Origin of the sequence: Undibacterium sp. Ren11W (assembly GCF_049340485.1) — a bacterium.
Classification (GTDB): domain Bacteria; phylum Pseudomonadota; class Gammaproteobacteria; order Burkholderiales; family Burkholderiaceae_D; genus Undibacterium.
Window position 1 is genome coordinate 1,382,115 of sequence record NZ_JBMPPB010000001.1, and the last position, 57,671, is coordinate 1,439,785.

Consider the following 57,671-nt stretch of genomic DNA (forward strand, 5'->3'; position numbering starts at 1 on the left):
TCCTTAGTCTCTGTATCAGTAAAGGAAAATGAATATCTTTGAAAATCGAGCAATGCAAAGTGGCATTGGGAGTAAATTTCAACGTTTTCATTTTTCAATTCATTCCATTGCGCCCTCCATTTGCGTAAAATTTGCACCAATGGTCGCGTAATATTGGTTGAAATGTCTTTTTCTACGTCGGTGCCATTGAGCGATGCAATCAAAGCTTTTTCTCCATGCTCAATCTGAAAAAGTGCTGATCCTGCGTGATTCCATGCCTCTTGTTTTGACCACGGTAGCGCGAGCGGTTCTTTAACTGAAGTCTCTTGCGCTTTATCGCAGCCAACTAAACCTAACGCCAATACGGTATAAAAAACGACTGCCTTCATTTTGGCTCCTGAAATTTAACGAAGCCAGAAGTTTAAAACAGATTTGCCTGCCGGTCTTCCTGCGTGGTGCCAACGCCCGCTAAAATTTTCACAATCGCCCGTTCGGTCATGGCATATTCCAGCGCTAGGTTCCTCAGGGATTTACCCTTGACGTATTTATCTGCAATTTGCCGGTTACGCACTAGCCTCAAGGCACCAGTGGCGCGGGGAATGTCAAAATGATCGATGCCTCCGAACTCAGACGCTAGTTTTAAAGCCGTCTCAAAACCGATCAGGCGCGACAGAATGTGCTCAGGTGTCATCAGCATAGGCACATAAAGCCTGACACCGCCATAGTGGCGCACTAACACCAAAGTGGCCTGTAGCCCGATGAGGTCGGCCACCTGGCGCAGCTGCTGCGGCAAGTCATCAATGCTGATGCTGTCTGCGCTGAGTTCAGCTATCATTTTGTCACTCTTCCATGGCGTTTGGCGTCTGCCATCAAGGCAGCGATAATTTTGGAGAGGTCGCTCACATCACAAAACTGGATGCTGTCACGCTTGAGGTTTTTAAGGATGGGGTCAAGGTAAGACCATGGTCGTCCAGCTTCTGCCAATAGCGCTTCTATCTTACGCATGCGCGGCATGCGATCAACTGCGACTTGTGGCAAACCGCGGCCACCAGATTTACCCTTGGCCTTCCAGCCTATCTTTTTAAAATGATCTAGTAGTTCCTTGCGGCCTTGCCACGTTAAATCCTTGCTCGACGTTTTACCAGTCACCTGCAACAGCAAGGCGCGGTAGGCATCGTCCTCAAGCGCCAGCTCTTTCTTTGCGATATGGATCTGCGCCATTTCGGCCTTGCGCAGCTGGTCGGCGTTTTTTAATGGCTTCATGCTTGAAAACCAATCGATACCAATTCAAGGCTTTGATTGTTTTTTTCAAAGTGGCGACGCATGGATTTAACGCTGTTCCAATGCGGCATGAGTGTAGTGTATTTTTTGTTGAACCTTTCCAGTTCCGCTTTGGGGCAACGTTTACCGCCATAGATTTTAATCAAGTCGGCACGATCTTTAGTTGATAGCAAAAAGGACGACTTAGGGCAAAAGAATCGCTTACCTTCGTCGCTGTCTTCTCTCATCCATTTGCCACACCATTGGCCATTAACGTAGGTCGTAATTGTGTACTTGAGCGATTTAATGCGCTCAATCTGCAAACTCACTTTAAAACCATCGATCAGCATTTCGACATGCCCCCATGATCCTGATAGTTCTGTCTCGACCTGCATCCATTGTTCTTTAGTGATAGTCATCTGTATTTCCTTCTCTCGTTCGATTTTTGCTCAACGCCAGAAGAAAGCAAACTCATTACCTGTTTTTTGAATTCATCGTAGCTAGTGCCACGACCATCCAAGAATGCGCTTGCCGGAAAAGTCCCCGCATCAACAAGCTGTACCAAGCGATATGCATCCTGGATTTTTATTGAGACAACCGCGTCTTTTTGCATCATATTTTCCTTGGCTTCTGTAGGCCGGGTTAGGCGTAGCCGTAACCCGGCATGGGTGCTCATCAGTACCGGACACCCCTGTCCGGCAGACCATGGAGAGAATGTCCTCGCCATGGTTTCGCTTAGGGTTTAGCTAAATGCGATCGTATCTTTCAAGGCCTTGGCCGCGCTAAACTTCGGCACCACCTTTGCGGGGATGTCGATCTCGGCACCAGTGGCAGGGTTGCGGCCTTTGCGAGCTGCGCGCTCTTCAGCGCTGAATTTGCCTATGCCAGGCAAAGCCACTTCGTCACGCTTGACCAATGCGCCGTTAATGACATCGGCCAAGGAATCCAAGACCGCTTCAACAGAATTTTTCTGTACACCAGAGTCTTTGTAGTGGATGGAACGTGTTTGAATTGCGGCGATCAGTTCTTGTTTGTTCATGTGTTACTCCGTTAAATAGATGGGATTTTAAAAAAGTGACCCGTCTCGTGGGATCATCCGGCACACTCACTCAGGCAAATGGGAACCCGGCGTGTACTGGTGCTGTTACCGAAAGGCTGGTAATGATTTGCGCCACCTGCACCTGGGCGCTCTAATGTCGTTAAATCTTTACAGCGCGGCCATATCCAAGGCAATCGCGTCGTACTGATCCGTCTCATCACGCCTTTGATAAAAGCGTACGTATTGCTTGCTGCCGACCACTTGCACCGATTCGCCTATGGCTTGCATGGCGCGCTTCCAGCGTTCATCGGCAATGTCTAGGCGGCGCAAGCCGAGAATGCGGCCATGGTTGAGATTACCCTCGCTATCAGTCTTGAAGGCGTCTTGCACCAAGACTTGAATTTCAGGACTGGAGCCTTGGCTCCATTCAGTAATGCATTCGTCGATCAAGGATTTGGCCGCCTGCAAACGTTCGTCAAACTGGATGTTTTCAGAGACGGCAAACTGCACCTTGTATTTGCCGTCAAAGCTAAACAGCGTGACGTTGCCTTTCTTGCCACCCAGCTTGGTGTCGTATTGCTCCAGGCTGAGATCGACAAAGGCGGCGATATCGGCGAAGGTGGTTTTCTTAAAATCGACCAGCGCGGTTTTAACGGCCACCGCCTTGTTGATGAGTTCTTGCACCAGTTGGTCTCTGGCCTTGTCGATAGGCTTGACCAGCAACTCAGGCACCAGACGGCCTTGGGCGTCTTTCAGGTAACCTGCGGGGATTTCAAATTGGCTTGCTGTATTCATGTGTTGCTCCTGTGTTGATTAATTCGTTAAACATCGGTAGGGCCGATGGGAATACGTTGCTGCGGTGGCTTTCTATCTTGCGGCTCTGGCGGTGGCCAGGGCACTAACGGGTCAAAGTGATTCATTTCATCCATCTCCTATGTACTAACATTGAACAAACTATTCCCAACGGCCCACCGACAAGGTAAGCGCCTATCTCCAACCAGCCTGCGCCTGGAGCGAGCTTGTACAAGAGCATCTGGCCAGCGCCAACCACAAAGCTAGTAATGCCCGCCGCCGTGTAGCGCCCCTGGTTGACATTGAGGCTTTGAAAGCCCAGGGCGAATACCAGCACGAAGGTCGAGAGGAATAAGGTCAACGCTTGTTGCATCAGTGCACCTCTTTCGATAGCGGACGGACGATCTTGACTTTCTTGTCGATGAAGCAGGCCAGAATGTCGTGAATCGCTTGCATATCTTTACAAAGGTGCGCAGTGACCAGCGAGGACAGCCAGTTAGTCATGTCTTGTGTGGTGGTCTGGTACGTTGCGCGCTCTTGCAATGCCTGCGCCAAAGCGTTTTCCAGATCGCCGTAGGTCGGCGCTTGCCCGGTGCTGAGCATGCTTTCGATTTTTTGCAGTGGGCTGTTCATGTTATTGCCCTCCCAAGTTACGCATGGCGGCACGGATGTCAGCACGGCGAATTAATAAGGCGATACGGGCACGCTCTGCGTCAAATTGGTTAACTTGCAGCTCTTGCACGTAGTCGCCCAAGGCGCGGTACTGGCTATCAATACGCCAGATCTGCCACGCTTTGACCAAACGTTTGACGCTGGCAATGGCTTCACCAAGCAAGATGTGATTGTTGGCGGCTTCACTTATTTGAGCGATTTTCATACTGGCACCTCTTCAGTTGAGACGGCAATCTGAGGCGCGCCCACTTCTGGCAGTGGCAAGGTGACCTTGTCGATGATCCCGGCTTGCTGCACATCGCCAGTCCCCATCTTCTTAATGCGTTCTTGGGTTTTCATATCCGATACACGGCGGGCGTTAAATCCGTTTTCCCAATAATCACTGCGTGGGTCTTCTACTGGGTAAGGGTTATCTTTAATGCCGCCGATGCAGTAGTAACCTTCGTCATTCGCATCGCTGAAGCTTTTAGCCTTGCCTACGCCACCCTGCGTGGCGCTCACTGGTGCCGGTTTGAATGCGACAACTTGCGCAGCTGTTACAGATGCTGCGGCCACTATTGGGCGCGGCTTGTGGCTACACTGCTGACACGCCTGCCAATGCTGCATTTGCAGCGGATTATGGGTAGGTGCCGCACACAATGCACGTTCACGGCAATATTCCCCGCCGACCTGTTTGCCGTTATAGGGGCAATCAAGCTGCTCGTATGCACGGCGAAACTCGCGCTCAAAGTTAGCAGTCGAGGCGGTGCCTTTGCCATAGGCGGCCAGACCGTTAATGACGGCGGAGACCGTGGCGCGGTTCACATCCATCTTTAACGCCACTTGCGTCTTGTTACTCGCCGCCACTTCACGCTCCAGCGCTTTAAACCAGTCGGCATTCATGTATTCACACCAGGTCATCTTCATCTCCTTTTTCTTCAACCCACATCACACGATTCTTGTTCGGGTCATACACTTGTTTGGTGCGTTGGATCATCGGCGCACGTGGGCCGGTGTCCATGTTCGGTTTAAAGCGATAGCGCCCTGGTCGTGCACGTCGCCCCAATACTGGCGCTGTGATGCAGTCGAGATACCCGGCACTGGCCAACATAAAGACATAGGTCTTGGCGGTTTCTTCCGCGACGACTTGCGAGCTGGTGCTGGCGAATGCAGCGAGTTCGCGATAGTCGAAGTTTTGCCCCTTCAACACCCGGCGCATGGTTCCCCACATCGCCTCGTTCACGCTACCCTGTGTAACGATTTCCCCTTTCTTGGTAAGCCGTGGCGCTTCCACACCGTTGTCCTTGATCAGGGCGTAGATATTGCGCTTACACATGGTGCCGACAGCTTCACTGTCAATGACTGCGATAAAGCCCGCCTTAAGAAGGACTTTGACGTAGTCTTTGACTGCATCTTCAGACACTTTGCCGCGCTGGGCGATCTGTGCCTGGGTGAAACGGTCTTGCTGCTTGCGTATCTGCGCCCACACTTTTTGACGCGGCGACTTTCCGCCACTCATTTCTTGTTCGGCAGGTAATCTGGCCATCGTTAAATCTTCCTTTTTGGATGAGTGGCGGAAGGCAAAGCGATTTTCTGCAATGCCGCGAAATTGACGCTGTCCATGCCTTGCGTTAAACAATGTTCATGCAGTTGGTTAAAGCACTTGACCACGCTGCTGACTGAGCCTTTCGCAAACTGCACCAGGGCTTCTACCGCATTGGCCTCAAATTCGATGTTGGGGCAATAGATCGGCGCTAACTTATAAGCGTCAGCCACCGTGACGTCTTGCGCCTCAGCCCAGGCCGATACGCGGCGATACAGTTGTTTAAACTGCGGTTTTGCCATCGCATTGGGTAACTGCTCTTCACCGACCAGGAGGATCGGCGTCTGGGTAGAATCGAACAGTTCGCGGGTGATCTGCGCCAGGATCGGCTTTTCGATGGCGCGGTTAAATTCATCCAGGATCAGCACACGCTTGGAAGCGGCCAGCTGGCTGGTCACCGCATCGAACAAGTCGGGAATCGTCGAGTTGTAGCTGTAATCCACCTTCATTTCTTCCAGTATCTTTTGCAGGAAGGTTTTCTTCGTCCAGACCGCTTTCATCTGCACAAAGTAAGCGCGGGTATCGAGCGCCAGGGTATTGCTGCTGAAGGTTTTACCCCAGCCACTAGGGCCATATAGCACCCCGATACCGTCCATACCTAGCCGGCGATTGGTTAGTTGTTCCAGCGTAGCCGCCACCAGGTCAAAGGTGGCAATCGCCGCCACCCCACCTTTCGGGCGCGCCAGTGCGGATTTATTTTGCAGCTTGCTAATTGCGTTAGTCATCGTCATAATCCTTCTTGAAATTACTTCAGTTTTGGTTCATACAAAGCACGGTGGCCACCGTGCTTTGTTCATTTAAAGACTCTTCTTGCATAGCGATACGACGTTTCTCAAACATCCGAAATTCATTCGATTGCTGATAGCTGCCATACCATCTGGTGAGCGCAGGGTCATCCATCACACCCCCTTTGCTCACGTAGTCATCCAATGCCACCCACCGCTTAAATCGTTCCTGGGGTGACTCAGGCATTGCCGTTACATTACTTACCTCGACTTCTGCTGCCACTTCTAGTACAAGCTTCTCTTCTTGTTTAACGCTGTTAATCAACACTGCCTCATTCGCTTCCAATGCCCAGCGCTGCCGGATCTCATCAATATTGGTGGGGATCTGCACGCTCTGAATAATTTCCAAAGCCAGCGCGCCATCGCGCTCGGCGTGGATTTCTTCGATATTTGCTCGCGCTCGTTTTTCGCGTCCGAGTGCGCGTTTTTCTTGCGCCTTTTCGACCACCGATTTCGGCATGTAAGGAGCCTTGTTTGCATCTAACTCAGCATCACAGATCAAGCGGCCATCAATGGCGTAGACCCAGATGAATTGCGGGTTGTGGATGTCATACGCAACCGGCAGTAACTCACCGTTAAATTCTTCCAGGGCGTTGTTGTAGTAGCGCAGGCCAAACAATTCCACCTCGCATCGACGCACCGTGCGCATGAGTTGCGGCCGAAACAAAGCAATGCTTTCTTGTTTGCTGATCATGTGTGGCGCAAAGCCTTTGGTTTCCGCCATCGCCCATGCTTCATTTGGCGATTGACGGCGTTTGCGTCCTGTTACTGGATCAGTGATCGTTGCTAAGCTACTGTGTGGTTTATTGTTGTAGGCGTTAAATTTTTTATGCAAAAACTCGGTAAAGACCGGCCAGCCCATCAAGGGCATGACGGCAACTTCGCCTTTATTCTTGGATTGAAGCGCCTTGCGTGAGAGTTTGAAGACGTTATGCTTGGCTTCTCTATCCATGTCCGCGCCCATGTAACCAGGGATCTCTTTAGCGGCTTTGGTTAAGGTCTGGTGAAAACGCTCGATCACACCACGCGCTTGTGAGTTGTAGGGCAGGCTATGCAGCATGTCCGTCCCAAGTCGCGCCATAAAGCCAGTGGCTTCATCTTCCATCATCTTATTCACATAGCCAGAGCCATTGTCGACATAGAAGATGGCTGGTATGCCACCGTTTTCTACCGCATTGCGCAAGGCATCCAAGACCGCAAGCGCACTTTCATTCAAACCCACCGACCAGCCGATTAAGCGCCTCGTGGCGATATCGATGATGCTGGTGATCTCGGGACGGAAAGGCCGACCATGCAATGGGTGCTGTACTTCGGCGTCAAATTTGTGGCCATCGGCGCTGTACACATCGGCGGGCAATAGTTCATCAAAGCTGCGACGCACAAAGGGTTTCAGGTTTTTTAACTCCCTATCTCCCATGCGACCCGCCTGCAAGCTGACATTGCCAACCTTCTTCAAGAACCGGCGCACCTGGTGAATGCTGGGGTGATCTCCTGGTGTCGCTTCGACAAACATTTGGTAGGCGTGTTCTACCGTGGGTTTTTCAGGCTTTTGGTAGTAGCTCATAAAGGCTTTCGCCCAGGACGGCACCGACATATCGGCTGCCCGTTTTTTCGGCACGATTTGCCCCGTTTTTTGGTATTCAACAAAGCGCACCAGGCTACGCTCAGACGGCAAACCGTCTGGGCTGCTACGGCCACGCTCATCCCGCGCTAACTTCAGCATGGCCACCAGTTGCGGTGACGCTTGACCCAGTCCCACTAGCTCTAACAAGGTGCGGGCAGCCTTTTTTAACGGGTAGCCAGTGCGCTGCGTGATCTGCTCTAAAGCATGCAAAACACCTTTGCGTGCATCGGCTTTGAGGTTTTGTTCTCGGGTGTAATGGCTGCTGTTTTTGGCTATGACCGCTATGCTGGTGGTCGCAGGTGCTAGCGCGGCTAGCTCTTGCGCCGCTTTGTTGCGTATCGCTGCCAACACTTCGGCTGGTGGGGTGTATTCGCGGCGCAGGCCGCCCTGTCCTGAAATTTCAAGGAAAGACCATTCATCGCGATCTGCTTTTGCAATAAGACCCACTTTTGTTCCAGGTAAGCCTGGCAGGCGCATCCCTGCCAGTTCTGCTGCGCTGTAGTGGGTCTTGATTGCCACTTGACTCATTGCTGCGCTCCGAAAAGTTCCAACTCGGGCTGGCCGACCTTAAGCACATTGCTGCGCTGATAAGCTAGTTGCGACAGGGTTTTGGTTAACGCGGCCACGGTGTCGTCTACAGCGTCGCCATGTTGATAGAAGCGAGACAACAGCGTTAACGCCTCGGCAAAGTTGCCTTGCAGCTCGGCTAGATCTGTCACATCCGACTTTTTACCCGCTGGGATGGCGACCACTACCTTGTCGCCCTGTGCCATGCATAGGTACTCACTAATAAAGCTAACGCCGCAAAATGTCTCAAATTGGCGCGCCCGATTTAACGGCATCGAGGTATCTGCCATCCAGCGGTACAGAGTTTTTAACTCTACGCCCATCAAATCTGCCAATACCTTAATAGGGCGGCGTTGCTCGGAAGCGTATTCCACGCATAATTCCAGCGCCTCGGACAAGCTGCTCGCTCTTACTGACTTCCAGCGTCTTTTTCTTAACAACATAATCACCACTCCGAGAAACACAAAACTAGCGTTAAACCACAACAGCCCTTAAGATTCAGTTCAAGCAGCAACACATTGCAAAGACTGTGAAGACTGAAAGGTGTTAAGCGTTAAAACTGGCGTAAAATTCCGCTTTGCATAACGCTCTGGCCAAATAGATTCGGGAGCAAGACCAATAGCTTGGGCAATAATTTTTTCGGCTTTTAGGTAAGGGCGTTCTAGCGCACCGTTTAATGTGCGCTCGGCAAAACCGTTTTGAACTGAGAGTTGGCGCAGAGACCAACCCTTTTTATGCAGAGCTGCAACGATATCCGCACGGTGCCAATCGGCTTGGGCGGTTTTTTTTGAATTGTTTAATGCGTCCATTGTTTCCCTCTTTTGTTTGGGTTAGTGGATGCATCTTAATAAGTATTAACCGTTAAGTCAACGCTTAACGGTTAATTTATTTATTTATTTCTCATGTATTTATTAAGTCATTGTTTTTAATAATGTTTTTAGTTAACTTTCTGACGATTAAACCGTTGTGCAAAGTTAACAGTTAGGGAAATGGAACCGTTAAGTGAAAAAGCTATACTCTGCTACTGAAATTTTGGGTATGAATTTGCCTGGGCTACCAAAATCTAAGCCTGCATTTCTCGCTAAGGCGGAAAAAGAGAAATGGTTTTACGAGACCAAGGTCGGCCTGGGTGGAATACGGAAGATGTTTCAGATTCCAACGTATTACCAGCCTGGATACAAGCCATATGCAGGAGAGCCGGGGCAGACTGCGCCTGCCAAGAGTAAATCGGATTCAGTAACGTCCATTGTTGAGGGTGCAGACCAGATTGCTGCCCAGGCCGTCGACGCATTCGGCACGAAGATAGACCCACAGCGCCTGTCTAAGGCGATACAAATCGTGGAGAGGTACTTGGAAGAAAAAAAGATCTACGCTACCGCAGAGCGTAAGAGCGATGTCGTGGTGGTGGTGTATAACTTCTTGAAGAATAAACATGGTCAAGAAGAGATTGATCAGCTATTGAAACTGGTTGCTTAAAATATTGCCCTATATCAACGTCTCATTGCCTACATTGATATATTTATAAAGTAAAATCATCCCTAAAAAAATAGGGCTGTATGTACTTTGGTGAAGGTGAACATGGTGACGCAGAGCTTAACGCGCTCCTGAGAAATACCTTCAAGACAAAAGAGCCGAAAACGCTAGCCGTATATCGGTTTGTGGAAATGAGCGACACAGCAACACCGGCAGCAAACGACCCGATCTATCCAGTATCAGATCAAGAACCTGCAAACCCTGATCATTCCGGTGCCAATAAAAGCGCAAAAAGGAACTATTTCTTGCTATTTTTTACCATTTTACTAAAACGCTATTTTTGGCACGCAATTGCCATAATTGCCGCGCTGTTACTGGGTTTCGTGGCTTTTAGATTACTTGTACCCCAGTGCCAAAGCAGTCACTCCCCCACACTCAGCTAACAAATTCATCAGGAGTTTGGTTTTCTCGATAGCAGAATATAGCACGCAGATCGCCCACCTAGATTATCAACTTATTAAGCACAATAAATAACTTCCCACCAACATTGACACCAAAGATAATCGTGACCGCATGGAAACAGACATGCGAGCTACTATAGTGACACGCTGGATGTCTCCGATTTTCATCAACGATTTTAACTTTCCGATTGCACCTTTTCAAACCTCTATCCGGCCCTCGGCATTGACGTCATTGACGGCAGCGACTCAGTTTGAAATATAAATCAACAGCCTTCGTCCAAAAACTACTTAGCTACGCACTACCTACCCACCGCCCGTCGACCGCTCTACGGCATTGATCACAAGACGCTCGATCCGGCCTTCCCCTGATATAAATCCCTTCAGCCGTTCGGCTTTCCGAATGATGCTGCAGGACGATTTCCGGAAATCCGACCACCACCCGCCCCACCCAAACAAATCACATCAAATAATCAATGACTTATAGAATTTTTGATAGTGGCATGATCTGTGCAATAGAAAGCATCAACCGCGTACTCGCGTGGCTAACAAATATATAACGGAGACAAGCCTATGAGTGCAGTTACAACTTGCATGGAACACGATCGGTTCGGCGACCGGGAAGCCCCTGCTGCCGCCTATTCTGGTGTCCATACGCTGGGTGCGCTGGAACATTTCGATATCACTGCCGCAGCCCATCTCAGTGGCCGTGGCGTGGCCGAAATTGTGCTCAAACGCACACTGATGAGTCCTGAGCCGCTTGCCGAAGTGCTGCGCCCGGAAGTGCTGACCAGGCCGCAAATGCTCCTGGCCCGAGTCGCCTGAGCCTCACTTCACGTCAAAACAATAAGGAAAGCATTATGAAATTGAACCGCTTAACGACCCTAATCATGATCGCCATGGTACTCGGCATCATTGTCGGCTATGCGTGCAATACCCTCGCCATTAGCCCGGCTCAAGCCAAGGAGATCGCCTCCTACTTCGGCATTCTGACCGATATTTTTCTACGCCTGATTAAGATGATCATCGCCCCACTGGTCTTCGCCACCTTGGTTTCCGGCTTGGCCGGCATGGGTGATTCAAAGGCGGTTGGCCGCATCGGTGCCAAAGCCCTAGGCTGGTTCGTCGGGGCCTCAATTTGCTCGCTAGCGCTAGGGTTAGTCTTCGCCAACTTGCTGCAGCCAGGCGCAAACCTGGGGGTGCCGCTTCCGGAAGTGGGTAGTGTCGTTGGTTTGAAGACCAGTGCGCTCAATCTGAAGGATTTCATTACCCACGTCTTCCCGAAGAATATTTTCGAAGCGATGGCTGCTAACGAAATTCTGCAGATTTTGGTCTTTGCGGTGTTCTTCGGCCTGGCGCTTGGTCACATTCATAACCAGGCCGCACGCAGCTTGGTCAGCACCATGGAAGAAGTGGGGCATGTCATGCTCAAAGTCACCGACTATGTCATGCGTTTCGCCCCTATTGGTGTGTTCGGCGCAGTCGCCGGCATTATCACGACCCAAGGCCTTGGCATGCTACTGGTCTTCGGAAAGCTGCTGATGGGTTTCTACATTACCCTCGCTGTTCTATGGCTGGTGCTGATACTGGCTGGTTACTTCGTACTAGGTAAGGACGTCTTTCGCTTACTCAAACTGGTTCGCAGCCCTATGCTATTAGGCTTCTCCACCGCCAGCAGCGAATCAGCCTATCCCAAGCTGATGGAACAACTCGAAAAATTCGGCATCCGCGATCGCATCACTGGCTTTGTGCTACCGTTGGGCTACTCATTTAACCTCGATGGCTCGATGATCTACACCACCTTCGCGGCGCTGTTCGTCGCCCAGGCCTACGGCATCGAGCTGAGCCTGACGACGCAGATCACCATGCTGCTAGTGTTGATGATCTCCAGCAAGGGCATCGCCGGCGTACCGCGCGCCTCGCTGGTAGTCGTGGCCGCCGTGCTGCCCATGTTCAATCTGCCGGAAGCGGGCTTACTGTTGATACTCGGGATTGATCACTTCCTTGACATGGGACGCACAGCTACCAACGTACTCGGCAACGCCATTGCCACCGCCGTCGTTGCTAAGTGGGAAAACGCCATCGATGCGGTGGACGATACCCTTGCTGAAGCCGACGCAGCATTGCCGATCACGGATGACGATCTGGTGATCGCCAGAGCAGCCTAAAAATCACCTGCTCCCGGGTTCAGCGCCACCCTCGCGCTGAACCATTTTCCAGACCTGATACCAATCGTGTCAGGTCGTTTTTTTTTGGCCAAAAATAATTATTGATAGGCACATAATCGCTTCCATCACCTTCTTCGGCGACATGATCGATACCACAGCTAGCGCACTCTGGTGCTCAGTAGCGCCTGCCCCTCTCGTTTCATCTTGCTGCCTCTTACTATCATTGCGCTGATCAGCGCCCGGGTTCGGGCATCGTCACTATCCTGGTCCTCAAACAAGGGCGCGAATTCCTCTATAATAGGCTGCCAAGCCCGCCACCATGTCCAGTAATCGCCCCCTACGCCACCTGCCGATCCTGCTACTGCTCCTCATCCTGATGATGCTGAGCGGCGTCACCGCGTACCGCATTGCCCAGCAACTTGGCCTGGCCGAACTGCAGGCCACAGGTCTACACCGGCTCGACCTGTACACCGCCAGCCTGGAACGCGAAATCGGCAAATACGCCTTTCTTCCCGGCACGCTTGGCCTTGAACGCGATGTTCTGGCGCTGCTAGAAAAACGTGACCACGGCAAGCTGGCACCGCAGGTCAATGCCTATCTTGAGCAACTCAACGAGCGCGCTGGCACGCTTTCAATCTACGTCATTGATACCGCTGGCAATGTCGTCGCCTCTAGCAATTGGCGCCGAGCCGACAGCTTCATCGGCGAAGAGCTCGCGTTCCGCCCCTATTTCCGCGAGGCGATGGATAGCGGCCACGGCCGCTTCTTCGGGATCGGTACGACACGCGGCGAACCCGGCTACTACCTGGCCTCGACACTAGTCGACGATACCAAGACGATGGGCGTCGCCGTCATCAAGGTGAGCCTGGAACAACTAGAAAAATCATGGACCACGGTCGAAACCCCTGCCATGGTGAGCGACGAAAACGGCGTCATCATCCTCGGTTCGGTTGCAAACTGGAAATTCACCACGCTGCGCCCACTGGAAGAAAAGACGCGCACCGCCTTCGACCAGACCCAGCAATACAACCGGCGCGCCCTCAAACCGCTAGGTCTGAAAGAACTACGTGAACTCGATCACGGCGCCCGGCTGGTCAGTATTGCAAAAGAAAGTCCCGAGATCGCCTCAGTCTACCCGGTGGCCGGCCGCTTCCTTGCGCAATCGAGGCCATTGCCCGGCACACCATGGACGCTGACCGTGCTCTCGCAGCTGAAGCAGGTCGACGATATTGCGCAAAGCCGCGCCGCCGTTGCCGTGGTGGTCGCCGCGCTGCTCTTCATGTTCGGCCTGATGGCCAACGAACGTCGTCGTCACCTGAAGGACCGCCTGGCCGCCCGCGAAGCGCTGCAAAAAGCACATGACGAGTTGGAGCGCAAGGTGGATGAACGCACCGCCGACCTGTCCGCTGCCAACCAACAGTTACAGGACGAAATTACCGAACGTATCCGCGCTGAACACACGCTGCGTGCCGCACAGGACGAACTGGTGCAGGCTGGCAAACTGGCGGTTATCGGTCAGCTATCGACCGGCATCGCGCATGAACTCAATCAGCCACTGGCCGCGCTGCGTACACTCTCAGGTAATGGCGTGCGTTTCCTTGATCGCGGCGACCTCAACACCACCCGCTCCAATCTCGAACGGATTGCCCAACTGACCGATCGCATGGGCCTGATTACCGGCCAATTGCGCACCTTTGCCCATAAATCTAGCGGCCAGTTGAAGGCGGTTCCACTGTGTCGCGCGCTCGACAACGCGCTAGCGCTGCTAGAACAGCGCCTGATTCAGGCCAATGCTGAAGTTCGCCGCACCTGCCCGCTACCAGAACCGGTCGCCTTGTGCGACGTCAATCGACTGGAACAAGTGTTAATCAACCTGATCGGCAACGCGCTCGACGCCATGGAAGGCCAAGCAGCTCCCTGTATCGAGCTAAGCTGCGAATGTGTTGCTCAGCAGGCCCGCCTGACGGTACGCGACCACGGCCCGGGGCTGGACGACACCGCAATCAGCCACCTGTTTGAAGCCTTTTTCACCACCAAGCAAGCCGGTGTCGGCTTGGGCCTTGGTCTGAGCATTTCTGCCAGCATCATCCGCGATTTCGGCGGCACCTTGGCTGGCACCAATCACCCCGAGGGCGGCGCCCTTTTTACCTTAGAAATCCCTCTCTATAACAAGGTCGAGCACCATGAGTGAAGTTCTGAAAGTACTGATCATCGAGGACGACCCAGACGTTGCGCTCGGTTGCGAGCAGGCCCTGCAGCTTGAAGGCATCGCCGTCGAATGCGTCAGTAGTGCCGAGCAGGCACGTCGCCAGCTGGGCCGCGACTTTTGCGGTATCGTCATCAGCGATATACGCTTGCCGAAAATGGATGGAATGAGCTTTCTGCGTGAAATTCTCAACATCGACCCAGAGTTGCCCGTGGTACTGATCACCGGCCATGGTGATATTTCGATGGCCGTGCAGGCCATGAAGGACGGGGCACACGACTTCATCCAGAAACCTTTTGCCCCGGAATACCTGGTCGAAGTCGTGCGCCGGGCCCTAGAAAAACGCAGCCTAGTGTTGGAAGTACGCGCTCTGCGCCGCCAACTTGAGCAACGCGATCAGCTCGAAGGAAAAATGATAGGCCGAGCACCATCCATGCAAAAAATCCGCAACATGGTGGTCTGCCTGGCCGACAGCGCCGCCGACGTATTGATTCTCGGCGAAACTGGCACCGGCAAAGAATTGGTCGCCCGATGCTTGCACGAAGCTAGTTCTCGCCGACATGGCAACTTCGTCGCCATCAACTGCGGAGGACTACCGGAAACCCTGTTTGACAGCGAAATTTTCGGCCACGAAGCCGGTGCCTACACCGGCGCCGCAAAAAAACGCATAGGCAAGATTGAGCACGCCAGCGGCGGCACCCTGTTCCTCGACGAAATCGAGAGCATGCCACTCGCCATGCAGATCAAACTGCTGCGTGTATTGCAGGAACGTACGCTGGAACGCCTCGGGTCCAACACGCTGATCCCTATCGACTGTCGCGTCATTGCTGCGACCAAAACCGACCTGGTTGAGCTTGCTGCCAAAGGCGGTTTCCGTAGCGATCTGTATTACCGGCTCAGCGTCGCCACCCTGGATCTGCCTCCATTACGCGAACGGCGCGAAGATATTCCGCTACTGTTCGAACATTTTTTGCTTCTGGGAGCAGCCCGTCATCAACGCCCAGTGCCCGACACAACACCAGGCCGCATCCGCCAATTGGTCGGCTACGGCTGGCCGGGCAACATCCGCGAACTTCGCAATGTCGCGGACCGCTGCGTCCTTGGGATAGAGAGCGGCTCGCCACCTTTTGGCCAGTCGCAAGCCAACGGCACTACACCGCTCGCCGAGACAGTCGAAGCTTTTGAACGTGCGCTGATCGTCGATGCCCTGCACCGCCACGGCAGTCTCGCACGCACCGCTGAAGCGCTGGGCGTGGCCAAGACGACGCTACATGACAAGATCAAAAAATACGGGCTGGACGGAAGTTAAATAGACGCGGTTTTTATTCAATCCGAATCTAGCTTACGCACCTGACGGGCGCGTGCGACGCGCATTGAACTGAGATTTTCCATTCGGCGCAACAAAGCTTAGGCTCGGCCTCGCTCCGTACTGTCAATTCCGGCAACGCGGCGGCCTGCCTTCTCTTTTAAAACATACTCCCCCTAGTGTTTTTTTAGTGCGCAATAGATATGTGCGCAAACGCTAGGTTTTATTTAAAATATTGGGGAGTATATGGTTTTGACAGTCTTTTGATCGATCAACGACGAGCATGCACCGCGCCAAATTTTAGCGCCGCTCTAGTACGCATATTCCACGTGCATCTCCAGCCTACCACCCTGGTGAGGCGCATAGGATATACATCTCCGGCTAGCCTTGCCTGCAGACCGCATGGAATATGCGCACTGGCGGCATTGCCCTGTACAATGCCTGCGCTTCTGGCTTACTCAATTATTCCTGCGCTATCACCACTTATTATTTTTATGAATACACTTGCGCTACTTCGCAGCGGTCAGCTACATGGCATACAGCGGCTAGATTTGTCTTGCGACCTGACTGAGTTTCCGGTCGAAATTTACGAGCTTGCTGACACGCTGGAGGTTTTAAACCTGTCTGGCAATGCCTTGACTAGCTTGCCGCAGGATTTCTCCAGGCTGCATCAACTGCGCGTGCTGTTTTGCTCAGAGAATCGATTTACTCACGTACCGGAAGTGCTAGGCGAATGCCCGCGTTTGAGCATGATAGGTTTTAAAGCCAACCAAATTACTGAACTACCACCTGCTGCCTTGACGCCTGCGCTACGCTGGTTGATATTGACTGACAACGCCTTGAGCACCCTGCCGGCGGAGTTAGGCGACTGCAGGCAACTGCAAAAACTCATGCTATCCGGTAATCACCTAGAGCAACTGCCCGAGCAGATGGCGGCCTGCACGGCGCTAGAATTGCTACGTATCGCCTCGAATCGTTTTAGCTCCTTACCGGATTGGTTACTACAATTGCCAAGACTAGCATGGCTGGCATATGCGGATAATCCTGTCTGTGATTTGGCTGAGGCGGCCGCTTTACAGCGTCAGGCAGCGCAATTCAATCAGATTGCCTGGGATAGTCTGAGTCTGCATCAAGAACTGGGACAAGGCGCTTCAGGAGTAATCCATCAGGCAACGTGGCGTCAGCAAAATAGCCAAACAACTTCAAGCTCCGCGCTGGAGCAGCAAGTCGCCGTCAAATTATTCAAGAGCGCCGTGACCAGTGATGGCTTACCAGAGTGCGAGATGGCGGCATGCATGAGCGCTGGTAGTCATCCGAATCTGATCGGCGTCGCCGGCCAGATAGCTGGACACCCGGAGCGCAGCGCTGGCTTGGTGATGCAGCTGATAGATCCTAGCTACCAAAATCTGGCCGGGCCACCTAGCCTAGCCTCGTGTACGCGCGACGTATACGCCAGCGACACCCAATTCACAGTAGAGACTGCCTTGCGCATCGCAACGGGCATTGCTGCGGCAGTTAGCCATCTGCATGCCCACGGGATACTGCATGGGGATTTGTACGGCCATAATATTTTGCGCAATCCGCAAGGCGAATCTCTGCTGGGCGATTTTGGCGCAGCCTCGTTCTTTGCACCGGACGATGTAGTCAATGCGCAGGCATTGCAGCGACTGGAAGTGCGCGCCTTCGCCTGCTTGCTGGAAGAATTATTAGATCGCTGCGTGCATGTACCCGCACAACAATCTTACCTACTCGGCTTGCGTGCGCTGCAGGCGCGCTGCGCACTTGAAGATTGCGAGCAGCGGCCCTTGTTCGCTGAGATAGCGTTAGAGTTATCGCGCTTATGCGCTTAAGTGTGTATTTGGTTTGCACGGACTTAAGCGCATAAAAAAAGCCCGAAGCTAGCTTCGGGCTTTTTTTTAAAGTAAGAACAGACTCAAATTCGAACTCGAACTCATTCTACTTCGACCACTTCTTGTGAAGCTTCGGGCGGAACTGCATCGCCTTCGGAGAACTCAAGCTTAACTTGATCGTTTTCATCCAGATCGACCACAACCCGACCGCCACTGACTAATTTACCGAACAAGAGCTCATCCGCCAAGGCCTTGCGTATCATGTCCTGGATCAGGCGTGCCATCGGCCTAGCACCCATCAATGGATCAAAGCCTTTTTTACCGAGGAATTTACGCAGATTATCGGTAAACGTTGCTTCGACTTTTTTCTCATGCAACTGCTCTTCTAGCTGCATCAGGAACTTGTCGACGACGCGCAGAATAATCTCTTCGTCCAAGGCACGGAAGCTGATGATAGCATCGAGACGATTGCGGAATTCAGGCGTAAACATGCGCTTGATATCGACCATCTCATCGCCGGCTTCTTTATTGCTATTGAAACCGATAGAACGTTTTTGCAGACTTTCGGCACCGGCGTTGGTAGTCATAATGATGATGACATTGCGGAAGTCCGCCTTGCGACCATTATTATCGGTCAGGGTGCCGTGATCCATCACTTGCAACAAGATATTAAAGACATCGGGATGCGCTTTTTCTATCTCATCGAGTAACAGGACCGCATGCGGTTTCTTGTTAATTGCCTCAGTCAATAAACCACCCTGATCAAAGCCAACATAGCCTGGCGGCGCACCGATCAGACGGCTGACCGCATGCCGCTCCATGTATTCCGACATATCGAAGCGTATCAGCTCAATCCCTAAGGTAAAGGCTAATTGCTTGGCGACCTCAGTTTTGCCAACGCCGGTAGGACCGGAGAACAAGAAGGAACCTATTGGCTTATCGGTTTTACCCAAACCAGCACGCGCCATCTTGATCGATGAAGCCAGCGCTTCAATCGCAGGCTCTTGTCCAAATACGACGTTCTTCAAATCTCTATCGATAGTCTGCAACTTACTGCGATCATCCTGATTCACCGTTTGTGGCGGGATGCGGGCGATCTTGGCAATGATGTCTTCAATATCTGCTTTACCAATCGTTTTCTTTTGCTTGGACTTAGGCAAAATACGCTGAGCAGCACCAGCCTCATCGATCACATCAATCGCCTTATCTGGCAAATGACGGTCATTAATAAAGCGTGCCGACAATTCAGCAGCGGTGGTCAAAGCCGAGGCCGTGTATTTGACGTTGTGATGCTCTTCGAATTTAGACTTCAAGCCACGCAAAATCTGCACGGTTTGTTCGATGGTCGGCTCATTCACGTCAATTTTTTGGAAACGACGTGCCAAAGCGTGATCTTTTTCAAACACACCGCGATATTCAGTATAGGTAGTCGCCCCTATGCACTTGAGCTGCCCATTCGACAGTGCAGGCTTCAAGAGATTGGAGGCATCCAAGGTACCGCCAGAAGCCGAACCGGCACCGATGATGGTATGGATCTCATCAATAAACAAAATGCCGTTCGGCGTGTCTTTGAGCTGTTTCAAGACGCCTTTTAAGCGCAACTCAAAATCACCGCGATATTTGGTGCCAGCTAACAAGGCACCCATGTCGAGAGAATACACAACGGATTCTTGTAAGATATCAGGCACGGCATTTTGCGTAATTCTCCAGGCCAGACCTTCGGCAATGGCGGTCTTACCGACACCAGCCTCGCCGACCAGTAAAGGATTATTTTTACGCCTACGGCACAAAATCTGTATCACGCGTTCAACTTCGCTATCGCGACCGATCAAAGGATCAATGCGCCCTTCGGCCGCCGCTTTATTCAAGTTTTGGGTAAATTGATCCAGTGGGCTCTCTTTTGCCTGTGTTTCAGCTTGTGCATCGTCGACACCTTCGACTGATTTTTGCGGCTCGCTCAAATTATCTTTGCGCACGCCGTGCGAGATGAAGTTCACCACATCCAGGCGCGTCACGCCTTGCTGATGTAAGTAGTACACCGCATGCGAATCTTTTTCGCCGAAGATGGCGACCAGCACATTGGCGCCAGTCACTTCTTTTTTGCCGTTCGAGGCTGATTGCACGTGCATGATGGCGCGTTGTATTACACGCTGAAAGCCCAAGGTGGGCTGAGTATCAACCTCGCCAGTACCTTGCACAGTAGGCGTGTTATCACTGATGAAATTGCTCAGTAATTTACGCAGGTCTTCAATATTTACAGCGCAGGCGCGCATGACTTCGGCGGCAGAAGGGTTATCGAGCAGAGCCAGTAATAAATGCTCAACCGTGATAAATTCATACCGTGCCTGCCTGGCCTCAACAAAGGCCATATGCAGACTCACTTCTAATTCTTGCGCAATCATACTTCCTCCATCACACATTGCAGGGGGTGCCCTGCTTTACGGGCATGCGTTAAAACCAACTCGACTTTAGTCAAGGCAATATCTTTGGAATAGGTCCCACAGACGCCCTTGCCATCTCTATGTACCTTAAGCATGATTTGCATCGCGGTTTCTCTATCTTTATTAAAGTACTCCTGAATGATGGCAACCACAAATTCCATAGGCGTGTAGTCATCATTGAGGAGTGCCACCAGAAACATGGAAGGCGGCTTAAGCTTTTGCGCCTGCCGCTCCAGTATCGTACTGTTTTCGTGCTTGTTTCCCATACGTCTATTCTAGTACGTTGATTCAATCGAGAGGCAAATATTAAACGAATAAAAGAAGCATAATTTGATCTCTTTTCAAATGTTACGCGTTTTCTTCATTTTCCGCAGATGGAGCCTAAAACCCAGAGATCAAGTCTTATCATTAAGTAAAAATACAACAGTAATACATGTACCATCAAATACCAGCAAACTAAACTTGACTTTAGTTTTCATTCCGCCAAGAATGATATTTATTGACAAGTTTTAATAAATTATTGTCAATATGAAGTGAGCAATGAAGGGAGAGGTAGCAATTTGCTAGGTTTCTTGCTTTTACGGCTCGTGTGATTAGTTTATATTCGAAAGATGCATTATGGCAACAGGTACCGTAAAGTGGTTCAATGACTCCAAAGGCTTCGGCTTTATTACTCCGGATGACGGCGGCGAAGATTTGTTCGCACATTTTTCCGCAATCCAGATGAACGGCTTTAAGACACTCAAAGAAGGTCAAAAAGTTCAGTTCGAAGTAACGCAAGGCCCTAAAGGCAAGCAAGCTTCTAACATCCAAAATCCTTAATCTCATCGATCAGGTTTTGTTATAAAAGGCCTCGCAATTGCGAGGCCTTTTTTCATTCTATCAAGAATAGGATGTAAGCAAAACAGCTCCCGCCAAGCACACCTCAGAAAACGGCACTCCCGTAAAGCAATACTATAGCGGCAACACTCAGACAATTTCACCTAAAGCCTAATGGGGAAGTTTCGCTTTCTAGATATCCGAAGTACCCCTACAATTCGGGTAAGAATTTTTGCCTGCCGCTCAATTAATGAAATTACGCTCCAAAATAATCCTCTTTGCGATTACCCCGCTGCTGTTATCCTTCACAGCCATAGCTATCGCGGTATTTTATCAAGCGACTGTCCTAGCGCAACAGCAACGCAGCACGGTCGAGCAAGCCTATCTGGCCAGCAAAGAAGCTGAATTAAAACACTATGTATCTATGGGTAGCGCGTCTATCGCGCATTTATACAATGCGAAACAACAAGACGCTACCCAACAAGAGGAAGCAAAAAAAATTCTCGCCGCCCTCGCTTTTGGTGATGACGGGTATTTTTACATCTATGATTTGCAGGGAAAAAACCTGATGCACCCGCGCCGCCCCGATCTGGTTGAAAAGAACCTTTGGGACATGGTTGATCCGAATGGCAACTTCACCATACAAGAACTAATCGGCCGAGCGCATGCCGGCGGCGGCGCGATACGCTATTTATGGGAAAAACCATCAACAAAAAAAGTCGTTCCAAAATTAGGATACGTCATTAAGCTTGAACGTTGGGGCTGGGTACTTGGCACAGGCATCTACTTAGACGATGTGGATATGGCATTAAACCAGATAGACGTACAGGTCGCTAGCAACATACACCGCACCATGTTTTGGATTGCCGGGATCGCCATCACCAGCGCGATCCTGATTGCACTGTCGGGTCTGGCCCTGAATATCAGTGAGTCCCGCCTAGCGGAAGCCAAACTGAAAGTTCTGGCGCAAAGCGTAGTCCGCTCCCAGGAAGACGAGCGAGCCCGTTTATCGAGAGATCTACATGACGGACTCAGTCAACTTCTGGTCTCAATCAAATTACAGATCGAATCTGGCATAGCAAAGTTGGGGGAAAAAATATCAGCTTCGGATGCCGCGCACTTAGCGTTTACCCGTGCCACACTTCAAATTAATGATGCACTCAACGAAGTACGCAGAATCTCGCACGACTTGCGCCCTGCACTATTGGACGATCTCGGTTTAGTGGCCGCGTTTAAGCATCTCGCAAGTGAGTTTGAAAGTGCCAGCAAAATCTCACTGCAATTTGACTCGCTGGGCGATTTTCATATGATGAATGAAGCCGGCAGCACGGCGCTATATAGAGTCGCACAAGAAGCACTGACAAATATTCATAAGCACGCAAAAAACGCCAGCTTGGTCAGGCTGACATTAAGCTGCAATCAACACCAAGCCACGCTCACCATTGCCGACAACGGCAGCGGTTTTGATATTGCCAGCATCGTCAAACACCCCAAGCGCGGCATAGGTTTAAGCAATATGCGAGAGCGACTAGCGACAGTAAATGGTCAGTTAGATTTACAATCAGGCGCAGACGGCACCGAGCTCAAAGCATGCATCTATTTCAAAGACGCCTAATGAAACATTTAAGCAATATCAAGCTATTAATAATCGATGACCATCCACTAGTGCGCGATGGTCTCAGGGCCAGGCTAGAAAGCATAGCCCACTTCGAAATCGTGGGCGAAGCCGGCAACCAAGAGGATGCCTTACAATTGGCTTCGTCACTGGCTATCGATCTGATCTTAATGGATATTAATTTAGGTCGCTCCAGCGGGATTCAACTAACTGCCGAGTTTCTTAAACGGCATCCCCAGATATCCGTAATTATTTTATCCATGCATGACAAGGCCGAGTATGTAGCGCAGGCCATTGAAGCTGGCGCGAAGGCCTACGTCTTAAAAGATGCGCCTGCCGAAGAAATTATAAAAGCCATCAATAGCGTCGCCGCAGGCGCAAACTATTTTAGTTCAGGCATAAAACCTGTAGAAAGTGCGCTAAAGCCTAGCTCTACCCTGACAATGAGGGAGCAATGCATATTAGCGAGTATCGCCACCGGAAAATCAAACAAACACATCGCCAGAGAATTAAATCTTAGCGTTAGGACAGTAGAAACACATAGGCTCAATATCAAGCGAAAACTAAATATTGAAGGCCAGGCAGACCTGATTCGATATGCACTGGGTCAAGTACAACTTTAAAGAATCGTAAAATTTACGAACGAAAAAAAGCCGATTCCAGTCAAATGAAATCGGCTTTTGCAATTTTAAGAGAAACTGAATTCTCCTAAACTTAATTACATATTTTCTATCATGACATCGCCAAAACCTGAGCAAGAAACCTGTGTGGCACCTTCCATCAAGCGCGCGAAATCGTAAGTCACTTTTTTAACTGTGATCGCTTTTTCTGTTGAAGAGATCAGCAAATCAGCCGCTTCCAACCAGCCCATATGACGCAACATCATTTCCGCGGACAAGATCAATGAACCTGGGTTCACATAATCTTTACCCGCGTATTTAGGTGCCGTACCATGCGTTGCTTCAAACATCGCGATAGAGTCAGACAAGTTTGCGCCAGGTGCGATACCGATACCACCAACTTGCGCAGCCAAAGCATCAGAGATGTAATCACCATTCAAGTTCAAAGTAGCGATGACGCTGTATTCATTTGGACGCAACAAAATTTGCTGCAAGAATGCATCAGCAATAGAGTCTTTGACGATAATGTCTTTACCAGTCTTAGGATTCTTGAATTTGCACCATGGGCCGCCGTCGATCAATTCAGCGCCAAATTCTTTTTGTGCTAAAGCGTAGGCCCAATCACGGAAGCCACCTTCGGTGTACTTCATGATGTTACCTTTGTGAACGATAGTCACCGAAGGTTTATCATTGTCGATCGCATATTGTATCGCCTTACGTACCAGACGCTCGGTACCTTCGATAGAAACCGGTTTGATACCGATACCCGAAGTTTCTGGGAAACGAATCTTAGTAACGCCCATTTCTGTTTTCAAGAAAGCGATCAGTTTCTTAACTTGCTCCGAACCTTGCGCAAATTCGATACCGGCATAGATATCTTCTGAGTTTTCACGGAAGATCACCATGTCTGTCTTATGCGGCTCACGCACTGGCGACGGGACACCCTTAAAATAACGCACCGGACGCAAACAAACATACAGATCAAGTTCTTGACGCAAAGCGACGTTCAATGAACGGATCCCGCCGCCAACTGGCGTGGTCAATGGGCCTTTGATAGAAACAACGTAGTCTTTCAAGACACGCAAAGTTTCTTCAGGCAACCAGACATCTGGACCATAAACTTTGGTCGATTTCTCACCAGCGTAGATTTCCATCCAGCTAATTTTGCGCTTGCCCGCATAAGCTTTGGCAACTGCGGCATCTACTACCTTCATCATGACTGGGCTGATATCAACGCCAGTACCATCGCCTTCGATAAAAGGAATGATAGGATTATCTGGAACATTCAGTGAATAATCAGCATTGACGGTAATTTTTTTACCTTCAGCGGGAACTTTAATATGTTGGTACATCGTTTTCTCCGTAGATTCGGGTGATCAAGCGGGTCGCGCTTTTCTCAAAATATGTCTAGTCTGGACTTTTTAGAGTAAACTCTTTAAAAAATAAACTCTTATATAAGACAGAAGACCACCATTTCGCATTATGCACTAGTATTTTACTAGATGCCATAATTTTACGACACTAGCGTTTTATGCAAGCCTCATACAATACACCAATGAAATTGATATTACTCAATAAACCATACAATGTGATGTGTCAATTTTCGGACCATCCAAGCCGCCAGACACTCGCCAACTATATCAACATCCCCGGCGTGTATCCAGCTGGTCGGCTCGACGCAGACAGTGAAGGCCTAGTATTGCTGACCGATGATGGACAACTACAGCATAGCATCAGCCATCCAGATCACAAGCAAGCAAAAACCTATTTGGTTCAAGTAGAGGGCACACCCACTGTCGCGCAGCTCAAGCTATTGTCGCATCCCATCAACTTAGGCGACTTCACCACAAAAGCTTGCATAGTTAAACACATCAATACGCCAGAGTGGCTTTGGCTGCGCGACCCACCAATACGCCAAAGGGCCGAGATCCCCACCAGTTGGCTCTGCATAATTCTTTCTGAAGGAAAAAACCGCCAGGTAAGACGCATGACGGCAGCCGCAGGCTTACCGACATTAAGACTGATACGCAGCGCGATAGGAAATTTTTCTTTGGAAACGCATCCCTTGTTGCCCGGGGAGTGGATGGAAGTACAGATGTAGAAAAAACGGCGCCCCACATTCGCTAGCCCCCATACATACGCTACTGCGTAGTACACTAGTGTGCCTATCTTTCCTTCAACTCTAAAATGCAATCAAAAATGATCATGCAAAGTATTTTCACTCGGTTTATAGCGCTAAGCGCGATCGTCCTAAGCAGCACCTCATTTTCTTACGCCCAGGCTAAATCGGCAAACGTGCAACTATCTGCCGGTATTTATGTGATACACGCAGAAGTGGCAGCAACCGATGCCGAGCGTCAACAAGGTTTGATGATGCGCACTAAACTGGCCAGCAATGAGGGCATGGTATTTGATTTTGGAGCGCCTGCAGGCGTCTGCATGTGGATGAAGAATACGCTAATCCCCTTATCTGTGGCGTTTATCGACACCGAAGGGAAAATCGTTAACATTGAGGACATGCAACCTGAAACCACCGACTCCCATTGTGCAAAAAAAGTGGTGCGCTATGCATTGGAGATGAATCAAGGCTGGTTTAAACAGAAAAATATTAAATCCGGCAGCAAAATAGAAGGTCTGCCACTACGTCCATAATAGCAAGAATGCAGGCACTGAAAACAGTGACTGCATAGATCAACATTGCGCACGCCAGACTCGCGGAAAAACAAAAAAGCCACGATAAATCGCGGCTTTTTTTTACATCTTAAAGATTAAATTTAAGCGCTTGATACAGGCAATGCCTATTCGATACGCTTAAAAATCTATTAAGCTGCCAATGCTTTAATCGCAGCAGACAAACGGCTCTTATGGCGAGCTGCTTTGTTCTTGTGGATAATTTTTTTATCAGCGATACGATCTAAAGTAGAGATCGAATTTTGATAGATAACAGCTGCAGCAGCTTTGTCACCGGCTTCGATTGCCTTACGAACAGCTTTGATTGCTGTACGCAGAGTCGAACGCTGGCTAGAATTGTGCGCGTTTTGTTTTACTGCTTGACGAGCACGCTTGCGTGCTTGTGCGGTATTTGCCATGAGATTTCCTAAACGTGGTCAAAGCGACGGGTTCAAAGTGACCTCACAAGATTGCCACGCCGCATAATTTCTTTACAGCTTTGCAGTATAACTTCTTTTATTTACATTAGCAAGCAACTGCAAGCTTTTGTAAAAAAGCACGCTCCCGACTTAGCTAAACTGTTGTATAAGACACCGATACTATCCGCTGTTGCCCCCTATCCCGGCAACCAAGCTTGCTAACTTTATGTATTTTTTATGTGGAGCATTTTTATGACCTCTCCTTTTATATTATCAGGGGCACATGTACAACTGGAACCCCTGAGCCAGGGTCACCTGAGTGCCATTCAGGCGGCCGCCTGTGACGGCGAGTTATGGAAACTATTTTTTACCACTGTGCCCTCGCCTGAGAATACCCAGCTTTGGTTAGACACCGCACTTGACATGCAAAAACAGGAAAAGGCGATTCCCTTTGCAGTACGTAGTCTGTTCAACGGAGAGATTATAGGCAGCACACGTTACTGCAATATCGACCATAATAATAAGCGCTTGGAAATTGGTTATACATGGTACGCAAAAAGTGTACAGAGAAGCGCAGTCAATACCGAGTGCAAATTACTTTTATTAAGCCACGCCTTTGAAGTATCTGAATGTAACGCGGTAGAATTTCGCACCGATTGGTTTAATCGCGTTTCGCAGACCGCAATAGAACGACTGGGCGCCAAGCGTGACGGCGTGCTACGCAATCATACAATCTTGCCAGATGGCCGGGTGCGCGACACTGTGGTGTACAGCATACTGAAAAATGAATGGCCAGGCGTCAAGAAAAACTTGCAGTTCATGCTAAACCAATACCCTAAATAATCTATAGATGTAGGAGCTTAAGTGCTAATCGATTTCTTCTTCACTCTGAAAGACGCAAAAATTCCTGTTTCCATCAAGGAATTTCTGACGCTGCTAGAGGCCATGGAAAAAGGCCTGATCAGCATGTCTATGGATAATTTTTATTACCTATCCAGGACTATCATGGTCAAGGATGAGGCGCATTACGACAAATTTGATCGCGCATTCGGCCTATATTTCAAGGGCATAGAGACTATTTTTGAAAAAAATCCTGAAATTCCACTGGAGTGGCTCAGCCAACGCATGATGCGTGAACTCAGTGACGAGCAACGCGCCGCCTTAGAAAAATTCGGCTACGATAAATTAATGGACCGGTTGCAAGAACTACTCAAAGAGCAAAAAGAACGACATGAAGGTGGCAGCAAATGGATAGGCACCGGCGGCACCTCTCCTTTTGGCAACGGAGGAACCAATCCCGAGGGAGTGCGCATAGGCGGCAAAGGTGGCAATCGCACCGCAGTCAAAGTGTGGGAAGCGCGCGCGTATAAAGATTACGATGCAGAGCGCGAACTGGGCACACGCAATATCAAGGTGGCATTGCGGCGCTTACGCAAATTTGCGCGTCTAGGCGCACAAGAAGAACTGGCACTGGACGCCACCATCAAGGCGACCGCAAATAATGCCGGCTACCTGGATATCAAAATGCAGGCCGAGCGCAAAAACAATATCAAGGTCCTGATGCTGCTCGACGTAGGCGGCACCATGGACGATCATATAGCGCGAACCGAAGAATTGTTTTCCGCCGCCAAAACCGAATTTAAAAATATGGAGTTTTTTTACTTCCATAACTGTGTCTACGATTATTTATGGAAAAACAACCAGCGCCGCCACGCTGAAAAATCCCCGACCTGGGATGTCTTGCGTAAATACCCGCCCGATACCAAGGTGATTTTTGTTGGCGACGCCACCATGAGCCCCTATGAAATTTTGCAGCCTGGTGGCTCGGTTGAATACAATAATGAAGAAGCCGGTGCCACCTGGCTGCAACGCTTTACCTCTAGCTTCCCCAAATTCATTTGGCTCAATCCCGAGCCTGAGGGCTTATGGCAATACCGGCAATCGGTTTCGGTGATACGACAAATCATGAATAACCGCATGTTTCCGGTAACGATAGAGGGATTGGAGCGCGGCATGCGACTATTAAGCAAATGAAGCCATCCTACAAAGCTGCATACACTGTATATAAAACCAGCTAAAGGCAACTAAAGCTAACAATTACAGCTACAATAGGCAAATTTTTCCAACTGCACCAAGCTGGTCTAAAAATACAAGTAGCAAATGTTTTTCCTGCATTTGCTAGCAGTCACTAAGACCTATCATTTTAAAAAATATTTTTGCCAATTCTTTTAGACTCATCGCATGGCCACTAAAAAAACCTCTCTCCCATCCGACTATAGCGAATCATCCATCCGAGTCCTTAAAGGCCTGGAGCCGGTCAAACAAAGGCCGGGCATGTACACCCGCACCGAAAATCCACTGCACATTATTCAAGAGGTGATCGACAATGCCTCGGATGAAGCGCTGGGTGGGCATTGCAAGAATATGCACATCACCGTCAATGCCGATGGCAGTATTACTGTCGAAGATGACGGTCGAGGTATTCCGGTCGGTCTACATCCGGAGGAACAAGTTCCAACCGTAGAGATAGTCTTCACACGCTTACATGCGGGCGGAAAATTCGATAAGGGTTCAGGCGGCGCCTATGCGTTTTCGGGCGGCTTGCATGGCGTCGGCGTATCGGTCACGAATGCGCTCTCCAAGCGCTTAGAGATCACGGTATGGCGCGAAGCGGGTATCCATAAACTCACCTTCGCCGATGGCGACGTCATCGAACCTTTAACTAGCGTGCCGCAGACCCGTGGCGACAAAAAGAATGGCACCCGCGTTAGCATCTGGCCAGACCCTAAGTATTTTGACTCACCCAATATTTCACAAACAGAGCTGCAGCGTTTGTTGCGCTCCAAGGCGGTCTTGTTACCGGGCGTCAAAGTCACACTCAGCATAGAAAAAACCGGCGAGAGCCAAACCTGGCAGTACGATCAAGGCTTACGCGGCTATCTGACCGAGTCGCTGGCGCAATCCTCGCACGGTGAACCCCTGATACCTTTGTTCGAAGGCGAACAATTCTCAAATGGCGACACCGACGGCTTTGCCGAAGGCGAAGGCGCCAGTTGGGTAGTGGCATGGACAGAAGAAGGCGCGGTAGTGCGCGAATCCTTCGTCAATCTAATCCCCACCACAGCGGGCGGCACGCACGAGTCCGGTTTGCGCGAAGGCCTGTATGGCGCTGTCAAAGGCTTCGTCGAGATGCACTCACTGCTACCGAAAGGCGTTAAGCTATTGCCGGAAGATGTCTTCGCACGAGTCTCTTTTGTGCTCTCTGCCAAGGTCTTGGATCCGCAATTTCAGGGCCAAATTAAAGAACGTTTAAACTCGCGCGACGCCGTCAAACTGGTCTCTAGCTTTACCAAACCACCGTTAGAGCTGTGGCTCAATTCGCATGTCGATTATGGCAAAAAACTCGCTGAGCTAGTCATCAAGCAAGCGCAGTCGCGCTTACGTTCGCTGCAAAAAGTCGAGAAGAAAAAATCTTCGGGTGTGGCGGTATTACCGGGCAAACTGACCGATTGCGAATCTAGCGACATCACCCGCAACGAATTATTTTTGGTCGAAGGTGACTCAGCCGGCGGCTCAGCCAAAATGGGGCGCGACAAAGAGTTTCAGGCGATACTGCCGCTGCGCGGAAAAGTGTTGAACTCCTGGGAATCTGAGCGCGATCGCTTGTTCGCCAACAACGAAATCCATGACATCGCAGTAGCGATCGGCGTCGATCCGCACAGCATGAAAGACAATCCGGACATCTCCAATCTGCGCTACGGAAAAATCTGCATACTCTCAGATGCGGACGTCGATGGCTCGCATATTCAGGTGTTGTTGCTGACGCTGTTTTTCAAACATTTTCCGCAGTTGATAGCGCGCGGTCACATCTGTGTGGCGCGCCCTCCTCTGTTCCGAGTCGATGCACCAGCGCGCGGCAAGAAGCCAGCGCAAAAAATCTACGCGCTAGACCAGGGTGAACTAACCGCGATAGAAGACAAATTGCGTAAAGATGGTGTCAAAGAAGGCGCTTGGGCGATCTCGCGCTTTAAAGGTCTCGGTGAAATGAATGCGGTGCAGTTGTGGGACACCACTATGAATCCGGATACCCGTCGTCTGCTGCCAGTGGCGCTGGGCGAATTTGATCAAGAGTTTTCTGAGGCGCGCTTCAATATGCTGATGGGCAAAGGCGAAGCGGCAGCACGCCGTGCCTGGCTGGAAGAGCATGGCAATGAAGTGGAAGCCGACATCTAATTCCATGTCTAAATCATCCGTGCACTTTGTCGGCTTCGCTTGCCGTACGTTTGTACTGTCTGCGCCCTTCGCGTTCACGAATGATTTAGAAATGGAATAAAATCTGAAAAACATATACGCAATACCCATGCGCCTTGCAGGCCGAAAATGCCTGGAAACCCGCATGGATACTGCGCGATTAAAATTAGAAACTTCAATTTTCTTATTCTAAAGAACAAGCACTATGAGCGAACAAGCAAATTTATTTGAAGAAGCCGCCGGCGGCGGTGGCGAAGGCGGCGAAACCCTGACGCTGGCCAGCTTTGCCGAGCGGGCCTATCTCGACTATGCGATCTCGGTAGTCAAAGGACGTGCGCTACCGGATGTCTGCGACGGCCAAAAACCGGTGCAGAGACGCATCCTGTATTCGATGAACGAACTCGGTTTAAACTCCGCTGCCAAGCCACGTAAATCGGCCACGGTAGTCGGTGATGTTTTGGGTAAACTCCATCCACATGGCGACCAGTCTGTGTACGACGCGATGGTGCGCATGGCACAAAATTTCTCACTGCGCTATCCGCTGATTGATGGCCAGGGTAACTTTGGTTCACGCGATGGCGATGGCGCGGCCGCGATGCGATACACCGAAGCGCGTCTGACCCCGATATCTAAATTACTGCTCGATGAAATCGATCTGGGCACAGTCGATTTCCAGCCTAACTATGATGGATCGTACGAAGAGCCGACGCTGCTACCAAGCCGCCTGCCCTTCGTTTTACTCAATGGCGCGTCCGGTATCGCAGTGGGTATGGCGACCGAAATCCCATCCCATAATTTAACTGAAGTGGCGAAAGCGGCGGTTGCCTTAATTCGTAATCCAGCCATGCAACACAGCGAATTGATGAGCTTCATCCCCGGCCCTGATTTCCCGGGCGGTGGACAAATCATCACACCAAGTGCAGCGATCGCCGACATTTACGCCAATGGCCGTGGCAGCATGAAGGTCAGAGCGTGCTGGAAGATAGAAGAGTTGGCACGTGGCCAGTGGCAGGCCGTGATTACCGAACTGCCACCGGGCACTTCTTCACAAAAAATATTGGAAGAGATAGAGGAAATCACCAACCCGAAAATTCGGATGGGGAAAAAATCTCTGTCGCCGGAGCAGATCAGCCTCAAGCAAGTGGTGCTATCAGTACTCGATAGAGTGCGCGATGAATCGGGTAAAGATTTCCCAGTACGCTTGGTGTTAGAACCTAAGTCGAAGAATCAGGATCAAGGCGAGTTCATGCAGATGTTGCTGGCGCATACCTCGCTGGAAACGTCTGCCTCCATGAATCTGGTGATGATAGGCGGCGATGGCCGCCCCCGTCAAAAAGGTTTGCTAGAAATACTCAGTGAGTGGATCGCTTTCCGCTTCACCACGGTAACCCGCCGCACCATCTACAAACTGAAAAAAGTCGATGACCGCATTCATATTTTAGAAGGGCGTGAAGCGGTTTTACTTAATATCGACAAGGTGATTAAGATTATCCGTGAAGCGGATGAGCCTAAGCCCGCCTTGATGCAAGCCTTCAAACTCTCCGACCGCCAGGCCGAAGACATCCTTGAGATTCGCCTGCGCCAATTGGCAAGACTAGAGGCCATCAAGATACAGCAAGAGTTAGCTGAGTTACGCTTAGAAAAAACTGGGCTACAGGCTTTACTCGATGACCCTGGTGCCATGAAAAAATGCATCGTCAAAGAAATCGAAGCCGATGCCAAGCTATATGGCGATGCACGCCGCACCTTAATCGAAGAAGCACAACGCGCCTCGACCGAACAAAAAGTGATCGACGAGCCAGTCACGGTAGTGATCTCGGAAAAAGGCTGGGTGCGTGCCCGCACCGGGCATGAGCACGATGCCGCGCAATTCACCTTTAAAGCTGGCGATGCTTTGTATGGCACGTTTGAATGCCGCACCGTTGACACCATGCTGGTATTCGGCTCCAACGGCCGGGTCTACTCGGTAGCAGTGTCCGCTCTACCAGGGGCACGTGGCGACGGCATACCGATTACCACCTTAATCGACCTGGCAAGTGGCACGCGTATTCTGCATTACTTTGCAGGCAATACAGAAACCAGCTTATTACTGGCATCGAGCGCAGGCTATGGCTTTACCGCCAAAGTTAGCGACATGATGGGTCGCATGAAAGCGGGCAAAGCATTTATGACGCTAGATGCAGAAGACCTGCCGCTGCCGCCGGCGCTCATCGCGGCAGACGCCAGTGCGATTGCCTGCCTGTCGGAAAAAGGCCGTCTATTGGTGTTTGGCTTAAACGAAATCAAGCAACTGTCTAGCGGCGGTCGCGGTGTAATACTGATGGAGTTAGAAGCGAACGAGAAACTCTTAGGCGTCAAGGCGATTAGCCAAAAAGGCGTCAGGATTGCCGGCATAGGTCGCGCCGGAAAAGCACAAGAGCTGCAACTAAGCGCCAGCAGTTTAGCCATCCACATCGGTAAGCGCGCCCGCAAAGGCAAGGCACTAGAATCGAAGATCAAAGCAGTCGAGATTTATCGCGTATAGAAGCGCCTGAGCTCAAAAAAATGCAGGCTTCGCGCCTGCATTTTTTATGCTAATTGACCCAGCACAATACGATTTTTGCCACTTTTTTTCGCCATGTACAAGGCCGCATCCGCGTTTTCGATCAAAGCATTGACATCTGCTGCGCGGCTAAGATCAGAAATTCCGGCAGAAAAAGTCACAGCAAACTCGCCCTGATCCGAAAATTGCTGCAGTTTCGCAAATGCGATCCGAACTTCGTCAAGAACCGTCATTGCACTCGTTGCCGAAGTGGCCGGAAAAATCACGATAAATTCTTCGCCGCCATAGCGACCAACCACATCGCTTCTGCGCAAACGCTGCCTAAGCAAGCGTGACAAAGTGCGCAATACCTGATCGCCGACCGGATGTCCATAGTTATCGTTGACAAGCTTAAAATTATCCAGGTCTAGCATGGCCACGGCCAACGGGGTTTTATTCCGGACTGCCATCGATACCTCGGCGATTAACTCTTCCTTTATCGCCGTATGATTGTAGAGGCCGGTTAAACCATCGCGCATAATCAAAGTGCGCAAAGAGCGATAACGCTCAGCCCGGGTGGATATCGACGACACCAAAAACTCAGGATGAATAGGTTTAGTCAAAAAATCATCAGCACCGGCTTTCACGGCATCGAGCTGTTTAGCAAAATCGTTTTCTGTCGACAGAAAAACAATCGGGATATCCAAAAAGGAGTTATCTTGACGCACCATCTTTGCCAACTCCACACCACCGCACAGTGGCATGTACACATCCATCAAAATGAGTTCTGGCCGGAACTGCGCCATCACATTAAATAGTTGCGCTGGATTATTCAGTACCTCGACACTCATGTGCGCAGCACTTAACACCTTGGCTTGATATTCTGAACTTGCTAGGTCATCATCAACGATTAATATTCTATAGCCATTACCCGAAGTGCTTCTAACGAGAAAATCGATATTCTCTATCAATAAAGAGATATCGACCGGTTTAGTGAAATAACCATCGCCGCCTGACCTTACAGCTCTTAAGCGACTCTCAAAACGACTGGAATTGGAAGTAAATAAAACTTTACTAGTGAAATTTGCAGTTAGCCGTATTTTTTCAATTTCCAGAGCACCGGCAAATTGTTCGTCGGAAAAACCCAGATTGATCAAGATAACGTCTGGCATTCTTACTGCAACCCTCGGCGCTAAATCACGTACTGCATTTAAAATCACCAGTTCATAGCCGAAATGCCGCAATTGCACCGCAATTGCCTCACACATCTGACTATCTTCGTCCACCACATAAATCAGCCTCGGTGCCGAAACATCCGCGGCTTTGTGCGGCAACGCAACTTCCTGTGCTACTTCCGCATCCTCGTCAACATCGACCACTGGCTTAGCCGACATCGCATGTGACAGATATTCGCGCACCTCGTTTGAAAAGTCTGATAGCTGCACATCCGACCATACCGTGCCGGACAATAAGGGTTTAATCCTTACTTCAAGTTTTCTCGATTGCTGTCCCAATTCATCAAAACCAAAGGTCCCGGCCGAACCCGACATGGTATGCAACAAACGATGAAGTAAGGCTAAGGCATCCTTATCCTCTGGATGTTGTGTAAATTGACTTAAGGCATGGTCTATCTCTTGCAACTTCGACGGCAGTTTTTCAGCAAAGATCTGATTTAAAGCACGCAATGCGTCCTGCAAGCTTTCCTGTTTATCATCCATTTAGTTCGCCTTACTCCATAAAGCCCTAACTTGAGAAGATAACTCCATGGGATCAAAGGGTTTGGCGATCACACCGATCGCCCCTAAGGAGATATAAAAATCCAGCTCAGTTGACTGCACCTTGGCGGTCATAAAGATCACCGGCGTATTTGCGGTAGCTGGCAATTTTCTTAACTCTAGCAGTGTAGTCGGCCCATCCATATTGGGCATCATGACATCAAGCAAGAGCAAATCGGGAACAAAGCCCGCATTTGCGCTTGCCAGCGCCTCGGCACCAGAGCTACAGGTTTTTAGGCTAAGTCCGCCAACAACCTCCAAAGCAATTTGTGCCACCGCTTGAATATCAAGATCATCTTCTACGTACAAGATGTGGGTAAGTGTTTTTTCAGACATGACTATCCTTCTAATTGCAACAAAACCAATGTGCGGTAAACACATCAAAAATTAATTGTGTTCTTGAAATAACTCAAGGAACGACCGCAATGACGGAATACGCAAATTAAGGCAACTATAACAATAAATAATCAGAGTTGCATTCAAATTGACTTATAAACAGGACTCACCCCAAATTGTTCCAACTAAGCGTACCGCTGAATACAGTACTTTAGTACCGCAAGGCAGATACAAGGACGCTGGGGCGGTTTTGCGTATGCCCTAATAATTTACTTTAACGAGAAATCTACTCGGTTCACAGCACCTTTGTCACTGATACCTTCAGCACTTAGCTTAGGAGCGATCAAAAATAAGCGGTCTTTACTCACTTCGCCTTTCCGCACCAAGTATTCAAACACCACGTCGGAGCGCTTTTGCGCAAGTGAGCTCAAGGCTTCAGGCGTAATCACGGTGTTCTTCAAAATCGCCGCCTTTGCCTCTTCCGGTGGGAGTGTCTTGGCGACTCCTATCAAATTGCGCGGTTTTTCAAATTTTTCCGATCGATACACGTCTTCTATATACGAGTGGCGATCAGCCTCATCGACACTCACTTGCTGAAGTTCGATTTCCGGGTCTTTCTTTTGCGCATCGCGTATTTTAAGTGCCCGAATTTTATTATCCAGACTTAATAATTTTAATCCTGCGCTATCCGTTTCCGGATCGCCCCGACCAGAGATCTCGACTCTCAATTTGGATCTTTCCTTAAGCGCCTTGGCTAAGCCATCCAGCTTCGTTAGTGCAGACTGACTCAAATTAGCAGTACCAGGTGCGAACTCAATGTAAGCGAGTTCATCACCGCCGCCAAAAGCACTGCCCAGAAAAGCAAAGGGCGAGGTGATTGCTTTGGTAATCAGATTGCCAATGACTTTAAAAATAACACCGCTTACCGAAAACTGCGGGTCCGAAAGCGAACCGGATATAGGCACGTTGATCGCAATCAAACCATCGTTGTCCTTCAACAGAGACAGGGCTAAATTGACCGGCAATTTAGTCGCATCCGGGCTATCTTTCTTTTCGCCGAAAGTGAATTGATCCAAACGAATTTCATTCTCGGCTTGCAATTTATCGTTTTCTATACGGTAAGCAAGTTGCACAGTAAGGTGACCTTTTGCGATGGCATAACCTGCATATTTTTCCGAATATTGACTCATACGGGTCAGTTGTATACCCGTGGCACTGGCTTTGATATCTAGCGCAATTGGTGTGCTAAGCGGATTGAGCGTACCCGATACAAGTACCGGTGCGTCATTATCAATTTTCGCGGCTAACTGCACGCTCGCGGATTCAGGCTTATCTGATGAAATACTGCCGATATTGCCAGCTACTCCGGTTAAATTTGCGGTGTAATTTGGTTTGATGAAATTATCAGTGAAGTTGATATTCCCGCCTCGCAGCACGGTTTGCCCCACTCTAATCTGAAGAGAATTAACGACGGTTTTTTTAGTCGGCGCTTGAGGATTCATCTCGTTTGGTCTGGATGCCGACTCGGGATTCGCCCCTATGCCTTGACTTGAGGACGGCGACTCATGCACCACAATATTGCTTAAGTTGAGCTTAGCCTTGTCAGATAGAATGACTTTGGCAAAGAAGTCGTTTAAATCTAGCTTACGCACATTGACGAATTGTTTTGCTCCACCAACGCTGGCGTTAATACCTTCAAGACTAATCGATTTCCAGTGCAAAAAATCATCAGACTGGCCTTTTTCCAGAATTTGAAAATCGTTCAAACTGAACCCGCCCTCAAACGTGCTTTGCATAGGTTTATTCGGAGTATTCAGAATACTTATTTTTGCCTTGCTACTGGCGCTACCGCGCAACAACTCCACATTCAACAGATGTGAAAAGTAAGGAGAGAGCGCCGCAACCGGTAAGTATTGGCCATCCAGATTGAGCAATATCTGCCTCAATTGCGGACTTGCCGAGCCGGTAAAATTTAATTTCCCTTTGCGATTAAAGCTAGACGCCCATTTCATATTAATCGTTTGCGACAAATCACTACTGAGCTGGTCGGCACTAAACGCAACACCCTCTAGTTTCAGATTCACATTCGGGCTCACGGACTGATCGATAAAGGCGAGATTGCTGGCACTTAGTCCAAAACTAGCCAGGCTGATTTTCCAATCCTGATTTTCCACTGTTGACGTTTCTGTAGGTTTTACCGCAGGTTTCACCGGAACGCTGGATTTGGCTGGCACCAGCCATTTTTGCAGGTTTAACTTAGAGTTATTATCGCGTCGAATTTCTGCATCCAGATTAGCGATTTTAACTTCACCTATCGTCAAAGTCCGCGCTTCCGTGCTCATCGCCAGCGCATCGACCGCCAATGATTTGATCGCAATCTGTCCTTCATTTTTTGCTTTTGGTTGCAATTTAAAATCCTGCAATTCTATTCCGGTGTCAGACAGACTTAACTTCCCTTGCTCCAGATTTACTTGCGACTTAACTGATAGCTTTCCGTTTAGCTTGGCGAGCAGAAAACGATTTACATAATTTTGATAGAGCTCCAACTGCAAATTAGCGAGAGAAGCAACACCCTTCAGATCGACACTCAGAGGATTAAACTGGCCGTCAAACTGTACGCTTTGATTTTCGCCCAGATTGGCACTCAGGCTGATTGGAGAAAGTGCGGTATTGGGCGCAGTGGAGAACTGTTTCGCGGTGAATTTAATATCCGAAATATGTGTAGTCTGCAGCGGTGCGGCTTGAAATCCGTCGGCAAAATGGATGCTACCCTTCTGCAACAGAATCTCACTGATCTGCACTAGCGGTTTCGCGGCCTTGTTTTCATCTGGGTTTGCTATGGCAGTTGCGACTGGCTTGTCGCCCGCCGTTGGAGCATTGCCCAAACTAGCCCAGTTCAAGACACCTTTTTCATCCATTGAGGCCCAGACCTCGGGAGTATCCAGGATCAGCTTATCGAGCTTGAGGGTACGACTGGATAAATTAAAGCTCTGAATATGTGCTTCAAAGCGCGCCAACTTAATCAATGACGCCTTTTGTTTATCCTGCAGCGCTAGGGCATCGACCAGCACTGATCCCGAGAGTAAGACTTCCGGTAGTTTATTCTTCCGAGAAAAGGTTAGATCCAACTTGGTCGTCAGTTTCGCGCTATCTAATTGCACGGGTAAAACAACCGGTACATAGGCCACGTAACTGGCCAGATCCAGATGATCAATATCGATCGCTAATGAAGTTTCCAGACTATCGACAAAAGGTTTGCTGCGTCCGTTCAGAGAAAATGTCGTGCCATTAATCTTTGCCGATAAACGTGGCTGCACAAAGCTATTGATAGACGAAGGGAAATTCGACATAAACGGCAAACCTAGCTGCACTGAGGAAAGCGCTATATGTTTATTGAGTACCTGGTCATCAAATTGTATCGCCCCATTTTGCAACTGCACATTGGCCAGCGAAAATCGAAATGGCGTCTCGCTTTTTGGCATGGCCGCCACGCGATCCAAGATATCTGAAAAATTGTAATGGCCATGGTCATCGGCCGAAGTTCTCACCACATGCACGCTTACCTGATCAAGCAGGATTTCATCCATAACCAGGGCGCGGTGATATACAGAGGCGATGGACAGACTGAACACCGCATTCTTGATTGTCAGCGCTGGCGTTGTATTGTCTGGCTCAAACATGCGTACGCCATTGGCGCTCAGTGTCAAAGTCAAAGGGGAAAAACTCAGTTCGGCAATCTCTAATTTGCGTCCGAGTTGTTGCTGTACTTGCTGCCCAGCCACTTGTTTAACATAGGAAGGCAAGGCCAACCAGCTCAGCAGCATCAGCAGGACAAGCAATACCACGGTCCCGAGAACGATTTTTTTCGTTCTCCCTTGCCAGATTTTTTGAAAAAAGTGCAGGACAAGTTGAGACACGGCATTTCCTTCTTGTAGCTAAAACGACAGTTTAACCAAGCGTAGGCGATGTTTCCATTAGATTTAGAGTAATTTCACTTTTTTATACATTATTTCAAGTAAAGGAGTTCAAGCACCCCGCAAAAACGCTGGCAACACAGGGGTTGCCGCCTATGCCATACGCCAGGTCGCCCGGCCTGTCTATCGCCCACAGCGCGAAATCAGCTATTTTCCCCGCTGCCAGGCTGCCTAACTGATCCTGCAAACCCAAGGCTTTTGCTGCATGTTGCGTTACCCCTTGCAAGGCCTCCTGTGGCGTCAGGCGAAACAAAGTACATCCCATATTCATGGCCAGCAACAAGGATGTCATGGGCGAGGTGCCCGGATTACTATCAGTCGCTAAAGCCATAGGCACGCCAGCCTCACGCAAAGCGGCAATCGGCGGCAACTTGGTCTCACGTAAAAAATAATACGCGCCAGGTAACAGCACCGCCACCGTGCCACTGGCCTGCATGGCGGCGATGCCTGGTGCCGACAGATACTCGAGGTGATCCGCAGATAGTCCTTCGTAACGCGCAGTCAATACCGCCCCGCCTTGATCGGATAATTGTTCGGCATGCAGTTTTACCGGCAAACCATGCCTGTGCGCCGCTTGAAATACGCGCTCGGTCTGGTCCGCAGAAAAACCAATTTTTTCGCAAAACGCGTCGACCGCATCAACTAAACCTTCCGCCACTAAGGCCGGTAGCATATGCTCGATGAGCTCGGTCAAATAGTCATCGGCACGCCCTGTGTACTCGGGCGGCAAGGCATGTGCGCCAAGAAAAGTGGTTTTTATGCGTACCGGATAATCACGCCCGATTTGACGTGCCACCCTGAGCATTTTGGCTTCGTTTTCCAGATCCAAGCCATAGCCGGATTTGATTTCTATCGTGGTCACGCCTTCGCGCAGCAGATGCCGCAGTCGCGTCACGCTCGCTTGCATTAACTCGGCTTCGCTGGCAGCCCGGGTCGCGCGCACCGTGGATAAGATGCCGCCCCCTTTACGCGCGATTTCTTCATAGGCAACGCCATTCAGACGCGCCTCGAATTCGTCGCTACGATTGCCGGCGTACACGATGTGGCTATGGCAATCGATTAATCCCGGCGTCAACCAATAGCCTTTGCCGTCGTGCAATGTATCGGCCGTATAGTTGGCTGGCAGCGCAGCGCGCGCACCTAGCCAGGCGATCTTGCCATCTTTGACGGCGATGGCGCCATCGCGTATTTCGCCATAGCCGTCTTGCATAGTGGCCAAATGTAGATTAGTCCACAGACTATCCCAGTGCTGCATATGCGCCCTCGCCTTGATTCAGAAAACTAATCCGCATCAGATATAAGATTGCGCCCTCTTGCGCTGCTATCTGCAAACGTATGCCCGCATGCTCATGTTCCTCTTCGATCAGGACCAGATCGCCTGGTCCCAAATCGCTCTCGCCGCTAAGGCTCGCGACACCTGCCGCGCAATACAACAGTATCTGTTGCGCATCGGGCGCCATCACATAATGCTCGCCGCCCGTCAGGCGCTGCATGAAATGCTGGCAGACATCGCGGCGCGTCATCAGATTCAGATCAAGTACCGCACCACCTAGTAACTCGGCGAAGATAGGCAATTCACCGGCGAACTGGTAAGGAAAACTGGTTTGCGTCAAGCTCACGCTGTCGGCTGTGCTTTGTTCGCTATCACTTTGCAGCGACAAACCTTCGCCGGACAAAATTGCCAGGCTGCGGTCTATCTGCGCAAAATGCGAAAACGCGCCGGCCTGTTTTACCTCGGCCCGACTCAAGCGCCAGACGAAATCATCCAAGCTTGCCCCGGGCGGAAAAACCGCCAGCTCTGTCGTGCTGCCAGCGCCATTTTTCCAAGGCATGCTGTGATAGTCTTGATTGCTCCACTTGCGCATAGGCTGAACTCTTATTTCAAATATAGATGTTGATACAGTGATTGACATTGTGCACTCAAACTGCCTTGCAACACCATCTCTTTAGCGGCGGCGATATCGGGTGCGAAGAAACGGTCTTTATCATAAAACGCGACTTTTGCACGCAAAGCCTGAAGCACACTGGCCAATTTTTCTGAAGTTGCTAACGGCTGATGGAAATCGATACCTTGGCCGGCGGCCAGCAATTCTATGCCGACGATGGTGGCGGTATTGTGCGCCATCTCGTGCAAGCGGCGTCCGGCAAACGTGGCCATACTGACGTGATCTTCCTGATTCGCCGAGGTCGGAATCGTATCGACACTGGCTGGATGTGCATGTGATTTATTTTCCGACGCCAGCGCGGCGGCCGTCACATGAGCGATCATAAAACCAGAATTTAAGCCTGAAGAAGGGACTAAAAATGGCGGCAGGCCAGAGATAGATGCGTCGATCAGCAAGGCGATGCGGCGTTCTGAGATAGAGCCGATTTCGGCGATCGCCAGCGCCAGCGTATCAGCGGCAAACGCGACTGGCTCGGCATGGAAATTACCACCAGACAGTACTTCACCGGTATCGACAAACACCAGAGGATTATCGGTCACGGCATTGGCCTCGATCAGCAAAGTGCGCGCTGCGTTATTGATGATATCCAGACAGGCCCCCATCACTTGCGGCTGGCAGCGCAGGCAATACGGATCTTGTACGCGCTCATCGTTGATCAGATGCGATTTGCGGATTTCACTACCCTGCAATAAATCGCGATAAATGCTAGCGGTAGCGATCTGCCCAGGCTGACCGCGCACGGCATGGATGCGTGGATCAAACGGCGCGTCGCTACCCTTGGCAGCATCCACAGACATAGCACCGGTGATGGTCGCAGCTTCCAGTAAGCGCTCGGCCAAAAACAGACCATTCAAGGCAAGTGCGGTTGATACCTGGGTACCGTTGATCAAGGCCAGACCTTCTTTGGCAGCCAGCACTACCGGCGTAATACCCGCCTCTTTTAAAGCGGCTTTGGCGTCGACCAACTTGCCATTGACCCGCACTTCGCCCTCGCCCATCAGCGCCAGCGTCATGTGCGACAAAGGTGCCAGATCGCCGGAAGCGCCCACCGAGCCCTTGACCGGAATCGCCGGCATGATGCCCGCATTGTAGAGCGCAATCATGCTGTCGATGACCGAGGCGCGGATACCGGAAAAGCCGCGTGCCAGACTGGCGATTTTCATGAGTAAAATCAGGCGCACAATATCATCTGAAATAAGTTCGCCGGAGCCGACCGAGTGCGACAAGATCAGATTGCGCTGCAGCAGTTCTAATTGCTCATCCGGAATACGGGTCTTAGCCAACTTACCGAAACCGGTATTGATGCCATAAGCGGCATCGCCCTTGGCGACGATTTTATCGATAGTGGCAGATGCCTCATTGATGGCAGCATACGCGCTGCTCGCTAATTTCAAAGGGCGCGCCGTCTGCCAGACAGAACGCAAATCAGACAAACTGAATTGACCAGGCTGGATTTCGAATAATGATGTCATGGTGATTTCCTGTAATAATTAAAACCGATTACGCAATATCCATGCGGGTTTCAGAGCATTTTGCTTCTGAAAGGCGCATGGATACTGCGCATTAGATATTTGGAACTTGCGTAATGTAGCTAATCTAAACTGCTCACTTAATCATAGGCAGATTTAAAGCATTCTTCTTGGCGCAAGCGACCGCGGTCTCGTAACCGGCATCAGCATGCCGCATCACTCCGGAACCGCTGTCATTCACCAGCACCCGCGCCAGACGTTTAGCCGCCGCCTCAGTTCCATCGGCCACAATCACCATACCGGAATGCTGCGAGTAGCCCATGCCGACGCCACCGCCGTGATGCAAAGATACCCAACTTGCACCGCCCGCAGTATTGAGTAAGGCATTGAGCAAAGGCCAATCCGAGACCGCATCGGTGCCGTCCAGCATACCTTCAGTCTCGCGATTCGGGCTGGCCACAGAGCCGGTATCAAGATGATCGCGACCTATCACGATAGGCGCCTTGAGTTCGCCATTCTTAACCATTTCATTAAACGCCAGACCTGCCAGATGACGCTCGCCCAAACCTAGCCAGCAAATACGCGCAGGCAAACCCTGAAAGGCGATGCGCTCTCTCGCCATATCCAGCCAATTATGGACCGCAGTATGGTGCGGGAACAATTCTTTGATCTTGGCATCGGTTTTATAGATGTCTTCTGGATCACCCGACAAGGCGACCCAACGGAACGGCCCTTTACCATCACAAAACAAAGGACGGATGTAAGCAGGCACAAAACCGGGGAAGTCAAAAGCATTTTTGACGCCAGTATCAAATGCCACCTGACGGATGTTATTCCCGTAATCGACAGTGGCGATACCCATCGCATGAAAATCTAACATCGCCTGCACATGCACAGCACAGGATTTGGCCGCATCATCGCTCAATTTGGCGTGCTGATGCTGATCATGCTGCGCTGCCTTCCATTGCTCCACATTCCAGCCTATTGGCAAGTAGCCATTGATGAGATCATGTGCCGAAGTCTGGTCGGTTACCAGATCCGGTGCAATGCCGCCAGCTTTGGCGCGCCTGACCAGCTCTGGCAAGATCTCTGCTGCATTGCCGAGCAAGGCGATAGAGACCGCCTCTTTACGTTCACAGTGATGCTTGATCAGCGCCAGAGCGTCATCAATATCTTTGGCTTGCTTGTCGACGTAACGGGTACGCAGGCGGAAATCAATACTGCTTTGCTGGCATTCTATGTTGAGCGAGACCGCGCCGGCGAGTGTCGCGGCGAGCGGTTGCGCACCGCCCATGCCACCCAGACCGGCCGTCAAAATCCAGCGTCCGCCCCAGTCACCGTTAAAGTGCTGCTTACCGGCTTCGACAAAGGTTTCGTAAGTGCCCTGAACGATGCCCTGGCTACCGATGTAAATCCAGCTACCAGCCGTCATCTGGCCATACATGAATAAGCCCTTGCGGTCTAACTCATTAAAATGTTCCCAGTTGGCCCATTTCGGGACTAAATTGGAATTGGCGATCAGGACACGTGGCGCATCTTCATGCGTCTTAAACACGCCGACCGGTTTACCCGATTGAATTAACAGGGTTTCATCTTCGCCCAATGCCTTGAGCGAAGCGAGGATCTGGTCATAGCACTCCCAATTGCGCGCGGCGCGACCGATGCCACCGTAGACCACTAAATGCTTAGGATTCTCAGCCACTTCCGGATCGAGATTGTTTTGTATCATGCGGTAGGCGGCTTCGGCCACCCAGGTCTTGCAGACTTTTTCGGCACCGCGCGGTGCCCGGATTTCGCGACTTGCGTCCCAACGGCTATCGTTTTTCATGATGCAACACTCCTAATATGGAAGAGGAATTCAAAAATCGTAGCCGTCACAGAGCGACTAAACTCGAATTAAAACCAGTGTAAGTTGTATATACAACTTTTGCAAGAGGATTTTTTTTGTGCGACAATGCAATAAATTCATTTAGCAGGAATCACGTGCCGCCTAAAAACTCAGTCAGTCCCGCCTTCCAGACCATCAAGGACTATTTACTCAAAGAAATTCAATCCGGCACCTGGAAGGAAGGCGACGCCATCCCCTCAGAAGCGATGCTCGCAGAACAGTTTAGCGTCTCGCGCATGACAGTCAACCGCGCCGTGAGAGAACTTACCACTGAGCAAATACTCACCCGTATTCAAGGCTCAGGCACTTACGTTGCACAACATAAATATCAAGCCACACTGGTAGAAATCAAAAGCATTGCTGACGAAATCCGCTCACGTGGCCACGCCCACCGCAGCGAGTTACACACGTTGACGGCGGTTGCCGCATCGCAAAAGTTGGCGCTGGAATTTCAAGTCAAGACTGGCCATCCCTTGTTTCACTCGCTGATCGTCCACTTTGAAAACGAGATTGCGATACAGGTAGAAGACCGCTGGGTCAACTCAGAACTGGCACCGGCCTATTTGAAACAAAATTTCTCCAGTATCACCCCTAACGAATATTTAGTGGCCGTCGCCCCCTTAGAGGGTGTCGATTACAGCATAGAGGCGGTGCTGCCGCCCAAAGGCATCGCCGATATGTTACATATTTCCAGCAAAGAAGCCTGTCTGGTACTACACCGAAAAACCCGTTCGCAAGCAAAGATCGCCACCATAGTCACTATGTGGCATCCAGGCATGTGCTATCAGTTTGCCGGTAGTTTCTGAAATTATCTAATCGCCGAGCGCAAAAACCTAGGTAATAAGGATTACAGCTATCGCTTGTCGATAATTGAACTTTTTACAAAAAAAACACACTACTTCAGGTCAAATTATTCACACTCACTCTTTTCTCATGCCGCTGACTAGACGTTCATCGATCATTTTATTTTTTGTAGCAATCACTGCTTCCTTCGCTGCGCTAGCTGAGGGCATCGCTGATGCGAAAGTAGAAGTAAAACCCCGTCCTAAGATCGCCTTAGTCCTGTCCGGCGGCGGAGCGCGTGGTTTCGCCCATATCGGGGTGCTGCGGGTATTGAAAGAAATGCATATTCCGGTCGATATGGTGGTCGGCACTAGTATGGGAGCTGTGGTAGGCGGCGCCTATGCAGCCGGCCGCAGCGTAGAAGAATTGGAGCAACTGGTCAAAGACACATCGTGGGACAGCGTGCTGGCAGATAGGCCCGCACGCGACAAACTCGATTTTCGACGTCGCGAAGAAGATGTATTACTCCCCTCGCGCATAGAATTTGCCATCACCAAACCTGGCATTTCCTTGCCACCTTCGGCGGCTGGCAATGCCGCGCTGGAACAGGCCCTCAAGCATTTACTGCCTAGTGGCACGCGCAATGACCCTATCGATCAATTACCACTACCGTTTCGCTCTGTGGTCTCGGATTTAGTGACCGGCGAACTGATAGAGCTGACCAACACACCCCTATTTCAAACCTTGCGCGCCTCGCTCGCAGTGCCCGGTGTCTTTGCACCGGTGCATATCAACCAGCATTTAGTGGTAGACGGCGGCCTGGTACGCAATCTGCCGATAGACATGGCGCATAAAATGGGGGCGGATATCGTCATCGCCGTCAATGTTGGCACCCCGCTGGCAGAAGAGCGGCAACTAGGTAGCGCCATCAGCGTAGCGCAACAAATGCTACAAATTTTGACCGAGCAAAACGTACAGCGCTCGCTCAATGAATTGCGTCCGCAAGATATTTTGATTGCCCCCGATCTGGCCGGCATTAGTTTTCTCGATTTCAACGAACATGACAAAACCATGCTGGCTGGCCAGGTCGCCACCAGACTATCAGCATCACGTCTGAAGGCATTGGCGGTATCGGAAGAAACGTATGCGGCACTAGAGCAAAATCGCTTTGCCGCCTTCATTGCCCCCGACATTGCCCTGCCCTTGGCCAGAATTGAAGTCAAAGGTACTCGCTACATTAACCCAGCCGGACTGATCGCACAGACCGGTTTACAGCCAGGCCAGATTATCACCGAGGAGCAAATCGAGCAAGCCAGCAGTAAATTATATGGACGCGGCGATCTCGATCACGTAGAGACCGAGATTCACGACACCATCGATCAGCGCAGCGTCACCATTACCGCCAACGAAGCTAGCTGGAGCCGCAATCGCCTCAGGATAGGTCTGGAACTGGCCAGCGATTTTAGCGATAACAATAGTTTTTCTTTAGGTGCCATGCATGTGGCCGCCTCGCTTAATCCCTGGGGTGGCGAACTGCGCAGTACCGCCAAGATAGGCTCGCAGCGTCAGCTAGGAACACAATTATTTCAGCCTTTAGGGCCGGGCTCAGAATACTATATTGCCCCCTCCTTGCAATACGGCGCCAACTCTCAAGATATCTTTGAGCAAGGCAGAAAAACTCTGCGTGCAGGATTTAAATTCACCACGGCGACCCTGGCGGCAGGCAAACAATTATCCAACTGGGGCGACCTCAGAATTGGCGTCAATCGCCAGTTAAATCAAGCCAATGTCGAGCTGCCTGATACGCCAGATCAGGCCAGCCTAAAAGCTTTTGACACCACCCAATTTTTCAATTTCAGAATAGATACTCTTGATTCACTGGGATTTCCGACACGCGGACAATTTCTCGACGCAGGATGGCAGCGTTCATCTGCGAAAGAGAATGGACAAAGATCCTTAGCTCAATCGTCTATTATCGCCATGTCGGCCTTTCAGACCGGCGACTGGGCCGGGCATATCTATGGCGAGTGGGCCAAATCGCAACGTGGCAGTGCACCTTTGTCGCTGGGCGGATTCTTACGCTTATCCGGCACCCCCGCCAATTCGCTATCGAACAACACTGTGGCCTTGGGTCGCATGGTGTTGGCGCGCCGCGTAGGCAGTGTACCGACCGCTTTGGGTGGCGCGATACGGTTAGGATTTTCGGCCGAACTAGGCGGTGGTTTTGGCGCCGACGATGTGGTGAAGTTTAGCAATTTAAAGCAAAGCGCCAGTGCCTTCGTTTCTTTGGATACCCGCTTTGGCCCACTCTATTTCGGTAGTGGCACCACACGCGGTTCTGGCTCTACGCTTTACCTCTTTTTAGGCCCAATCTGGTGAAGCACGCTGCTCTTCGCGCCAGCCATAGTCACCGGTCGGCGCAAGGCGGTAAAGGCGGCGTATTCCCACGAACGGAAACCCAGCAACAAAGTAAATCCATCGCGCTCGCTAGCGGGCAAGCGTCTATCCTCTTGCTGCAGACGCGCCAGCTCAGCCGCCAGTTGGCGTATTTTCTGTAGCAATTCTTGTGCACTATTGAGCGATAAGCGTGCCGGCACGCACATCAAGGTTTCACCGACGCCATCGAAGCGGCCGTTAAAATAGTCGGCGACGACAAACTCTCGGAAATAGGTTTGTACCGGGCCATCGGCACGCCAATGGAAGGCGGTTGACACGCGTAGACGATAGCGATTTAAGGGTTTCAGCTCGATAAATTCAAGCTTATCGAGCGCGAGCAAACCAAGTATGCATTCGGCATCGCTTAGTTCATACGTCTCAACCATTTGTTCCATGGTCCAATGACCGAGGCAGCAAATGGCCAGCAATAGCAATTTGGGACTAGCCATCAAAGACTGCTCTTGTGCCAGCGTCAGGGTATCGGCATGCGGAGTGACATCGGCAGCTTGACGCAAGACATCTTCCATTGCAACGCCAGCAGCTTTGCAAATTTGCGCCAGACGCGACAAAGACATATCTTTTTGCCCAAACATCCGTTTGACACTGGACTCGCTCATTTGTATGCGTTCGGCCAGGGTTTTATATGTAACCCCGGCACGTCTCAATTCCGTACGCAGCACTTGCAACACCAATTCAGGTGAACTCATTCCCGCCCTCCCCTTGAAATTTAATTACAGATCAGCGCATACCTAGAAACGTCGCGCCATTCTGATTTTAGAGGGGGAGTGTAAACCAAATCGCTTACGGTGACGAAAAAATACTAAGGCCTATCAAATACTTGCAGGCTTACCCTGTTTCGATCTAAGCCTGCGATCAGAGCTGACTTAATTATTCAGCGCCCATAGTCCATCCTGGCGCAGCGACTTAGTCTGCAGCACTGATTCCGGCAAAGAAATATGTAATGCAGCTAGCCGTTCAGGATCAATCAAGACGATGGGTTTTTGTTGCTTCAAGATCGATAGGACGTCTGGTTTTTTATGCGATTTGAGAATTTTAATCGCTTGTACTCCGGATAAATTCCCGACCACCCCGAAATCAGCACCTATATACAGGACCGCGCCCGGTACGCGTACCATGGCAAAACTGACGATAGGGAGATTGTATTCGGCACCAAAGTCGCTTAAATCCAGAGTTGGCTCATATTTACGCAAGCCATAATAAGTGTCTAGCGGCACCGCATACATTTGCGCGCCTTTACCGTTGTCCAATAATTCTTTAACTGAAGGAATAATGCTGTCCGCTTTATCGACAAGCTTGGACGATATTTGTATTCCCTCATGCTGGGCACTGACTCGGGCGCTCTCAACGTGCGCCACGCCATTGACATCATCGCTATGCACCATACCTATTTTTTTCACCTCTGGGAAAAGCTGATGAACTACCCGCATCGATTCCGCCATATCCATATACAAGGTAGCGCCAGTCACGCCTACCCCTGCATCTTGCAGAGAGGTGCAACCTGCATCAATTGGGTTGGCCACGGCCGTAAACACGACGGGGATATGTGCATCGCTGAGTATGGATCGGGTATATTTGGTGGCGGCCGACCCTATGGTCAACACCAGATCTGGTTTTGCCATAGTGATGCGTTCGGCTTCCTGTCTGAGCCTGAGCAAGACCCCGAATTTATCCCAAAAACTGCCGTTTTCTATATTGAAATCTAACTTCACACGGTTAATCTGCAGGTTCTCTCCCAGCACCAGACCATTATCTTTAAGCGTCGTTAAGAAGCCATCCAAGGACTGTTGATAGGGTTCAATATCGGTCACTTGCAAGACTTCTATTTTATACGTATGCACAACGTCCATCGTAGAAGGCGGCAGTAATTCCATAGACTGAGCAGGCAGGTTGCAGACCAGGCCGAGACACGCGATCATTTTCACAATTTTGTTCATTTCATTTCCCCTAGAATAAAAAATTTTCACATTTCGTCAATATCATCGACCTCAGCCGAGCTACTACACTCCCTGCAAAAACCTTGACTAGCTATATGCTTGCTGTCATTCGACTCACAGGAACAAAATTTAGACGTGACAAAACCGGCGCGTACTTCACTGTCGCGCTCGGCTTGTCCTAACAAAAAATACAGCGTTAAGGGGCGATAGCGGCGCGCATGCTTAGACCTATGCGTTGCTTTAGATTTTGAATTTTTGGATCAATCGCAGGCCCAGTGTCTGTCGCGATTTTCTTACCTAATGCGCTTTGCATTTCTGGTATCAAGGATTCAAATTTTTTCTTCACTGGCGACTCTAGTAAGGCAACAATCTGCCGCAATTCTTCTTCGCTAAATTTTTCTGCCATGATAGGTACAACAGTAGACGGTATCAATTTTTGCGCACTAGCGCGCACTAGTGGCGTCGTTTCAGCATAAAATTCTTTGGCGAACTCACCAATTTCCTTCATCGTCGCTTCCTGTTTTTCAGCCGAAGTACGTCCTTGTAATAAGGAGCGTGATTGCCGCAAGGATTCGGATACCGGCTCTTGCAACATAGTCAGACCAATATTTTCCACATGCCAGGATTGTAAAATCCGATTAATAAGTTGTTCTTTTGCCGGTGAAATTGTAGCTTGTGCATTTGCGCTGGCCGCCAGGCTCATAACGAACATGGCTATTACTGATCTAAACATGAAAACGACTCCATAAATTAAATAATGATAAAAATCTCTGCCTTCACCTGTAACACAAAGATTGGTACTAACAACTGCAAAAATCTAATTAAAACGGATGCGTATAGCTCATCCCAAAATAGCGCACAATCAAATCACCTTTCACATCCATGCCCGCATAGGGGTTGTAGATCAAATTGAAAAAATTATCGCAATTTAGATTGCAATCGGTTCGGGCAGGAACGTTATAGGTTCCCTTTAAGTAACTGGCGGCAACGTTCATCACTGCACCACTATCGAATTTATATTGAAAACCGACACTCTTAAGCTTGGTGTCTGGCATAGGAGAAAACAGAGATATTTTATCAGCCGGAATCGAACTCTTACGAGGCTCATAGCCAAGGCGTAACGCCAACTTATCAGTCACCTGTGCTTGCATACCAAAACCATAACTGATCACGTTTTGCATGCCCATATTCAAGGTCAGTTCACGCGGATTAGCAACCCCGAACAGACGCCCCATTTGCAGCAAAGCGATGTCCTGATCAAATTTCAAGGTGACCGTTTTCCACTTCGACCAATCGGCGTAACCTATGTCCATATTAAATTGCAGAAAATCGAGCGGCTTGACTTTAATCCCCATCTGCACGCGAGCAGGATGGTTAATCGAAGAAATCACACTACCAGTTTGAATCTCGGGAATTTGCTGTGGAAACCCAACAATGGCACCGGCGATAGGGCCAAGCAAACTTGAATTCATGCCTTTCACAAATTGCCTCAGCATAGGATCGGTATGAAATTCGTACTCACCTTTGTAAGTTGTGTTACTTCCGCCTTGATACACCAGGCCCATCCCAAACCAGCTCTTAGGTTCCCATAAAACGCCCAGATTAATGGTGGGCTCAAACGGCGCTGTCATGTCGACTTTAAAACTCGCTGCTTTTTTAAACGGATCTAGCATGCCCTCTTTGCCACCCGCGCATAGTCCGAAAAAAAAATTATCTATGACATTCGAATTACCTTCGGGACAAACGCCTTTCTGTAACTGCCCTACCGTCCCCAAAAGTTTATTTGGGAAGCGCATATCGGTATCAATTGCGAAGTTTGCATAGGCAATAGGTACAGAGACACCAACTCTCAAGGTATCTGAAACCTTGTAACCCACCGATGGGGACAGATAGACCAGGCGCTGAATATCCATCAACTTACCCTGATAACGACCAGGATCATTTTTATCCTGAGTACGGTCTATCGTAAACGCCATAGACAAATAAGTAAGGGTACCAAAAGTAAACGGAGAACCGGCTTCGTTCCAGGTATATCCCATACCAGGAACGACTACCGCAGGCAAACGCCAGTGCGGTACGCCGACTACCGGAATGTACATAGCCTGACGCACAGGACCGGTATGAGTACCATTTAAAGGGTCATCTTTAAAACCACCTAAATTCAGATCTGGAGCCGAGGTAAACGATGCTTTCGTGCGTATCGAAGCGATGAACACACTATCGGTTTTGGTATTACCTTCCATGCGTGCCAAACCAGCAGGATTCATGTGGATAGACTCGACACCCGGAGGATCAGCCGTAACCGCATTCCCCAGGGACATCGCGGTTGGACTGGCAACCAGGTTATCGGTCAAATCGGCACGCGCCGTTGGCAGCACACCAAGACCGAGCAAGCAAGTGACCAGCAAGCGTTGCCTTAGCAAGCCAGATACTCTTAAAGTAGTCATGACAATAGCGCCTGATTAAAACGACAAAGGCAAAGTCATATCCAAAGTAAAATTAGGCGAATTGGCGGTCAAGCCTATGCCTACCGAGGTATTGAGAGTGGTTTTTGGCGAGATACGATAACCCAAACCCAAGCTCAAAACACCAGAAGTCTGCGGCGTAGTATGGACAGCATAGGTATTTACACCATCAGTGAACCGCAGTTTAGAGCCCGCCGCGATAGACTCCTGAAATGACACCGAGGTCGTAATTGCATACGAGAGTGCATAAGCAAAACCGGCGCCGAATCCCATAGTCAGTCCAGGTCTTACTTCGGTAAGGATTTTGGACCCCATTACCTGGCTCAATTTCGTGGCTGGACGACTATAGGTCAGGTTAAAGGACCCAAAAATCGCCACTGGGTCAACGATTTTATTCACGTTCACGCCTCCACTAAAAGCAGTCACACCGGAACCGGTAGCGATTCCACTCCCGGCAACCACTTTAAATGGGCTAGTGCCGGTAGGCAGGCGTAAACCTGCATTCGCGGTTATCGAGGTGGAGTCACGTTTGGCCTCGAACGGCTGAAAACGGGCACCAAAACTCATATCACCAAATGAATTGGAGGTACCATCCAACACTTGTGACTGGGTATATTTACTCACGATAGGCAAAGTAAAGTTACCCGTTAAATTATTTAACAAGCCGTAATCAAGAGAAAATGTATTCGTTAACGTGTGCGAGTTAACATTCTCGATATTAAACAAAGTGGCACTTCCCGAAGACAAATCAGTATTGATTTTATCCTGACCTATGTATGCGTAATTGAGATCATAAATCAGTTGAAAAGCGCCCTTTTTAATCAGGGTGTAATCCTTATCAACCGATGTCAGTGTTTGCTTCAGCAAACTCGCCTGATCGCCATCTCCTTCTTTTTTTGCCAGTGCTTCGCGTGCCGCGGCATCCCCTGCTTTGGCAGCGTCGGCAGTCGGTGCTGCCACTGTAGCAGGGCTCTTAACTGTGGATGTTTCTTGAGACTGAACTGGCATGGCAACGGCAACAGCAAGCAAACCCAACATAGTATGAAACTTCATGAAAACTCCTGGTGACCTAATAAATAATTTTGTTTGCTTACGCATAGACTCTATGAAATTCGCATCATCGATGAATAATCGAGATGCCACCGTAGCCGTTAATCACGCGCTCCATCGGCAGCACTGTGCTCATCATTTGTAGTTGCCCCTTATCCTTGACTCTGTCCATGTCAGTGACGCCTAGCTCCATATCGGACAGTGCGAGTTGCCCCAAGATTGGGCGATTTTTAGGCGGATAAACGATGAAGAGGGTATTGCGATCCCAGAGAGTCGCGAACTCTTTGAGCGAGAAGACGATGTTGCCCGCAGATGGATCAGCTATAAATACGATGCCATCACGCACACCACGTAAGACCACAAAATGTTTGGCACCAGCGTAATCGATAGGAACGATAGCCGGATGCTCTAAGCTCAACAAATCTTTTATTTCGCCTCGAAAACCCGCGCTCTCAATATTTAAAGAGGCGACGTAGCGTTTCATATCCAACAAAGAGAAACCGCGGCGTGCAATAATTTTTTCTTTCTCGCCGCGCTCCAGCATTCCCTCCATCGCTTCCTGCTCTGTCACAGTCAACCCCAAGTGGAAATTCAGTATCGTGACTAGAGCAGCAGAACCACAACTATAATCAAAGGCCTGACGCGCGATGTGCTTGTACTTAAGTTCGGAGAACGGCTCCATCACGACCGACTGCGTGATCGGCCCACCACCGACGCCAGCCTGCTGTAATTCGAATTGATTTTGAGGACGGTCTAGTGGTTCATGTTTCGACCAAATTGCAGATCCGCCGACTAGGACTGCGACCAAACTAGCCAACAGCATCAGCATAACGGCACACCAGCCACTATCGTGCTCGCTACCTGCAAATTCAGTAAGGACAAGCTCGCTGCGTGCCCACCGGAAAACTGTATCCACTTGATGCTTTTCATACTGTCTCTTTAATCTTATATTTGTTCAACATCACCAACTGAACTCATTCAATGGCATCAATTACAGCATTCGCGTAGCGCCTGATCTCTATGGTCAAGTCGCAACACAAAAAAAATACACACCCACTCCATTTACGTAAATGACACTCAACACTAACGTGCATATCAAACAATTCGCAAGTTAGATTTTAGAGGTGAGCCTCAGGGATGCACACTTTTAAAATCTACTAGCATTCACGGAGTAAACCAGAATAAATCCGGACAAATTTTCGCTGATTTCAGGCTCATTTAAACTTCACATTCAGGTATTGAATCTGCATAGAGCCTATGCTACTAGAGCCAAGATCGACCTTGCCGGTAGGTGTGGTGAAGCTAATATTGTCAACATGCAGGCTGCCAGCGGGTGCATCTTTTTGTACATCTGGCCAAGCGATCCCCATCTGAAAACTCGAATTCCCATTGGCATCATTAACGACTCTGAACGAACCTGGCTGACTCGCCACATCGGCGATCACCCAAGGCGTCCCAGTACCGTCGGCATTGCTCACTTTAAACCCGTTCACAGCCATCTGACCGCTGCTATTGCCCCGCCCGTTCGGCTGCAAAAAAATATTTTCCGCCGACATCTTCAAAGCAAGTCCAAACGCCAGACCGCCAGACCCTGAGGTCGTCCATTGCATACTACTGCCCACGTAAGACATATTTTGATACGTCACACTGGTGCCTAAACTGCGTCCATTGGCTACGATCTCCAAATCGTAGGCATACTGCAAAGGATAATCGCTGGCAATGTCAGGCAAAGAGATATTGATGAGATCAGGCATACCAGGAACGCTGGGCAAAATATCAAATTTAACGCCTAGGGTTCCGGTCAATGCGACTTTATTTAATATGATGGAAGCGGGGTTATTGTCGCTATCATAGACACCCAGATTGATTGACCCGATATTGGCATTCAATCCGAGCAAAAAAGAGACGCCATCACGTCCCTGCACGTCGGACAGAGCATCATCGTTGAGTGTCTGCAGATTTGCGGCGACGCTTACGCTGCTTGCGGCAAATACCGGACACAGCAAGCTTGCCCGGAGGACGTGAAGGAGGTTCATGAACTCAGACTCTAGCGGCCAAGCGCCAGATTCGGTGGCAGCGCACCGACAATTGCCGTCAGTCTATCCCGAAAATTTAGCCAGGCACCCGTTTGCGCCAAAGTTGGTTGAGCCATGCCAGCGGCAGCTTGAAACTGCACCGGTGCGCTCAACATAGAGATCCAAAAATCCCGGCTGGGACCAGCAGCATTACCAGCAGTAACGCCACCGAGTTGCGACAATGCCAGGCAGCCAGAGCCGCCCGTCGGACAACTACCATCCCAGCGTTTACCGCTACCAATATTTGAATCGAGCACGCCAGCGGCGCCACCATCGACCAACATAGAACCGCTCAGTGAGGCGAGGCGCATACCGATGTCACCAGAAATCCCATCAAAACCAACACGCAATCCGACTACCTGGCTATTACCAACGCCGCCGGCATTGTTGTAGACAAATTCGAGGTACGGATTAGATATTTGCACCAGTCTTTGCGCGGCAGTGCCGTCGCTGCGACCAAATTGCAATGCCGGCATATTGATATCAGCACCCAGGCCATTGTTAGGCGCATAGTTGTACTGACCCAAAATTACATTCTTAAAATTCGCGTTGAGAGTGAGATCGGCATTAAGTGTAATGCGCGAAAAATCCAGCCCGTTGTAACTGCTATTACTTAAAATAGTCAGGCCCTGACCGCTCACGTCAGCTAGCTCTTGCTCGGATAATTCTAATGATTCTGCTCTGGCCGCAACGCAAAACGTCAAGCTGGCGCAGAGGCAAGTCAACATCAAAAATCTGTTTTTTCTTGGTCGCATGATTTTCACAGATCAAACCTATCCAGCAAAAGAAACATCGCAAGTGTTAAAAGCGCGTAGCGCAAAAGCAAAGATATGTCAGAAAAAGAGACGGCTTTCGATTCGCATCGATCGTCGCCTCTTTTCTTTAGCTAGCTCTCAAAAAAGAGCTTAACTATCTAGCTTAGTGAGCCCAGATATATACGGTAGTGCCTTGCAATTTGATGTCATTCATAGCGAATGAACCATAAGATGCTGCGCTGTTACCCATTTTGATAGAAGCAACAGACATGTTCAACTCATGACCAGCAGCCACAGTGATTTGTGGAATCGCGATTTTCACGACGTCGCCAGCTGGCATGAAAGCAGCTAAACCAGTACCACCAGTAACACCCAATACGGATGCAGGACCGCTTGCGGCGCTAGCATCAGCTTGGAAGCTTGCGTTGTTGATGATATCGATAGTGGCAGCGAATGAACCTGTAATAGCGATGTTGTTGAAGCTTACTTTACCACCAGTAGCATCAGTATCTGTGTAGACAAAAGAACCGACATTGATGTTCAGGTTAGCGGCGATAGATACACCGTCTTGACCGCTGACTTGGCTCAGATCGGAGTCTTCAATTGTTGTCATGGCAGATGCTGCCATTGCGAAAGACGACAGAGCTGCAGCGAGTGCGAGTTTTTTGATCAGTTTCATGGTAAGTCTCCAGTTATTATTAAATTTATTTTTAAATTTTTTATTGAATTTTTTTAAGTATCTTTAAAACTTTTACCTCAACGAACACATTGCTCAATGCGTCTTTTGGAAACATTTTGCGATGCCAGACCATGCGCTCCACAGTCATTGATGCTCGGCTACACAACGGATTTTGAATTAAATCATGGTCGCTGCGTCACGTAATAAAGACTAATGGAATTGTTTTTGCGCTCACAGATTTTATTTAGAGTATTTACTCGGATATTTCCTGCGTGCGATAAATTTATGCACGCATTTAAAATAAAACAGACCCTTTTAACCTATCAATTTCACCCGCTTTTATCTATGAAATTTTCAGCGAATAACGAGAATCAAAAATCGCAGTTAAATCAAAAAAAATACAAAGAAAAAAAACAACATGCATAAACAGATGATGTGCGAAAGTTTCTGAGCAGAATATTTACAAGAAAATTTACAAGAAAACTTATCAAAAAATTGATCTGTACTTTTTTTAAATCGGTAAATAGCCAGATATCTAACCAAAAAAAATGAGTCAGTCGAAAGATCGTCCATCGCTTCATCATAAAAAAAGCCTGGATCAATTAAGCTCAAGCCACTACAGAAATTCATTCTGACGTGGGGATTACTCCGTCTATTCTTTAAGCGGTCTATGTACTTTCACCGCGCTTATCGAGCATTAATAAATAAGACCTGATAGCCAAGCAATTACTCAATTATTTTCAGTGCGCCAAACCAATCATTGCCAAAGCCGGGACCAAGCAAAGACAAGGCAAATATCTATTTGCCTAAAATCTGATGAATGAGCGCTCCCAATTAGGTAAATAGGCTTCTGCATTTTTTGCAGACGAACAGCATACAAAAAAAATCAGCAAGCCGAAATCTCAGCTATTTTTCTGATGATTTTTCTGTTGTTGTTTTTTTTATGAGAAACGAATGACGCGTGCTTT

55 protein-coding genes and 1 other RNA gene (1 of these 56 only partly in view) are annotated in these 57,671 nt (G+C 49.7%); 19 read left to right on the plus strand and 37 right to left on the minus strand.

Annotated elements, in window-relative coordinates; genetic code table 11:
- The 17 genes from ACO0K8_RS06145 to ACO0K8_RS06225 form a co-directional block, all read right to left on the minus strand.
- Positions 1 to 368 carry the beginning of a hypothetical protein gene (locus tag ACO0K8_RS06145; RefSeq protein ID WP_422945734.1) on the minus strand. The gene continues 397 nt to the left of window position 1, outside the view, so 368 of the gene's 765 nt are visible here — the first part of the coding sequence; its start codon is at positions 366 to 368; its stop codon lies off the left edge, out of view.
- Positions 369 to 400: 32 nt separating this feature from the next.
- Positions 401 to 814 carry a Mor transcription activator family protein gene (locus tag ACO0K8_RS06150; RefSeq protein WP_422945735.1) on the minus strand — a complete coding sequence of 138 codons (414 nt, stop codon included), beginning with the start codon at positions 812 to 814 and terminating at the stop codon, positions 401 to 403.
- Positions 811 to 1,242: a gp16 family protein gene (locus ACO0K8_RS06155; protein WP_422945736.1), complete on the minus strand. Its 432-nt coding sequence runs from the start codon at positions 1,240 to 1,242 to the stop codon at positions 811 to 813. Before ACO0K8_RS06155 ends, ACO0K8_RS06150 begins: the two co-directional genes overlap by 4 nt.
- The gene (locus tag ACO0K8_RS06160; RefSeq protein WP_422945737.1) at positions 1,239 to 1,658 is read right to left on the minus strand and encodes a hypothetical protein; all 420 of its coding nucleotides are present in this window, start codon (positions 1,656 to 1,658) and stop codon (positions 1,239 to 1,241) included. Before ACO0K8_RS06160 ends, ACO0K8_RS06155 begins: the two co-directional genes overlap by 4 nt.
- Positions 1,655 to 1,852, minus strand: a complete 198-nt coding sequence (locus tag ACO0K8_RS06165; RefSeq protein WP_422945738.1) for a hypothetical protein — start codon at positions 1,850 to 1,852, stop codon at positions 1,655 to 1,657. Before ACO0K8_RS06165 ends, ACO0K8_RS06160 begins: the two co-directional genes overlap by 4 nt.
- 49 nt (positions 1,853 to 1,901) lie before the next feature.
- Positions 1,902 to 1,976: hammerhead ribozyme type II (locus ACO0K8_RS06170), an RNA gene on the minus strand.
- Positions 1,977 to 1,981: 5 nt separating this feature from the next.
- On the minus strand, positions 1,982 to 2,278 hold the full coding sequence (locus ACO0K8_RS06175) for an HU family DNA-binding protein (protein ID WP_422945739.1): 297 nt from the start codon (positions 2,276 to 2,278) through the stop codon (positions 1,982 to 1,984).
- A 168-nt stretch (positions 2,279 to 2,446) separates the two neighbouring features.
- Complete coding sequence (locus ACO0K8_RS06180) at positions 2,447 to 3,073, minus strand: DUF3164 family protein (protein ID WP_422945740.1); 627 nt, start codon at positions 3,071 to 3,073, stop codon at positions 2,447 to 2,449.
- Positions 3,074 to 3,194: 121 nt separating this feature from the next.
- The gene (locus ACO0K8_RS06185; RefSeq protein WP_422945741.1) at positions 3,195 to 3,443 is read right to left on the minus strand and encodes a hypothetical protein; all 249 of its coding nucleotides are present in this window, start codon (positions 3,441 to 3,443) and stop codon (positions 3,195 to 3,197) included.
- Complete coding sequence (locus tag ACO0K8_RS06190) at positions 3,443 to 3,703, minus strand: hypothetical protein (RefSeq protein WP_422945742.1); 261 nt, start codon at positions 3,701 to 3,703, stop codon at positions 3,443 to 3,445. The genes ACO0K8_RS06185 and ACO0K8_RS06190 overlap by 1 nt, the downstream gene beginning before the upstream one ends.
- Position 3,704: 1 nt before the next feature.
- Positions 3,705 to 3,947, minus strand: a complete 243-nt coding sequence (locus tag ACO0K8_RS06195; protein ID WP_422945743.1) for a hypothetical protein — start codon at positions 3,945 to 3,947, stop codon at positions 3,705 to 3,707.
- Positions 3,944 to 4,642: a hypothetical protein gene (locus ACO0K8_RS06200; RefSeq protein WP_422945744.1), complete on the minus strand. Its 699-nt coding sequence runs from the start codon at positions 4,640 to 4,642 to the stop codon at positions 3,944 to 3,946. Before ACO0K8_RS06200 ends, ACO0K8_RS06195 begins: the two co-directional genes overlap by 4 nt.
- Entirely contained in the window at positions 4,629 to 5,267 is a 639-nt protein-coding gene (locus tag ACO0K8_RS06205; protein ID WP_422945745.1) for a hypothetical protein, read from the minus strand. Before ACO0K8_RS06205 ends, ACO0K8_RS06200 begins: the two co-directional genes overlap by 14 nt.
- Before the next feature lie 2 nt (positions 5,268 to 5,269).
- A complete protein-coding gene (locus ACO0K8_RS06210; RefSeq protein ID WP_422945746.1) occupies positions 5,270 to 6,049 on the minus strand; it encodes an AAA family ATPase in 780 nt (259 codons plus the stop codon).
- A gap of 25 nt (positions 6,050 to 6,074) precedes the next feature.
- Complete coding sequence (locus ACO0K8_RS06215; RefSeq protein ID WP_422945747.1) at positions 6,075 to 8,261, minus strand: Mu transposase C-terminal domain-containing protein; 2,187 nt, start codon at positions 8,259 to 8,261, stop codon at positions 6,075 to 6,077.
- The gene (locus ACO0K8_RS06220; protein WP_422945748.1) at positions 8,258 to 8,743 is read right to left on the minus strand and encodes a hypothetical protein; all 486 of its coding nucleotides are present in this window, start codon (positions 8,741 to 8,743) and stop codon (positions 8,258 to 8,260) included. The genes ACO0K8_RS06215 and ACO0K8_RS06220 overlap by 4 nt, the downstream gene beginning before the upstream one ends.
- 60 nt (positions 8,744 to 8,803) lie before the next feature.
- Positions 8,804 to 9,109, minus strand: coding sequence for a helix-turn-helix domain-containing protein (locus tag ACO0K8_RS06225; RefSeq protein ID WP_422945749.1), 306 nt, complete (start codon positions 9,107 to 9,109; stop codon positions 8,804 to 8,806).
- Positions 9,110 to 9,302: 193 nt separating this feature from the next.
- Here ACO0K8_RS06225 and ACO0K8_RS06230 point away from each other — a divergent pair, with 193 nt between their 5' ends.
- The 8 genes from ACO0K8_RS06230 (at position 9,303) to ACO0K8_RS06265 (ending at position 17,761) form a co-directional block, all read left to right on the plus strand.
- On the plus strand, positions 9,303 to 9,776 hold the full coding sequence (locus tag ACO0K8_RS06230; RefSeq protein ID WP_422945750.1) for a hypothetical protein: 474 nt from the start codon (positions 9,303 to 9,305) through the stop codon (positions 9,774 to 9,776).
- Positions 9,777 to 9,856: 80 nt separating this feature from the next.
- Positions 9,857 to 10,216 (plus strand): hypothetical protein, encoded by a 360-nt coding sequence (locus tag ACO0K8_RS06235; RefSeq protein ID WP_422945751.1) that lies wholly within the window; start codon positions 9,857 to 9,859, stop codon positions 10,214 to 10,216.
- 142 nt (positions 10,217 to 10,358) lie between these two features.
- On the plus strand, positions 10,359 to 10,496 hold the full coding sequence (locus ACO0K8_RS06240; RefSeq protein ID WP_422945752.1) for a hypothetical protein: 138 nt from the start codon (positions 10,359 to 10,361) through the stop codon (positions 10,494 to 10,496).
- A 308-nt stretch (positions 10,497 to 10,804) separates the two neighbouring features.
- The gene (locus tag ACO0K8_RS06245; RefSeq protein WP_422945753.1) at positions 10,805 to 11,056 is read left to right on the plus strand and encodes a hypothetical protein; all 252 of its coding nucleotides are present in this window, start codon (positions 10,805 to 10,807) and stop codon (positions 11,054 to 11,056) included.
- A 35-nt stretch (positions 11,057 to 11,091) separates the two neighbouring features.
- Positions 11,092 to 12,399, plus strand: coding sequence for a dicarboxylate/amino acid:cation symporter (locus tag ACO0K8_RS06250; RefSeq protein ID WP_422945754.1), 1,308 nt, complete (start codon positions 11,092 to 11,094; stop codon positions 12,397 to 12,399).
- A 319-nt stretch (positions 12,400 to 12,718) separates the two neighbouring features.
- Positions 12,719 to 14,590 carry a sensor histidine kinase gene (locus ACO0K8_RS06255; RefSeq protein ID WP_422945755.1) on the plus strand — a complete coding sequence of 624 codons (1,872 nt, stop codon included), beginning with the start codon at positions 12,719 to 12,721 and terminating at the stop codon, positions 14,588 to 14,590.
- On the plus strand, positions 14,583 to 15,914 hold the full coding sequence (locus ACO0K8_RS06260) for a sigma-54-dependent transcriptional regulator (protein WP_422945756.1): 1,332 nt from the start codon (positions 14,583 to 14,585) through the stop codon (positions 15,912 to 15,914). The genes ACO0K8_RS06255 and ACO0K8_RS06260 overlap by 8 nt, the downstream gene beginning before the upstream one ends.
- A 491-nt stretch (positions 15,915 to 16,405) precedes the next feature.
- Positions 16,406 to 17,761, plus strand: a complete 1,356-nt coding sequence (locus tag ACO0K8_RS06265; RefSeq protein ID WP_422945757.1) for a leucine-rich repeat-containing protein kinase family protein — start codon at positions 16,406 to 16,408, stop codon at positions 17,759 to 17,761.
- A 101-nt stretch (positions 17,762 to 17,862) separates the two neighbouring features.
- On the opposite strand, the gene clpA is transcribed toward ACO0K8_RS06265, so the two are convergent.
- Positions 17,863 to 20,163, minus strand: coding sequence for an ATP-dependent Clp protease ATP-binding subunit ClpA (clpA, locus tag ACO0K8_RS06270; RefSeq protein WP_422945758.1), 2,301 nt, complete (start codon positions 20,161 to 20,163; stop codon positions 17,863 to 17,865).
- Complete coding sequence (gene clpS, locus ACO0K8_RS06275; protein WP_126129051.1) at positions 20,160 to 20,468, minus strand: ATP-dependent Clp protease adapter ClpS; 309 nt, start codon at positions 20,466 to 20,468, stop codon at positions 20,160 to 20,162. Before clpS ends, clpA begins: the two co-directional genes overlap by 4 nt.
- Before the next feature lie 352 nt (positions 20,469 to 20,820).
- Here clpS and cspE point away from each other — a divergent pair, with 352 nt between their 5' ends.
- From cspE to ACO0K8_RS06290, 3 genes are all read left to right on the plus strand, one after another.
- Positions 20,821 to 21,024: a transcription antiterminator/RNA stability regulator CspE gene (cspE, locus tag ACO0K8_RS06280; RefSeq protein ID WP_126129050.1), complete on the plus strand. Its 204-nt coding sequence runs from the start codon at positions 20,821 to 20,823 to the stop codon at positions 21,022 to 21,024.
- A 247-nt stretch (positions 21,025 to 21,271) separates the two neighbouring features.
- Entirely contained in the window at positions 21,272 to 22,636 is a 1,365-nt protein-coding gene (locus ACO0K8_RS06285; protein ID WP_422945760.1) for a cache domain-containing protein, read from the plus strand.
- Entirely contained in the window at positions 22,636 to 23,259 is a 624-nt protein-coding gene (locus ACO0K8_RS06290) for a response regulator (RefSeq protein ID WP_422945761.1), read from the plus strand. The genes ACO0K8_RS06285 and ACO0K8_RS06290 overlap by 1 nt, the downstream gene beginning before the upstream one ends.
- 95 nt (positions 23,260 to 23,354) lie before the next feature.
- Here the strand turns inward: ACO0K8_RS06290 and icd are convergent, their stop codons facing one another.
- The gene (gene icd / locus ACO0K8_RS06295) at positions 23,355 to 24,608 is read right to left on the minus strand and encodes an NADP-dependent isocitrate dehydrogenase (RefSeq protein WP_126129047.1); all 1,254 of its coding nucleotides are present in this window, start codon (positions 24,606 to 24,608) and stop codon (positions 23,355 to 23,357) included.
- A 203-nt stretch (positions 24,609 to 24,811) separates the two neighbouring features.
- On the opposite strand from icd, the gene ACO0K8_RS06300 reads away from it, so the two are divergent.
- Positions 24,812 to 25,357, plus strand: coding sequence for a pseudouridine synthase (locus ACO0K8_RS06300; RefSeq protein WP_422945763.1), 546 nt, complete (start codon positions 24,812 to 24,814; stop codon positions 25,355 to 25,357).
- Positions 25,358 to 25,461: 104 nt separating this feature from the next.
- A complete protein-coding gene (locus ACO0K8_RS06305; protein ID WP_422945764.1) occupies positions 25,462 to 25,908 on the plus strand; it encodes a DUF192 domain-containing protein in 447 nt (148 codons plus the stop codon).
- A gap of 170 nt (positions 25,909 to 26,078) precedes the next feature.
- Here ACO0K8_RS06305 and rpsT read toward each other — a convergent pair whose 3' ends face one another.
- Entirely contained in the window at positions 26,079 to 26,345 is a 267-nt protein-coding gene (gene rpsT, locus ACO0K8_RS06310; protein ID WP_422945766.1) for a 30S ribosomal protein S20, read from the minus strand.
- A 252-nt stretch (positions 26,346 to 26,597) separates the two neighbouring features.
- Here rpsT and ACO0K8_RS06315 point away from each other — a divergent pair, with 252 nt between their 5' ends.
- The 4 genes from ACO0K8_RS06315 (at position 26,598) to parC (ending at position 33,120) form a co-directional block, all read left to right on the plus strand.
- Entirely contained in the window at positions 26,598 to 27,188 is a 591-nt protein-coding gene (locus tag ACO0K8_RS06315; protein WP_422945767.1) for a GNAT family N-acetyltransferase, read from the plus strand.
- A 21-nt stretch (positions 27,189 to 27,209) separates the two neighbouring features.
- Positions 27,210 to 28,379, plus strand: coding sequence for a vWA domain-containing protein (locus ACO0K8_RS06320; protein ID WP_422945768.1), 1,170 nt, complete (start codon positions 27,210 to 27,212; stop codon positions 28,377 to 28,379).
- Between the two features lie 207 nt (positions 28,380 to 28,586).
- Positions 28,587 to 30,578, plus strand: coding sequence for a DNA topoisomerase IV subunit B (locus tag ACO0K8_RS06325; protein WP_422945769.1), 1,992 nt, complete (start codon positions 28,587 to 28,589; stop codon positions 30,576 to 30,578).
- Positions 30,579 to 30,801: 223 nt separating this feature from the next.
- Positions 30,802 to 33,120, plus strand: a complete 2,319-nt coding sequence (parC, locus tag ACO0K8_RS06330) for a DNA topoisomerase IV subunit A (RefSeq protein WP_422945770.1) — start codon at positions 30,802 to 30,804, stop codon at positions 33,118 to 33,120.
- A gap of 44 nt (positions 33,121 to 33,164) precedes the next feature.
- Here parC and ACO0K8_RS06335 read toward each other — a convergent pair whose 3' ends face one another.
- The 7 genes from ACO0K8_RS06335 to hutU all read right to left on the minus strand — a co-directional run bounded on the left by ACO0K8_RS06335 (position 33,165) and on the right by hutU (position 44,445).
- Positions 33,165 to 34,835 (minus strand): diguanylate cyclase, encoded by a 1,671-nt coding sequence (locus ACO0K8_RS06335; RefSeq protein ID WP_422945771.1) that lies wholly within the window; start codon positions 34,833 to 34,835, stop codon positions 33,165 to 33,167.
- A complete protein-coding gene (locus tag ACO0K8_RS06340) occupies positions 34,836 to 35,228 on the minus strand; it encodes a response regulator (protein ID WP_422945772.1) in 393 nt (130 codons plus the stop codon).
- A 269-nt stretch (positions 35,229 to 35,497) separates the two neighbouring features.
- Positions 35,498 to 39,145 (minus strand): DUF748 domain-containing protein, encoded by a 3,648-nt coding sequence (locus ACO0K8_RS06345; RefSeq protein WP_422945773.1) that lies wholly within the window; start codon positions 39,143 to 39,145, stop codon positions 35,498 to 35,500.
- Between the two features lie 94 nt (positions 39,146 to 39,239).
- A complete protein-coding gene (hutI, locus tag ACO0K8_RS06350) occupies positions 39,240 to 40,457 on the minus strand; it encodes an imidazolonepropionase (RefSeq protein ID WP_422945774.1) in 1,218 nt (405 codons plus the stop codon).
- Complete coding sequence (locus tag ACO0K8_RS06355) at positions 40,441 to 41,067, minus strand: HutD family protein (protein WP_422945775.1); 627 nt, start codon at positions 41,065 to 41,067, stop codon at positions 40,441 to 40,443. Before ACO0K8_RS06355 ends, hutI begins: the two co-directional genes overlap by 17 nt.
- Positions 41,068 to 41,078: 11 nt before the next feature.
- Positions 41,079 to 42,620, minus strand: a complete 1,542-nt coding sequence (hutH, locus tag ACO0K8_RS06360) for a histidine ammonia-lyase (protein WP_422945776.1) — start codon at positions 42,618 to 42,620, stop codon at positions 41,079 to 41,081.
- Between the two features lie 133 nt (positions 42,621 to 42,753).
- Positions 42,754 to 44,445, minus strand: a complete 1,692-nt coding sequence (gene hutU / locus ACO0K8_RS06365; RefSeq protein WP_422945777.1) for a urocanate hydratase — start codon at positions 44,443 to 44,445, stop codon at positions 42,754 to 42,756.
- A gap of 155 nt (positions 44,446 to 44,600) precedes the next feature.
- Between hutU and hutC the strand changes: the two genes are divergently transcribed.
- Together hutC and ACO0K8_RS06375 are read left to right on the plus strand one after the other, a co-directional pair.
- Complete coding sequence (gene hutC, locus ACO0K8_RS06370) at positions 44,601 to 45,311, plus strand: histidine utilization repressor (protein WP_422945778.1); 711 nt, start codon at positions 44,601 to 44,603, stop codon at positions 45,309 to 45,311.
- 127 nt (positions 45,312 to 45,438) lie between these two features.
- Positions 45,439 to 47,667: a patatin-like phospholipase family protein gene (locus tag ACO0K8_RS06375; protein WP_422945779.1), complete on the plus strand. Its 2,229-nt coding sequence runs from the start codon at positions 45,439 to 45,441 to the stop codon at positions 47,665 to 47,667.
- Here the strand turns inward: ACO0K8_RS06375 and ACO0K8_RS06380 are convergent.
- The 9 genes from ACO0K8_RS06380 to ACO0K8_RS06420 form a co-directional block, all read right to left on the minus strand.
- Positions 47,640 to 48,431 carry a helix-turn-helix domain-containing protein gene (locus tag ACO0K8_RS06380; protein WP_422945780.1) on the minus strand — a complete coding sequence of 264 codons (792 nt, stop codon included), beginning with the start codon at positions 48,429 to 48,431 and terminating at the stop codon, positions 47,640 to 47,642. The genes ACO0K8_RS06375 and ACO0K8_RS06380 overlap by 28 nt on opposite strands.
- 177 nt (positions 48,432 to 48,608) lie before the next feature.
- Complete coding sequence (locus ACO0K8_RS06385) at positions 48,609 to 49,679, minus strand: ABC transporter substrate-binding protein (protein ID WP_422945781.1); 1,071 nt, start codon at positions 49,677 to 49,679, stop codon at positions 48,609 to 48,611.
- A gap of 196 nt (positions 49,680 to 49,875) precedes the next feature.
- Positions 49,876 to 50,412 (minus strand): DUF2059 domain-containing protein, encoded by a 537-nt coding sequence (locus tag ACO0K8_RS06390; RefSeq protein WP_422945782.1) that lies wholly within the window; start codon positions 50,410 to 50,412, stop codon positions 49,876 to 49,878.
- Between the two features lie 88 nt (positions 50,413 to 50,500).
- On the minus strand, positions 50,501 to 52,126 hold the full coding sequence (locus tag ACO0K8_RS06395; protein ID WP_422945783.1) for an OmpP1/FadL family transporter: 1,626 nt from the start codon (positions 52,124 to 52,126) through the stop codon (positions 50,501 to 50,503).
- 15 nt (positions 52,127 to 52,141) lie between these two features.
- Positions 52,142 to 53,197, minus strand: a complete 1,056-nt coding sequence (locus ACO0K8_RS06400; protein ID WP_422945784.1) for a transporter — start codon at positions 53,195 to 53,197, stop codon at positions 52,142 to 52,144.
- Between the two features lie 64 nt (positions 53,198 to 53,261).
- A complete protein-coding gene (locus tag ACO0K8_RS06405; protein ID WP_422945785.1) occupies positions 53,262 to 54,023 on the minus strand; it encodes a C39 family peptidase in 762 nt (253 codons plus the stop codon).
- Positions 54,024 to 54,408: 385 nt separating this feature from the next.
- A complete protein-coding gene (locus ACO0K8_RS06410) occupies positions 54,409 to 55,230 on the minus strand; it encodes a DUF6160 family protein (protein WP_422945786.1) in 822 nt (273 codons plus the stop codon).
- 11 nt (positions 55,231 to 55,241) lie between these two features.
- Positions 55,242 to 55,997, minus strand: a complete 756-nt coding sequence (locus ACO0K8_RS06415) for a hypothetical protein (RefSeq protein WP_422945787.1) — start codon at positions 55,995 to 55,997, stop codon at positions 55,242 to 55,244.
- A gap of 190 nt (positions 55,998 to 56,187) precedes the next feature.
- On the minus strand, positions 56,188 to 56,703 hold the full coding sequence (locus ACO0K8_RS06420) for a DUF6160 family protein (protein WP_422945788.1): 516 nt from the start codon (positions 56,701 to 56,703) through the stop codon (positions 56,188 to 56,190).
- Positions 56,704 to 57,671 lie beyond the last annotated feature (968 nt).

Bases quoted from the DNA above. Each gene is read 5' to 3' on its own strand.
- ACO0K8_RS06150 (WP_422945735.1), bottom strand. From the start codon at position 814: ATGATAGCTGAACTCAGCGCAGACAGCATCAGCATTGATGACTTGCCG.
- ACO0K8_RS06155 (WP_422945736.1), bottom strand. From the start codon at position 1,242: ATGAAGCCATTAAAAAACGCCGACCAGCTGCGCAAGGCCGAAATGGCG.
- ACO0K8_RS06160 (WP_422945737.1), bottom strand. From the start codon at position 1,658: ATGACTATCACTAAAGAACAATGGATGCAGGTCGAGACAGAACTATCA.
- ACO0K8_RS06165 (WP_422945738.1), bottom strand. From the start codon at position 1,852: ATGCAAAAAGACGCGGTTGTCTCAATAAAAATCCAGGATGCATATCGC.
- ACO0K8_RS06175 (WP_422945739.1), bottom strand. From the start codon at position 2,278: ATGAACAAACAAGAACTGATCGCCGCAATTCAAACACGTTCCATCCAC.
- ACO0K8_RS06180 (WP_422945740.1), bottom strand. From the start codon at position 3,073: ATGAATACAGCAAGCCAATTTGAAATCCCCGCAGGTTACCTGAAAGAC.
- ACO0K8_RS06185 (WP_422945741.1), bottom strand. From the start codon at position 3,443: ATGCAACAAGCGTTGACCTTATTCCTCTCGACCTTCGTGCTGGTATTC.
- ACO0K8_RS06190 (WP_422945742.1), bottom strand. From the start codon at position 3,703: ATGAACAGCCCACTGCAAAAAATCGAAAGCATGCTCAGCACCGGGCAA.
- ACO0K8_RS06195 (WP_422945743.1), bottom strand. From the start codon at position 3,947: ATGAAAATCGCTCAAATAAGTGAAGCCGCCAACAATCACATCTTGCTT.
- ACO0K8_RS06200 (WP_422945744.1), bottom strand. From the start codon at position 4,642: ATGACCTGGTGTGAATACATGAATGCCGACTGGTTTAAAGCGCTGGAG.
- ACO0K8_RS06205 (WP_422945745.1), bottom strand. From the start codon at position 5,267: ATGGCCAGATTACCTGCCGAACAAGAAATGAGTGGCGGAAAGTCGCCG.
- ACO0K8_RS06210 (WP_422945746.1), bottom strand. From the start codon at position 6,049: ATGACTAACGCAATTAGCAAGCTGCAAAATAAATCCGCACTGGCGCGC.
- ACO0K8_RS06215 (WP_422945747.1), bottom strand. From the start codon at position 8,261: ATGAGTCAAGTGGCAATCAAGACCCACTACAGCGCAGCAGAACTGGCA.
- ACO0K8_RS06220 (WP_422945748.1), bottom strand. From the start codon at position 8,743: ATGTTGTTAAGAAAAAGACGCTGGAAGTCAGTAAGAGCGAGCAGCTTG.
- ACO0K8_RS06225 (WP_422945749.1), bottom strand. From the start codon at position 9,109: ATGGACGCATTAAACAATTCAAAAAAAACCGCCCAAGCCGATTGGCAC.
- ACO0K8_RS06235 (WP_422945751.1), top strand. From the start codon at position 9,857: ATGTACTTTGGTGAAGGTGAACATGGTGACGCAGAGCTTAACGCGCTC.
- ACO0K8_RS06240 (WP_422945752.1), top strand. From the start codon at position 10,359: ATGCGAGCTACTATAGTGACACGCTGGATGTCTCCGATTTTCATCAAC.
- ACO0K8_RS06245 (WP_422945753.1), top strand. From the start codon at position 10,805: ATGAGTGCAGTTACAACTTGCATGGAACACGATCGGTTCGGCGACCGG.
- ACO0K8_RS06250 (WP_422945754.1), top strand. From the start codon at position 11,092: ATGAAATTGAACCGCTTAACGACCCTAATCATGATCGCCATGGTACTC.
- ACO0K8_RS06255 (WP_422945755.1), top strand. From the start codon at position 12,719: ATGTCCAGTAATCGCCCCCTACGCCACCTGCCGATCCTGCTACTGCTC.
- ACO0K8_RS06260 (WP_422945756.1), top strand. From the start codon at position 14,583: ATGAGTGAAGTTCTGAAAGTACTGATCATCGAGGACGACCCAGACGTT.
- ACO0K8_RS06265 (WP_422945757.1), top strand. From the start codon at position 16,406: ATGAATACACTTGCGCTACTTCGCAGCGGTCAGCTACATGGCATACAG.
- clpA (WP_422945758.1), bottom strand. From the start codon at position 20,163: ATGATTGCGCAAGAATTAGAAGTGAGTCTGCATATGGCCTTTGTTGAG.
- clpS (WP_126129051.1), bottom strand. From the start codon at position 20,468: ATGGGAAACAAGCACGAAAACAGTACGATACTGGAGCGGCAGGCGCAA.
- cspE (WP_126129050.1), top strand. From the start codon at position 20,821: ATGGCAACAGGTACCGTAAAGTGGTTCAATGACTCCAAAGGCTTCGGC.
- ACO0K8_RS06285 (WP_422945760.1), top strand. From the start codon at position 21,272: ATGAAATTACGCTCCAAAATAATCCTCTTTGCGATTACCCCGCTGCTG.
- ACO0K8_RS06290 (WP_422945761.1), top strand. From the start codon at position 22,636: ATGAAACATTTAAGCAATATCAAGCTATTAATAATCGATGACCATCCA.
- icd (WP_126129047.1), bottom strand. From the start codon at position 24,608: ATGTACCAACATATTAAAGTTCCCGCTGAAGGTAAAAAAATTACCGTC.
- ACO0K8_RS06300 (WP_422945763.1), top strand. From the start codon at position 24,812: ATGAAATTGATATTACTCAATAAACCATACAATGTGATGTGTCAATTT.
- ACO0K8_RS06305 (WP_422945764.1), top strand. From the start codon at position 25,462: ATGCAAAGTATTTTCACTCGGTTTATAGCGCTAAGCGCGATCGTCCTA.
- rpsT (WP_422945766.1), bottom strand. From the start codon at position 26,345: ATGGCAAATACCGCACAAGCACGCAAGCGTGCTCGTCAAGCAGTAAAA.
- ACO0K8_RS06315 (WP_422945767.1), top strand. From the start codon at position 26,598: ATGACCTCTCCTTTTATATTATCAGGGGCACATGTACAACTGGAACCC.
- ACO0K8_RS06325 (WP_422945769.1), top strand. From the start codon at position 28,587: ATGGCCACTAAAAAAACCTCTCTCCCATCCGACTATAGCGAATCATCC.
- parC (WP_422945770.1), top strand. From the start codon at position 30,802: ATGAGCGAACAAGCAAATTTATTTGAAGAAGCCGCCGGCGGCGGTGGC.
- ACO0K8_RS06335 (WP_422945771.1), bottom strand. From the start codon at position 34,835: ATGGATGATAAACAGGAAAGCTTGCAGGACGCATTGCGTGCTTTAAAT.
- ACO0K8_RS06340 (WP_422945772.1), bottom strand. From the start codon at position 35,228: ATGTCTGAAAAAACACTTACCCACATCTTGTACGTAGAAGATGATCTT.
- hutI (WP_422945774.1), bottom strand. From the start codon at position 40,457: ATGCAGCACTGGGATAGTCTGTGGACTAATCTACATTTGGCCACTATG.
- ACO0K8_RS06355 (WP_422945775.1), bottom strand. From the start codon at position 41,067: ATGCGCAAGTGGAGCAATCAAGACTATCACAGCATGCCTTGGAAAAAT.
- hutH (WP_422945776.1), bottom strand. From the start codon at position 42,620: ATGACATCATTATTCGAAATCCAGCCTGGTCAATTCAGTTTGTCTGAT.
- hutU (WP_422945777.1), bottom strand. From the start codon at position 44,445: ATGAAAAACGATAGCCGTTGGGACGCAAGTCGCGAAATCCGGGCACCG.
- ACO0K8_RS06375 (WP_422945779.1), top strand. From the start codon at position 45,439: ATGCCGCTGACTAGACGTTCATCGATCATTTTATTTTTTGTAGCAATC.
- ACO0K8_RS06380 (WP_422945780.1), bottom strand. From the start codon at position 48,431: ATGAGTTCACCTGAATTGGTGTTGCAAGTGCTGCGTACGGAATTGAGA.
- ACO0K8_RS06385 (WP_422945781.1), bottom strand. From the start codon at position 49,679: ATGAACAAAATTGTGAAAATGATCGCGTGTCTCGGCCTGGTCTGCAAC.
- ACO0K8_RS06390 (WP_422945782.1), bottom strand. From the start codon at position 50,412: ATGTTTAGATCAGTAATAGCCATGTTCGTTATGAGCCTGGCGGCCAGC.
- ACO0K8_RS06395 (WP_422945783.1), bottom strand. From the start codon at position 52,126: ATGACTACTTTAAGAGTATCTGGCTTGCTAAGGCAACGCTTGCTGGTC.
- ACO0K8_RS06400 (WP_422945784.1), bottom strand. From the start codon at position 53,197: ATGAAGTTTCATACTATGTTGGGTTTGCTTGCTGTTGCCGTTGCCATG.
- ACO0K8_RS06405 (WP_422945785.1), bottom strand. From the start codon at position 54,023: ATGCTGATGCTGTTGGCTAGTTTGGTCGCAGTCCTAGTCGGCGGATCT.
- ACO0K8_RS06410 (WP_422945786.1), bottom strand. From the start codon at position 55,230: ATGAACCTCCTTCACGTCCTCCGGGCAAGCTTGCTGTGTCCGGTATTT.
- ACO0K8_RS06415 (WP_422945787.1), bottom strand. From the start codon at position 55,997: ATGTTGACTTGCCTCTGCGCCAGCTTGACGTTTTGCGTTGCGGCCAGA.
- ACO0K8_RS06420 (WP_422945788.1), bottom strand. From the start codon at position 56,703: ATGAAACTGATCAAAAAACTCGCACTCGCTGCAGCTCTGTCGTCTTTC.